The sequence below is a fragment of the Paucibacter sp. TC2R-5 genome, from assembly GCF_025717605.1.
Classification (GTDB): domain Bacteria; phylum Pseudomonadota; class Gammaproteobacteria; order Burkholderiales; family Burkholderiaceae_C; genus Paucibacter_A; species Paucibacter_A albus.
Genome location: NZ_JAJIRQ010000006.1, coordinates 1 through 56,036 on the forward strand (window position 1 = coordinate 1; position 56,036 = coordinate 56,036).

Annotated in this window: 53 protein-coding genes, 3 tRNA genes and 1 riboswitch (1 of these 57 running past the window's edge); of the genes, 30 read left to right on the top strand and 26 right to left on the bottom strand. The window is 60.5% G+C overall.

The window, feature by feature from the left end:
• Nucleotides 1–67 precede the first annotated feature (67 nt).
• From LNV08_RS14675 to LNV08_RS14735, 13 genes are all read right to left on the bottom strand, one after another.
• Nucleotides 68–1,192 carry a glycosyltransferase family 4 protein gene (locus LNV08_RS14675; RefSeq protein ID WP_263534474.1) on the bottom strand — a complete coding sequence of 375 codons (1,125 nt, stop codon included), beginning with the start codon at nt 1,190–1,192 and terminating at the stop codon, nt 68–70.
• A gap of 8 nt (nt 1,193–1,200) precedes the next feature.
• Nucleotides 1,201–2,649, bottom strand: a complete 1,449-nt coding sequence (locus LNV08_RS14680; RefSeq protein WP_263534475.1) for an O-antigen ligase family protein — start codon at nt 2,647–2,649, stop codon at nt 1,201–1,203.
• Between the two features lie 25 nt (nt 2,650–2,674).
• Nucleotides 2,675–4,159 (bottom strand): oligosaccharide flippase family protein, encoded by a 1,485-nt coding sequence (locus tag LNV08_RS14685; protein ID WP_263534476.1) that lies wholly within the window; start codon nt 4,157–4,159, stop codon nt 2,675–2,677.
• Nucleotides 4,160–4,448: 289 nt separating this feature from the next.
• Nucleotides 4,449–5,141 carry an exosortase-associated protein EpsI, B-type gene (gene epsI / locus LNV08_RS14690; RefSeq protein ID WP_263534477.1) on the bottom strand — a complete coding sequence of 231 codons (693 nt, stop codon included), beginning with the start codon at nt 5,139–5,141 and terminating at the stop codon, nt 4,449–4,451.
• On the bottom strand, nt 5,138–6,040 hold the full coding sequence (xrtB, locus tag LNV08_RS14695; RefSeq protein WP_318014131.1) for an exosortase B: 903 nt from the start codon (nt 6,038–6,040) through the stop codon (nt 5,138–5,140). Before xrtB ends, epsI begins: the two co-directional genes overlap by 4 nt.
• Nucleotides 6,036–6,944, bottom strand: coding sequence for a polysaccharide biosynthesis tyrosine autokinase (locus LNV08_RS14700; protein ID WP_263534478.1), 909 nt, complete (start codon nt 6,942–6,944; stop codon nt 6,036–6,038). Before LNV08_RS14700 ends, xrtB begins: the two co-directional genes overlap by 5 nt.
• Before the next feature lie 2 nt (nt 6,945–6,946).
• Entirely contained in the window at nt 6,947–8,374 is a 1,428-nt protein-coding gene (gene epsF, locus LNV08_RS14705; protein ID WP_263534479.1) for a chain length determinant protein EpsF, read from the bottom strand.
• A gap of 9 nt (nt 8,375–8,383) precedes the next feature.
• A complete protein-coding gene (epsE, locus tag LNV08_RS14710; RefSeq protein ID WP_263534480.1) occupies nt 8,384–9,232 on the bottom strand; it encodes a polysaccharide export protein EpsE in 849 nt (282 codons plus the stop codon).
• Between the two features lie 41 nt (nt 9,233–9,273).
• A complete protein-coding gene (locus LNV08_RS14715; protein ID WP_263534481.1) occupies nt 9,274–10,332 on the bottom strand; it encodes an EpsD family peptidyl-prolyl cis-trans isomerase in 1,059 nt (352 codons plus the stop codon).
• A 286-nt stretch (nt 10,333–10,618) separates the two neighbouring features.
• Nucleotides 10,619–11,350 (bottom strand): bifunctional demethylmenaquinone methyltransferase/2-methoxy-6-polyprenyl-1,4-benzoquinol methylase UbiE, encoded by a 732-nt coding sequence (gene ubiE / locus LNV08_RS14720; RefSeq protein ID WP_263534482.1) that lies wholly within the window; start codon nt 11,348–11,350, stop codon nt 10,619–10,621.
• Nucleotides 11,351–11,395: 45 nt separating this feature from the next.
• The gene (locus LNV08_RS14725; protein ID WP_263534483.1) at nt 11,396–11,812 is read right to left on the bottom strand and encodes a DUF971 domain-containing protein; all 417 of its coding nucleotides are present in this window, start codon (nt 11,810–11,812) and stop codon (nt 11,396–11,398) included.
• Nucleotides 11,813–11,927: 115 nt separating this feature from the next.
• On the bottom strand, nt 11,928–12,068 hold the full coding sequence (locus LNV08_RS14730) for a hypothetical protein (RefSeq protein ID WP_263534484.1): 141 nt from the start codon (nt 12,066–12,068) through the stop codon (nt 11,928–11,930).
• A gap of 109 nt (nt 12,069–12,177) precedes the next feature.
• Entirely contained in the window at nt 12,178–12,687 is a 510-nt protein-coding gene (locus tag LNV08_RS14735) for a DUF1993 family protein (RefSeq protein ID WP_263534485.1), read from the bottom strand.
• 108 nt (nt 12,688–12,795) lie between these two features.
• Here LNV08_RS14735 and ybiB point away from each other — a divergent pair, with 108 nt between their 5' ends.
• Nucleotides 12,796–13,716, top strand: a complete 921-nt coding sequence (gene ybiB, locus LNV08_RS14740) for a DNA-binding protein YbiB (protein ID WP_263534486.1) — start codon at nt 12,796–12,798, stop codon at nt 13,714–13,716.
• Here the strand turns inward: ybiB and LNV08_RS14745 are convergent.
• Nucleotides 13,713–14,624, bottom strand: a complete 912-nt coding sequence (locus LNV08_RS14745; RefSeq protein ID WP_263534487.1) for an NYN domain-containing protein — start codon at nt 14,622–14,624, stop codon at nt 13,713–13,715. The genes ybiB and LNV08_RS14745 overlap by 4 nt on opposite strands.
• 190 nt (nt 14,625–14,814) lie before the next feature.
• On the opposite strand from LNV08_RS14745, the gene LNV08_RS14750 reads away from it, so the two are divergent.
• The 24 genes from LNV08_RS14750 to LNV08_RS14865 all read left to right on the top strand — a co-directional run bounded on the left by LNV08_RS14750 (nt 14,815) and on the right by LNV08_RS14865 (nt 37,915).
• Complete coding sequence (locus LNV08_RS14750; RefSeq protein ID WP_263534488.1) at nt 14,815–15,582, top strand: sulfite exporter TauE/SafE family protein; 768 nt, start codon at nt 14,815–14,817, stop codon at nt 15,580–15,582.
• Nucleotides 15,583–15,681: 99 nt separating this feature from the next.
• Nucleotides 15,682–17,388, top strand: a complete 1,707-nt coding sequence (locus tag LNV08_RS14755) for a nitrite/sulfite reductase (protein WP_263534489.1) — start codon at nt 15,682–15,684, stop codon at nt 17,386–17,388.
• A 14-nt stretch (nt 17,389–17,402) separates the two neighbouring features.
• Entirely contained in the window at nt 17,403–17,891 is a 489-nt protein-coding gene (locus LNV08_RS14760) for a DUF934 domain-containing protein (RefSeq protein ID WP_263534490.1), read from the top strand.
• Entirely contained in the window at nt 17,888–18,679 is a 792-nt protein-coding gene (locus LNV08_RS14765) for a phosphoadenylyl-sulfate reductase (RefSeq protein ID WP_263534491.1), read from the top strand. The genes LNV08_RS14760 and LNV08_RS14765 overlap by 4 nt, the downstream gene beginning before the upstream one ends.
• Nucleotides 18,676–19,635, top strand: coding sequence for a sulfate adenylyltransferase subunit CysD (cysD, locus tag LNV08_RS14770; RefSeq protein ID WP_263534492.1), 960 nt, complete (start codon nt 18,676–18,678; stop codon nt 19,633–19,635). Before LNV08_RS14765 ends, cysD begins: the two co-directional genes overlap by 4 nt.
• Nucleotides 19,635–20,963, top strand: coding sequence for a sulfate adenylyltransferase subunit 1 (locus LNV08_RS14775; RefSeq protein ID WP_263534493.1), 1,329 nt, complete (start codon nt 19,635–19,637; stop codon nt 20,961–20,963). The genes cysD and LNV08_RS14775 overlap by 1 nt, the downstream gene beginning before the upstream one ends.
• Nucleotides 20,964–20,967: 4 nt before the next feature.
• The gene (gene cobA, locus LNV08_RS14780) at nt 20,968–21,768 is read left to right on the top strand and encodes a uroporphyrinogen-III C-methyltransferase (protein ID WP_263534494.1); all 801 of its coding nucleotides are present in this window, start codon (nt 20,968–20,970) and stop codon (nt 21,766–21,768) included.
• Between the two features lie 86 nt (nt 21,769–21,854).
• Nucleotides 21,855–22,178 carry a ferredoxin FdxA gene (gene fdxA / locus LNV08_RS14785; RefSeq protein WP_263534495.1) on the top strand — a complete coding sequence of 108 codons (324 nt, stop codon included), beginning with the start codon at nt 21,855–21,857 and terminating at the stop codon, nt 22,176–22,178.
• Nucleotides 22,179–22,222: 44 nt separating this feature from the next.
• Nucleotides 22,223–23,347, top strand: coding sequence for an NAD(P)/FAD-dependent oxidoreductase (locus LNV08_RS14790; RefSeq protein WP_263534496.1), 1,125 nt, complete (start codon nt 22,223–22,225; stop codon nt 23,345–23,347).
• A gap of 196 nt (nt 23,348–23,543) precedes the next feature.
• Nucleotides 23,544–23,648: riboswitch (TPP riboswitch) on the top strand.
• Between the two features lie 71 nt (nt 23,649–23,719).
• Nucleotides 23,720–25,873: a TonB-dependent siderophore receptor gene (locus tag LNV08_RS14795; protein ID WP_263534497.1), complete on the top strand. Its 2,154-nt coding sequence runs from the start codon at nt 23,720–23,722 to the stop codon at nt 25,871–25,873.
• A 36-nt stretch (nt 25,874–25,909) separates the two neighbouring features.
• Nucleotides 25,910–25,985: transfer RNA gene (locus tag LNV08_RS14800), tRNA-Asn, on the top strand.
• Between the two features lie 96 nt (nt 25,986–26,081).
• A tRNA-Asn gene (locus LNV08_RS14805) sits at nt 26,082–26,157 on the top strand.
• 77 nt (nt 26,158–26,234) lie between these two features.
• Nucleotides 26,235–26,624, top strand: a complete 390-nt coding sequence (locus LNV08_RS14810) for a glutaredoxin family protein (protein ID WP_263534498.1) — start codon at nt 26,235–26,237, stop codon at nt 26,622–26,624.
• A 107-nt stretch (nt 26,625–26,731) separates the two neighbouring features.
• A complete protein-coding gene (locus tag LNV08_RS14815) occupies nt 26,732–27,634 on the top strand; it encodes an N-acetylmuramic acid 6-phosphate etherase (RefSeq protein WP_263534499.1) in 903 nt (300 codons plus the stop codon).
• Between the two features lie 49 nt (nt 27,635–27,683).
• Complete coding sequence (locus LNV08_RS14820; protein WP_263534500.1) at nt 27,684–28,817, top strand: acyltransferase family protein; 1,134 nt, start codon at nt 27,684–27,686, stop codon at nt 28,815–28,817.
• 122 nt (nt 28,818–28,939) lie between these two features.
• Entirely contained in the window at nt 28,940–29,905 is a 966-nt protein-coding gene (locus LNV08_RS14825; protein ID WP_263534501.1) for an N-acetylglucosamine kinase, read from the top strand.
• A gap of 17 nt (nt 29,906–29,922) precedes the next feature.
• Complete coding sequence (locus LNV08_RS14830) at nt 29,923–30,783, top strand: N-acetylmuramoyl-L-alanine amidase (RefSeq protein ID WP_318014126.1); 861 nt, start codon at nt 29,923–29,925, stop codon at nt 30,781–30,783.
• 13 nt (nt 30,784–30,796) lie between these two features.
• Nucleotides 30,797–31,807: an ABC transporter permease gene (locus LNV08_RS14835; protein ID WP_263534502.1), complete on the top strand. Its 1,011-nt coding sequence runs from the start codon at nt 30,797–30,799 to the stop codon at nt 31,805–31,807.
• A 62-nt stretch (nt 31,808–31,869) separates the two neighbouring features.
• A complete protein-coding gene (locus tag LNV08_RS14840; RefSeq protein WP_263534770.1) occupies nt 31,870–32,736 on the top strand; it encodes an ABC transporter permease in 867 nt (288 codons plus the stop codon).
• Entirely contained in the window at nt 32,736–33,722 is a 987-nt protein-coding gene (locus tag LNV08_RS14845) for an ABC transporter ATP-binding protein (protein ID WP_263534503.1), read from the top strand. The genes LNV08_RS14840 and LNV08_RS14845 overlap by 1 nt, the downstream gene beginning before the upstream one ends.
• On the top strand, nt 33,715–34,689 hold the full coding sequence (locus LNV08_RS14850) for a peptide ABC transporter ATP-binding protein (RefSeq protein WP_263534504.1): 975 nt from the start codon (nt 33,715–33,717) through the stop codon (nt 34,687–34,689). Before LNV08_RS14845 ends, LNV08_RS14850 begins: the two co-directional genes overlap by 8 nt.
• Nucleotides 34,690–34,808: 119 nt before the next feature.
• Nucleotides 34,809–36,401, top strand: coding sequence for an ABC transporter substrate-binding protein (locus tag LNV08_RS14855; protein ID WP_263534505.1), 1,593 nt, complete (start codon nt 34,809–34,811; stop codon nt 36,399–36,401).
• Nucleotides 36,402–36,404: 3 nt separating this feature from the next.
• Nucleotides 36,405–37,310 (top strand): LysR family transcriptional regulator, encoded by a 906-nt coding sequence (locus LNV08_RS14860; RefSeq protein WP_263534506.1) that lies wholly within the window; start codon nt 36,405–36,407, stop codon nt 37,308–37,310.
• Entirely contained in the window at nt 37,307–37,915 is a 609-nt protein-coding gene (locus LNV08_RS14865) for a M15 family metallopeptidase (protein WP_263534507.1), read from the top strand. Before LNV08_RS14860 ends, LNV08_RS14865 begins: the two co-directional genes overlap by 4 nt.
• 50 nt (nt 37,916–37,965) lie before the next feature.
• On the opposite strand, the gene mepA is transcribed toward LNV08_RS14865, so the two are convergent.
• Nucleotides 37,966–38,784 (bottom strand): penicillin-insensitive murein endopeptidase, encoded by an 819-nt coding sequence (mepA, locus tag LNV08_RS14870; protein WP_263534508.1) that lies wholly within the window; start codon nt 38,782–38,784, stop codon nt 37,966–37,968.
• 121 nt (nt 38,785–38,905) lie between these two features.
• Complete coding sequence (dacB, locus tag LNV08_RS14875) at nt 38,906–40,384, bottom strand: D-alanyl-D-alanine carboxypeptidase/D-alanyl-D-alanine-endopeptidase (RefSeq protein WP_263534509.1); 1,479 nt, start codon at nt 40,382–40,384, stop codon at nt 38,906–38,908.
• Between the two features lie 318 nt (nt 40,385–40,702).
• On the opposite strand from dacB, the gene LNV08_RS23075 reads away from it, so the two are divergent.
• A complete protein-coding gene (locus LNV08_RS23075) occupies nt 40,703–43,549 on the top strand; it encodes a TonB-dependent receptor domain-containing protein (RefSeq protein WP_318014127.1) in 2,847 nt (948 codons plus the stop codon).
• A 107-nt stretch (nt 43,550–43,656) separates the two neighbouring features.
• On the opposite strand, the gene LNV08_RS14890 is transcribed toward LNV08_RS23075, so the two are convergent.
• The 3 genes from LNV08_RS14890 to LNV08_RS14900 are packed head-to-tail and all read right to left on the bottom strand — an operon-like array spanning nt 43,657 to nt 47,125.
• Complete coding sequence (locus LNV08_RS14890) at nt 43,657–44,559, bottom strand: S66 peptidase family protein (RefSeq protein ID WP_263534510.1); 903 nt, start codon at nt 44,557–44,559, stop codon at nt 43,657–43,659.
• A 13-nt stretch (nt 44,560–44,572) separates the two neighbouring features.
• Entirely contained in the window at nt 44,573–45,757 is a 1,185-nt protein-coding gene (locus LNV08_RS14895; protein WP_263534511.1) for a class A beta-lactamase-related serine hydrolase, read from the bottom strand.
• A gap of 15 nt (nt 45,758–45,772) precedes the next feature.
• On the bottom strand, nt 45,773–47,125 hold the full coding sequence (locus tag LNV08_RS14900; RefSeq protein WP_263534512.1) for a D-amino acid dehydrogenase: 1,353 nt from the start codon (nt 47,123–47,125) through the stop codon (nt 45,773–45,775).
• 85 nt (nt 47,126–47,210) lie between these two features.
• On the opposite strand from LNV08_RS14900, the gene LNV08_RS14905 reads away from it, so the two are divergent.
• Nucleotides 47,211–48,206, top strand: a complete 996-nt coding sequence (locus tag LNV08_RS14905) for a succinylglutamate desuccinylase/aspartoacylase domain-containing protein (RefSeq protein ID WP_263534513.1) — start codon at nt 47,211–47,213, stop codon at nt 48,204–48,206.
• A 24-nt stretch (nt 48,207–48,230) separates the two neighbouring features.
• Here the strand turns inward: LNV08_RS14905 and LNV08_RS14910 are convergent, their stop codons facing one another.
• Together LNV08_RS14910 and bfr are read right to left on the bottom strand one after the other, a co-directional pair.
• Entirely contained in the window at nt 48,231–48,458 is a 228-nt protein-coding gene (locus LNV08_RS14910; RefSeq protein WP_263534514.1) for a (2Fe-2S)-binding protein, read from the bottom strand.
• Nucleotides 48,459–48,583: 125 nt separating this feature from the next.
• Nucleotides 48,584–49,063: a bacterioferritin gene (bfr, locus tag LNV08_RS14915; protein ID WP_263534515.1), complete on the bottom strand. Its 480-nt coding sequence runs from the start codon at nt 49,061–49,063 to the stop codon at nt 48,584–48,586.
• 177 nt (nt 49,064–49,240) lie between these two features.
• Between bfr and hemP the strand changes: the two genes are divergently transcribed.
• Together hemP and LNV08_RS14925 are read left to right on the top strand one after the other, a co-directional pair.
• Nucleotides 49,241–49,465, top strand: a complete 225-nt coding sequence (gene hemP / locus LNV08_RS14920) for a hemin uptake protein HemP (RefSeq protein ID WP_263534516.1) — start codon at nt 49,241–49,243, stop codon at nt 49,463–49,465.
• Between the two features lie 278 nt (nt 49,466–49,743).
• Nucleotides 49,744–50,727, top strand: coding sequence for a choice-of-anchor A family protein (locus tag LNV08_RS14925; RefSeq protein WP_263534517.1), 984 nt, complete (start codon nt 49,744–49,746; stop codon nt 50,725–50,727).
• A gap of 145 nt (nt 50,728–50,872) precedes the next feature.
• Here LNV08_RS14925 and secA read toward each other — a convergent pair whose 3' ends face one another.
• Nucleotides 50,873–53,617, bottom strand: a complete 2,745-nt coding sequence (gene secA / locus LNV08_RS14930) for a preprotein translocase subunit SecA (protein WP_318014128.1) — start codon at nt 53,615–53,617, stop codon at nt 50,873–50,875.
• 267 nt (nt 53,618–53,884) lie between these two features.
• Here secA and LNV08_RS14935 point away from each other — a divergent pair, with 267 nt between their 5' ends.
• A complete protein-coding gene (locus LNV08_RS14935) occupies nt 53,885–54,223 on the top strand; it encodes a hypothetical protein (RefSeq protein WP_263534518.1) in 339 nt (112 codons plus the stop codon).
• Nucleotides 54,224–54,317: 94 nt separating this feature from the next.
• On the opposite strand, the gene LNV08_RS14940 is transcribed toward LNV08_RS14935, so the two are convergent.
• From LNV08_RS14940 to LNV08_RS14955, 4 genes are all read right to left on the bottom strand, one after another.
• A tRNA-Thr gene (locus LNV08_RS14940) sits at nt 54,318–54,393 on the bottom strand.
• 39 nt (nt 54,394–54,432) lie between these two features.
• A complete protein-coding gene (locus LNV08_RS14945; protein ID WP_263534519.1) occupies nt 54,433–55,047 on the bottom strand; it encodes a ClpXP protease specificity-enhancing factor in 615 nt (204 codons plus the stop codon).
• Between the two features lie 11 nt (nt 55,048–55,058).
• Complete coding sequence (locus LNV08_RS14950) at nt 55,059–55,676, bottom strand: glutathione S-transferase N-terminal domain-containing protein (RefSeq protein WP_263534520.1); 618 nt, start codon at nt 55,674–55,676, stop codon at nt 55,059–55,061.
• Nucleotides 55,677–55,812: 136 nt separating this feature from the next.
• Nucleotides 55,813–56,036, bottom strand: the 3' end of a protein-coding gene (locus tag LNV08_RS14955; protein WP_263534521.1) for a cytochrome c1. Its footprint extends 547 nt past the window's final position; 224 of the gene's 771 nt are visible here — the last part of the coding sequence; its start codon lies off the right edge, out of view; it ends in the stop codon at nt 55,813–55,815.

Consider the following 56,036-nt stretch of genomic DNA (forward strand, 5'->3'; position numbering starts at 1 on the left):
GAGGTGGGCGAGTTTGCGGAGCGGGTTATGCAGCGGTCTCGACACCTATCCAAGTCCGAAAAAAAGCTTAACTTGCGAGACGAAATTGTCTGACAGTCGCTTCGTAAGCCTGTGACGTCACTTTCGCAACTTGCCCCCATGAGAGTTCACCGTCTCTCAGTTCAAGCGCACCGGTAGCTAAGGATTTGCGCAATAACTCATCCTTGACCAAGGATCGCATTGCGTCTGCAAGTTCATTCACATCTGCTGGATTGATAAGAAGACCGTTAACCCCGGCTCGAACCAACTCCGGAATAGAACCTACCCGCGTTGCAATGACTGGTCGCCCGTACCCAAGTGCCATGGCAGCCACGCCACTTTGAGTGCCATCCAGATACGGTAGAACAGCCGCTGTCGTGTGAGCGAAGATAACTCTAACTTCCTCTTCGCTGATGTATCTATTCATAACCCGGAACGCTTCCGGAACCTCATTGATTGCTGGCATATTGGGCACAAGATCCGAGCCCCGGCCAGCAATAACTCCAACGACAGACAAGCCCTCTAGCCTCAACAATTTAATCGCCTCGACAAAGTACTTGAGGCCCTTATACGCGTGAATGCGGCCAAAAAAAAGAAAACAACTTTCTACTGGAGACTCCTCAGACACACCAAGGCTATCACTGGACCCAAGTGGACCATGGTGAATTGAATGAACCCTCCCGCGCAATCGCGGCAAGATCTTTTCCACCTGAGACACCATATTAGCGCCATGAGCGAAAGCCGAATCGATACGCCTTCGAGCCAGCAAACGGTACAAGCGATACCTAGAAAATCTCATGGCCTTTGAGTCGTGCCCGCTGTGATTTTCAGGATCATGTATCGTCATTGCGATCGGATACCTCTTCATCAATGGCATCAACAACATCAACTCATCACGCAAGTTTTCTTGCAAATGAATAATTTCTGGTGAAAATGCTGAAATCTCTCTCCAAATCTTTCTAGCATTTCCAATAACATCAAGAAAATTTCGAGGATGACTGATCTTAACAATTCTCAGCTTTTCAGCAAGAAAATCGCTATCCAGCCGCGATCCAAGTTCGTTTTCCGCGTTATCAGCATTAAGTATAAGCAACACTTCATTCGATGTGGCCAAAGCAGCCGCAAGGTGAGCAGAATATTCCGCAAAATGCAATGCTATGAAAACAACTCGCAAAGTTCACCTCATCCAAATTTAACTATATTCAATCTGGCAGACCGCACAGATTCTTCATCACGTTTGGCACCTCTGTCTGCAACATAAACAAACATCGCCATAAAGGCAAAAAATTCACCCCCCAAAACCGAGTTCGGCTGCAAAGGCACTTCCACCATGGAGCGAACTAGAAAAGCAGAAACAAACAGGATCGAACCACCTCGCGTGATTGCCTTCGCCCGCCACGCATAGACCACCAGCAAGTACAAAAAAGCGCCATATGAAATCAAGCCCAAAAATCCAGAACGGCTAAACACCTGCAAAAACTGATTGTGGGCGTGGGACGCCCCAGTCAGCCCGGTACGCAGGCGCGTTTCAGCACTCCAGAAATTACCGCCCTGACCGTAAATCGGGCTTTCAAGGCCCGATTTGATTGCCAAACTCCAGATGTCAGTACGCCCTGTCGCAGTGGACAAAGAATCAAGGGCTTGGGCATTGAGCTTCCTGCTGACGCGGCCGAAGATTGAAGGATCAGCGACAGACATCCAAGTCACACCCACAAACACCAGCACCATCGCTACAAAGGCAACAATAACCAATAATTGTCCTTTATTCCCACCACGTTGATCGCGTAGCTGCATTTGCAAATGCCATCGATATACCCACAACCCGACGGCGCCTAACACCCCAACCACCAAAGCGGCTTTTGATTGACTCATAACCAGTGCAGTAAGCGCAGAAATGAGCAGGACGACACGCCAGATCTTTCTCTTCGAAGGCTCGCAAACCTCCAGCAGGAAGAGAGCCATCGCGGCAGCCCCAAGAGTATTGGCACTCGCCGTCAGCCCCCAGAGTCGATGGGTAAACCCGGGGATGAGTCCAGCATAACCTGGCTGCAAAGCCAAGGTTGGCGCAAAAACTGCAGCAAGCAAACTACCGCAAACCAAAACTATCAGTGTGTTCCTGATCGCTAAGATTGGATCAACCTCCGAGAATCTAAGCCACAAAAACAAAGCCAAAAATATGAAGAATGGATACAACAATGAAACATGAAAATAGTGATCTGGCGCAAATACAAAAGGCACCAGGCTAAACATCACATAAAATACCAGAAAAGCAAATGAAAGATCATTTGGCGGCTTCTTCCCGGCGATTCCAAATCTGTCAAATGGCAAGTTCCGCCACCAAGGCTGCGTAAACCATGCCGCAATCATCGTCATAGCAATACCAATAGCCATGACTAGCAGTATCTTCCCGCCAATAAAGCCCGACATGTCGCCTTCGCCACTAATTGCGAGAGCTTGATCTACTAATCGAAGTGTTCGCCCTGACAACCCGACAGTTACAACGCTAGCCAAAACGATCGAGTACATCAGTAACTGGAACATTCGAGCCGGCCACTGTTTGGCAGCCCGACTGAGCAGCAGCATCGCTGCTATCACACCGAGTGAAAGCAAAAATGCTAAAGCAAAATACATTCCCAATATCATTATTGCCTCCGAGTCAACTCAAATGAGCGCCGTCGTCTATACCCAACCATTTCAACAACCTCCGCCCAGCACCCAGCTTGGCAACAGCCAACAAAGCCTCAGGTGACAGGATAAAACGAGGCAATATTCTCAGAATAAAAACACCAATCATCACAAGTACACAGATCCAAATCATGGTGCCAAACAACGGAGTAAGCACCTCCCCAATAAATTCTGGGAGAGGTAACCCGGCGACAAGCAACAACAACAAAGGACCGCGAAAAGATTGGTAGCAGTCTGTCGGGCTTGCGAGTCCAATTCTCAACGCAGTACTAAGTTGCAGCAAGAGACGAATGACATACCCTGCCGATAAAACCCAGGCTACCGAAACCACTGAGAAATATATGCTGGCAATCAGCAGCATAGGAAGCGAAAGCAAAAGGCACCACGCCTGAGATTTGACCACCGCCCGCTGAAATCCGGATGCCGTCAAGACGGAACTAGTAACCGTACTCAAAGCCAAGGCCACCATGCCGGGACTCAGCGCAACCAGTAGAGGCGCGGCTTCGCTCCACTTTTTTCCAAATAGCAAATCAACCAAAAATCCCGCGTGTGCGACGATGAATCCATAGACCGGGAACACAACCAAACTTACCAGCGCCAACGATGCCAAGAACAAGCGGCGTTGACGTAGCAAATCGTTACTCAATGCTGTTGCAGTAGAAAAGAGCAGCACCTGCAAAGTCTGAACCAACTGCAGGGCAGGCTGCCTGGCAAGCACTGACGCCGCATTGAAATTTCCAAGCTGGGCGGCTCCCATCGTGCTGACAATTGCCCCCGTGGCATTATCAACTCCCCAGTTCAAAACATTTATGCCTAGAACATCACGCCCCATAGGGCCCGCGATGCAGGGCTTCATTGGATTCACCAACCGAAACGAGTGCCCAGCATAATAATTCCCTATAAATGCCTGAAGCAATACTTGAACGTACCAGGCCACAAGCAACGACCAAACACCCGCCCCCAACCACGCCAAACCCAAGGCGACAACTGGATAAGAGAACAGATATGCGCCTGTTGTTGCGTACTGCAACTCACGGAAACGTAAGTCCTTGCGTAGCCGTGCGTGCGAAATCGCGTAGAAAGCGATCAGAAGATACGATGGCGTCGAGCAACGAATCACCAGCCCGACTAATTCGTTATTCAAGTACGTAGCGATCGGGTAGGAAGCGCAAAATGCAAACACTGCACAAATTGCGCCGCCCAACAACAACCGCGTAAATACCACTGCAACCTCTTCAGGTTCAAAATTTCCTTGCACAAGAGACCATCCAAACCCTTGGTCAATGAGCAAAGAAAGTATGCCTACCAACAGCAGTGTGTAGCCAAACGTCCCGATAAGATCGGGGCCAAGCTCGCGCATCACAAAAACCTGCGCGGCCAGCTGGCCAACAATCCGAATCATGATGCCAAGATAGTTTGTCTTGACGCCAGCAAAAACCTTGGCCGACAAACTCATGAAAGCTCGAACCCGCGCGAATTTGATGAGCCATGTTCGCTTCCAGAGGAACAAATACTGCCTACCTCGGCGTCATTGGCAACCTCCGCTTCAAGCCTTGTCAAGCCAATCAATTGCTTGCACAAAGCAGTTTCAGCACTGAGATCATCGGAATATCCACAATGAAAATCGATTTGGTGATCACTCGGTGTGATGAGATGTCTTAAATCGGGAAAAATGCAAACATCACATCTACATCCAACAATAGACCACACATCCGTTCCAGCTAGCGCGGTTGGATTGCTGACCATCAATCGCCGGCCAATTTACCGCCAAAAACGCGCGCTCTTGCAGTGGTTTCAAGCGATTTCTTCATGGCCACAATGAAATCTGATTGCTGCTGGAAAGCTATTGCTTCGTCTTTGCCAATGCTTGAGACCCTTACCAGCATCCCGTCTGGAATAATCCCGCGCAATCCATACTTCATTTGCATTAGCTTTTGGTCTTGCCCTGATACCGCCGTGTATTCGCCCACAGTGAACCAAAAGGTTACTGGTTCCACTCGATTTCCTAATTGGGCCACCATTCGGCGTACCGGCAAATCACCTGCAGGCGTTGCCACCACTCCGGTACTCGAGGAAATAATCTGAAAACCTTGCGCTGGATAACAGACATCAGGCCGGTGAGATCTGGTTGCGTCAGACTGGTCACCCCCATAAGCAACCGACAACATTATTCTAGAACCATCTGGGCCAACATACGTACGGCTTAGCGTCTGTGCATACAGCTTCTGCAATAAGGCAGCGACATCGGGCGAAATAATTCCAACTGGTTGATTGGTATCTACCGTCCAGGATCCAATCGTTGCTGGGAAAATCTGCTCCAGATCGAGCTTCTTCTGCTGCTCAGCCAAATGAATTTTGGGCTTCAGTACCGGGCCAAGAACTCCTGCTAAAACAAAAAATATAGCAAGCAATAGTGCATTCCATCGCACGCTGTTCATTTCTGCTTTCCCCGACCGCTGTCAAAGAAAATTCCTAGAATCTTGTCCATAACCAGCATAAAAAGCAAGGCAACCATAAACAGAACCATACCCGCAAAGCCATGGACAAATCCCTGCCCAGCCTCATCACCGAGGTAATATGTCACCAAAACCAAAATCATGACTCGAGAAATATTCGCTACAAATGCTATTGGCACCAAGGCAACAGCAAGTGCTATGTTGCGCGCCGCGGAAGTGTATTTCATCAAATTCATATACAACATGCCCAACGCCTCTAACGTGAACATAGAGTTCAGGCCTGCACAGGCATCCGCTACCAATAGTTGGTACTGTCCAACCGTAAGCATGACACCTGATCGCCCAACTGGATATCCCAAGTAATATAGTATGTTGCTTGCTACGATCGACACGGCCATCTTCAGCGGCGCAGTCACCATAGAGACCAAAGACTCCGGAAGCGGCACCATAAAAATCAAAAAGAACAATGGAAACCAGATTAATCGAAGGCCAGCCCATCCCTTAAAAACCAAAGTTATAGATGCCAACACAAAGATCTGTGCTGTCATCATGAATATCCAGATATCCTGCGACACGCCAACAACAAACATCAAACACGCAAAAAGAGCCATCGCTTGCCCAGCCCAAGGTGCTGGCGTCGAGCAAAGCTCTGCAAGTTGGTGCCTAGCACTGAACAGCAGCCACAAGCTAACGGCAAAAATAATCGGGCCATGCCCCTGCTCATCGGTAGCCCAAACTGTTCTACTCAATTCCAAGTAGGCAGGCACGAACATACTAAGGAATGCCGCAGCAACCAGCAGAAAGGCTGGAATATCTAAGCTTCTCGGAAGGAAACTCGGGTTATCAGGTGTTGANAATAAAGGTCGAATATTAAAATTAATAGTCGTTCAAAACAGCACCCAGAACGCGAACAGATCCACCTGCCACACTAGCAACAAGCTCTTGCAATGCGTCATACTTGTTACTATTCTTGCGAGCCAAAACAATTACCGCACCACATTTAGAAGCAACCATACTTGCGTCCGCCCCTACACACGCTGCGGCTGTATCGACGATGACATGGTCAAACTTATTACAGAGTTCACGCATCAAAAGGCCGAACGCTGGTCGCTCGATCATTTCTAGCGGATTAGGGGGGATTGAACCTCCCGGTAGTACAAATAAGCCAGGAACACCTTCAACAGTTTGTATTACCTGCGCCTCTGACCGCCCGGATAAAATATTAGACAAGCCCGCTGTATTCGATACGCAAAAAACCTCATGCTGGCGAGGACTTCGCAAGTCAGCATCTACCAGCAATGTGCGCCCACCAAGTTGCGCCAAGGACACCGCCAGGTTCGCCGCGAAATACGTCTTTCCGTCCCCATGTTCCGGACTAATCACAGCCAATGCGGTACGTGCTTCACCTGCACCATGCAAGCGCATGGTGACTTGGCTACGAGCCGCACGAATAGCTTCTGCCTGCACTGAGAATGGCTGATTCAATGTCACCAACTCAGGGCTTGAAACCCTCCGTTCAGCATTTGCAAGCGGGTAATGAAACTGCTGCGCAAGTGCATTCAGCACATCATCTTCACTGGCCAAACCTAAAGCGACCGCAGCTTCGCCAAAACGAACACCTTTTTCGCGCTGATAGGCTAAAACTTTCTCGACTTCTTCCGCGCTAAGGCTTCGCGCATCTCGGATGATGTCGCCGATAGATCGATCTTTAAGGCTTTGGGTACCTGCTTGTTTAGACTGTTCTGCGCTCACGTTTGCGGCATCCTCAGATTGATAATCACTCATATTCAGGCGCTCTTGCTCGCGCTCTGCCCGAGCAGACCGCGATGCACGAGACTCGCGTTTGCAGCTCGGCCAAAAAGGCGTTTGGCAGTCGGACGTGGTACGACTCCAATAACGGGCAAGCCGACAGCCAATACAACATCTTCCACGCTGCGAATGCGCCGATCGGCCAGTTCAATGGCCATGGCGAGTCCAACTGCGAGCAGGGTTCCAGCGAATACTGCGACCAACATATTTAGAATAAGTCTGGGCGAGGTCGGTTCTGAAGGAGGGCTTGCTGGCGTCAACACGGACACATTGCTCTGAGTCACTTGGCTTTCCAGACTTGACTGATTCAAACGCTGCAAAATCAGGTCGTATGTCCGCTGCGCACTTTCCACGTCACGCAACATGACAGAACCTTCGTCTCGCACGGCCTTCATTTGAAGAACTTTGGTGCGCTGAGCGTCCAAAGAGGCGCGAAGCTCAGCGACCTTTTGTTGATTAATCGAGTTTGACACGCCAAGGCTGCTAGTAACCTTAGCTGTCTCTTGATCAATACGCTTGCGCAATTCGGCTGCGTTTGCCTTTGCTTCTTGCATTTGTGGATGGTTTACACCGTACTTCGAGTTCAGCTCTTCCATCCGAGCCTCAAGTCGAGCCTGATCCGCCTTCAAACCCGCAATCAAAGGGTTGTTCAAGACTTCCTGCATGCGATCACTCGAACCACCTTTTGCCGCAGACTGTCGGCTGCCTGAATCACTGGCTAGCGCCTGAAGACCGACCAACTGACTCGACAACTCATTCAGCCTCGCATTCTCAACATCTAAGCGCTCGTCAGACGCAATGATGCCTTTTTCTTTCTGAAATTCAGATAATTTGGCCTGGGCTTTCTCAACAGTCTCTCGCGCTTCCTTGGCACGAGTTTCAAAAAAGCTGGAATACTGCTTGGCTGGATCTACGCGCAGCTCAATGTTCGTTTCAAGATAGGCCTGAACAAATGCATTTGCCAAACCTGCTGCAAAACGCGGATCAGGGGCCTTGTACGCAACACTTATCACATTCGATTCCCGCGAAGGCTTTACGTCCAGATTTTTTTGAAACGAGTCGCCCAGCCACTGCTCGATTGAACCCTGTCCGCCGGTTTCTTGCTTCCATTGTTCCCGGACAGTAGGGTTCTCGGCTAGTTTCAAGTTCCGAACAACTTTGTATGCAACTCGGTCACTTGTGATCACATCAATTTGAGTTGCGATCAGACTAGGATTGATACCACTGCCGTACATAGCAGCGCTCAAAGGATCGGGTTTTGCATCCAAAACCACAGAGGCCACCGCAGTGTAATTTTTGGGAAGAAGCAAGCTGATGATAAGTGTCAAGCTTATCAAGGCAACGAATGCAGCGACAGCAATCTTCCAGCGCGCAACGAAAATGGCAATAAATTGTCCGAATGTCATACCGAATCCTTAGAACAAACTCTCTTTGACATACACAACGTCGCCATCTTTCAAACTCTCATCCATCGGGAGTTGAATGATTTCGACCTTGCCTTCGGCGTTCTTGCGGTGCACGCGGATGCCTTTTTCGGTGCCGCGCTGGGTGATACCGCCGCCGGTTGCCAGGCTCTGCATCAAAGTCATGCCGCGCTCAAGACGCATAGGGCCGGGGCGCTGCACTTCGCCGTAGATATAGACCATCGGTGCGCGGTCAACCCAGACCACGTCGCCATGCTGGATGAACACGTCTTGCGCGCCGCCGCCAGCGGCGAAGATGCCAGGTAAATCAATTTCCAAGCGGTAGGGCTGGCCATTTCGCTTGCCGGTGAGGATCAGCGTCTCGGAACCGGCTCCGCTGACTACGCCACCAGCATTGGCAACCAAGTCTGTCAGGCGCATGTCGGCGGTTTCGATCGGGTAACGGCCCGGGCGATTCACTTGGCCAAGCACGCTGGCTTGGTTACCCTTGACCTGCAAGACCACGATGGTGACTTGCGGGTTTTTGATGAAATTACCCTTTTTGAGCCCGTCAGTGATCAGCTGCTCGGCCTGCGTGACACTCAGGCCGCCGACCTTGATGCTACCCAGCAAAGGGAAGGATACGACGTTGTTCTCGGAGACGCGGGTTTCGAGCGTCAAGTCCGGGTTTTGGTAGACCGAGATCCGCATGACGTCGCCGGCACCGAGTCGGTACTCGGCTGAAGCGACCGGGCTTGTTGCTGTAGCGGGGCCTTGTGCAAAGGCTGCAGGTGCCAGAGCCAGCGCTTGCGCGCCAAACAAGGCGCAGGCCAGCAAACTCTGCTTAGATTGCTTCGCCATTGTTTTGATCATGGTGGGTTTCTTCATCTTCATCTTTGCGTTCATTTCAGACCCATGCCTTTGGAGATGGCGCTGGCGTCTAGGCCGCTTGCGGCTGGAGCCGCAGGCGTGGCGGCGGCTGGTGCTTCGCTTGGCGCAGGTGCAGGTGATGGGGCCGGGGTGGCAGTTGCTGCCGCAGCCGATGCGGCGCCATCCTTACCCGGTGCGCCTTCGGCGAACTTGCCAACGTACTCGATCTTGGCTGCGTCGCGCAGGGCCTTGATGTCTTTTTGAACCTGTTCAGACTTGCGCTGGTTGCTCAGGAAGGCTTCGATCGCCGGCTTGGCGCGGGCTTCGTCAACCGGCTGGCTGCGCGAGCCGACCAGGAACAAGACGGTCAGGCCGTTCGGGGTTTGGGTGACCGCGGAGTCGCCGTCTTTCATGCGGGAAATGGCGTCCAGACCGGCCAGTGGCAGTTGCTCGGCGGCGCGCACGGCTTGGTTGCCGTTGAAGCGAATCTCGTTGCTCTTCAAATACTCGGCAAACTCAGCCATGCTCTTGGACGACTGCAGCTTCTCGCGAATGGCCGGGATTTGCTCGGGCGTGGCCTCGATAGCCAGCTCTTGCAGGCTGAAAATACGGCGGTCTTTGAATAGCGCCGGCTTCTCGTTGTAATACTTGCTGATTTCTTCGTTGCTAGGCTTGGAGATGGACTCGCCGATGCGTTCCACATAGGCACGGGCAATGATTTCGCGCTTGGCAGCCTCGATTTGCTGGACCACCTTGGGGTCGCGGTCGATCTTCAGTTCCTGGCCTTTTTGCACGGCCAACTCTTGCTCGATCAGGCGCTCCAGCACTTGCTTGGATGCGGCTTCGGCTTGCTCGGGCTTGAGGCCTTGCTGGCGCTGCAACACAAAATTGATCTGGTGAACGGTGATTTCTTCCTTATTCACCTTGGCCGCCGTTTGCGAGGCCTTGTCGGACTTGGCGCCGCCGCCGCAAGCTGCCAGCAAAAGGGTCACCGACACGGCCGCAACGAGGGCCGATAGGCGCAGGGGGCTGCGCAAAGCCGTGCTCGCGCCCAGGGATTCTTTTTGTTGTTGAGTCGTCTTCAGCTTCATAACTTGTCTACCCTTTTTCCTAGCGTTGCTAAATGCCGGCCCCGGCATCTCTGAACTTTTGCCGCAGTGCAACACGCGGCCACCCCTGAGGGACGTGCGAGTGTAACTTTGGAAAATGACAATTCATCTCAAACTATGTGGCAAAACCCGGTGATATTACCTACGGTTTACCCGATGTTTTGAGCGATCACTGGCTTGATTGCCGAGCGGCCATTTACCCAAAATCGCCTGGACTGCGAATCTCGGACTGAGCCAAGTCAAGCCCAAGGCCGAAGCGCTCAAGGCCTCAACACTTGATCCCTGCATGCAGCGCCACCACGCCAGCGCTGAGGTTGTGCACATCGACATGGCCAAAACCGGCCGTCTTCATCATGGCCTTGAGCTCTTGCTGGCCTGGGTGCATGCGGATGGACTCGGCCAGGTAGCGGTAGCTGTCAGCGTCGCCGGCAATCATCTGACCCAGGCGCGGCAGAATTTTGAATGAATACCAGTCGTAGGGCTTTTGCAGCGGTGCGGCGACCTTGGAAAACTCCAGCACAAGCAGGCGGCCGCCGGGCTTGAGCACCCGGCACATTTCGGCCAGCGCCTGGTCTTTGTGCGTCATATTGCGCAAGCCAAAGGCGACGCTGACGAGATCGAAGCTGGCCGACTTGAAGGGCAACTTTTCGGCATCACACAGGCTGGTGGGCAGCACCAGGCCTTCATCAAGCAAGCGGTTGCGGCCTTGGCGCAGCATCGCTTCGTTGATGTCGGTGTGCACAACCATGCCGCTGTCGCCGACCTTGCGGGCAAAGGCGCGCGACAAATCACCGGTGCCGCCGGCGATGTCAAGCACGCGTTCACCGGCCTTGAGGTTGGCGACCGCCACGGTGTAGGCCTTCCAGGCGCGGTGCATGCCCATGGACATCAGGTCGTTCATCACGTCATAGCGCGAGGCGACAGAGTCGAACACGCCGCGCACGCGGCTGGCTTTTTCGCCTTCGTCAACGGTTTTGTAGCCGAAATGGGTGCTGGTCATGGAGTGGGCGCTTTCGAATTCGGATAGATAGAGAAGATTTTGGCCTCAGTGGCTGGCGCAGGCACTGCCGCCGCCCTTGGCCACCATCGGCTGATCACGGCTGAGGCCTGCTGCGCTCAGGCGGTCTTCATAGTCTTGCCACATGCGGGCCTCATGGGCGCCCAGCTCGTACAAATAGTCCCAGGAGAACAGGCCGCTGTCATGGCCATCCGAGAACTGGGGCTGCACGGCGTAATGGCCGACCGGCGCCAAGGCGGTGATCAGCACCTCGCGCTTGCCAGTTTGCAGCGTTTCTTGGCCGGGGCCATGACCCTTGACCTCGGCCGAAGGGCTATAGACACGCATCAACTCGAAGGGGATCCGAAAGCGCGCACCGTCAGAGAACGCAATTTCCAGCACGCGCGACTGTTGGTGAACGGTGATTTCGGTGGGCGTGGGGGTGGTGGTGCTAAGGCCGGCCATGAGGGTTGTTCCCGCTAAAAAAAACTGCTGCGCAAGGGCAGCAGTTTATCTGGCTGAATAGGCCGGCAAGCTCATAGGACCGCAGGCCGGCGTCAGGCCCTGGGCGGCAAAGCCCTTACTTCGCCTTCTTACTGCGATCGGGCACGACGGTCACTCGGGTGGGCGTGACCGCGTCAGGCGAAATCGGCTTTGGAGGAGAAGTGTCCTTCTTGGGCTTCTTCGCTTCCTTATTGGTTTTTTGCTGACCTTTTGCCATTGCGATCTCCTTGGGTGGCGCTCATCACATCGATATCGCGCCAATGTTGTTAAAGCTGTTTACTGCGGCCCCGAGTTTGCCATGAACTGCAAGGGGGCCGGACGCATGCTCAATAGGCGCCCATATAGTCCTTCTTGCCCACTTCCACGCCGTTATGCCGCAACAAAGCATAGGCGGTGGTGACGTGGAAGAAGAACTGCGGCAGACCGTAATGCAGCAGATAGTCTTGGCCCGTGAAGCGGCGCTCTTTGGGGGTGCCGGGACGGGTGACGATGGCACGGTCGGCGGCGCCATCGAACTTGTCAGCGGGCAAACCTTCGATGAAGGCCAGCGTCGATTGGATGCGAGCCTGCAGATCGGCAAAGCTCTGCTCCTTGTCCTCGGCGCTGGGCACCTCGACACCGGCCAGACGGGCACAGACGCCCTTGGCGAAATCGCAAGCCACCTGCACCTGCTTGGTCAGCGCAAACATATCGGGGAACAGCCGCGCCTGTAGCAAGGCGTTGGCGTCGATATTGCGCGCGCCGGCATGGGCCTCGGCCTTGGCCAGCACGTCGGACAGGCCGCCCAACATCTGCTTGAACACGGGTACGGAGGCTTGAAAAATAGGGTTGCTCATGAATGATCCCGCAGTGGATTGGTTTGGAAAGGCGCCATTCTGGCAGGCCAAGCGAGCTTTGGTTTTGGCAAGTTCAGGGCGGCTTGATCCAGCCACTAAACTGCCGCCATGCAATTTGCCCCCCTCATCAAAGAAATTGGCCGCGGCAGCAAAGGTGCTCGCGATATGGACGCGGCCACGGCCGAGGCGCTGTTTGGCGCCATCCTGGACGGCGCGGTACCCGATATGGAGTTAGGCGCAATTCTGCTGTCGCTGCGCATCAAGGGCGAGTGCGAGGCCGAGTTGGCTGGATTTGAGCGTGCGATGCAGGCGCGCACTGCGCATGTGAACGTGCCCGAAGGCCCGCGCTGCGTGTTGCTCCCCACCTTCAACGGTGCGCGCAAGCAGGCCAATCTGCTGCCATTGGTGGCGCTGCTGCTGGCACGCGAAGGGGTGCCGGTCTTGATCCACGGCCGGCATGATTTCGATAGCCGCGAAAGCCCGTTCGAATTGCTGGCCGCGCTGGGTCTGCCATTGGCCGATTCGGTAGCCGAAGCTTCCGAGCAATTGTTGAGCACCCATCTGGCTTGCCTGCCGCTGGCCGCGCTGAACCCCGGACTGGACGCCTTGATGGCCTTACGCCCTCGGCTGGGCGTACGCAATAGCGGCCACAGCGTGGCCAAGTTGCTGGACGCCGCACCGGGGCACAGCGTGCGAGTGGTCGCCGTCACGCATCCTGAGTACCTGATCAGCATGGGCGAGGCGCTGACGGGGCTGACGGCTGGCGGCGGGCGCGCGCTCTTGATGCGCGCCAGCGAGGGCGAGGCCTACGCGCACCTGCGCCGCAAGGCGCAGCTCTACGGCTATGCCGACGGCCAGCGTTCGGACCTTCATCCAGCCGATACAGACGACATTGATTGGCCGCTCTCAGACGCCTGCGAGGCCCAGGCCAACGCGGCGCTGATCCGCGCGATGCTGGACGGCAGCGAGGCCGTTCCGCCGCGCATCACGGAGCAGGTGCGGGCCTTGGTGCAGTTGGCCAAGACTTAAGGCGCTGGCTCTTCCGGCGCTGCCTGCCCAACTGGCTGGTTGGCGAAAGCCACATGGCCACCGCTGATCGCATCGACCTCGACCACCAAGTCAGGGAAGCGGTGCAAGAACTCCGAGAAGTTGCTACAGCCCAGCGCCTGCTCGTCGAACGAAGGCAGCAGGCGCTTGATGAAGACCTTGAGCGCGCTGCGCGACACATAGTTTTCGCCGTTGCGGTCAACCAGCTGCTTGAGCGCGCGCAGCAAGGCTTGTTTGGCATCCTCCAACGACGGTGAGCCGACGGCCTCCACCGACTCCACCTCGTCAACCGCAGGCGGCACGACGCCTGCCCCCGCTTCCAGCTCCAGCGGCGCGCCTTCAACCGCACTTGGCGCCGACGCGGCCAGCAGGTTTTGATAGAACTTGAACTCGTTGCAGCTGACCGTCCAGAAGCGGTTGCTGTAACCGGCCACGCCGACGCCGGCGATGAAACGGCCGGCTTGCTTGACCTTTTGCGCCAGGCTGATGAAGTCGCTGTCGCTGGAGATCACCACCACATGGGTCAGATGCGGATGGTTATGCACATCGCTGAGCGCATCCAGCGCCATGCGGATGTCGGCGCTGTTCTTCATATTCGAGCCGCGCGGGAACATCTGGATCAAATCGACCCCGGCCTCATTCAAGGCATGGCGGTAGTTGGCAAAAAACTGCCAGTTGCCATAGGCGCGGTTGATGATGATGTCGCCCAAGGACGCGGCATATTCAAGAATGGGCTTGAGGTCGACAAAGACCGGCTGCAGCTTGAGGCGGTTGTCGCGGTAAGCGCTGTCGCCATGGGCGGCATTGGCCAGCACGGCATGGAGATTTTCAAAATCCCAGTAGATCGCCACTTTGGTGGCTTCGGCGCGGGAGCTGGGGAATTGGGACATGTGGGCGATGGAATTCAGGGAAGGCGGGGACGCAGAGCTTACCGCGAGCGGGCCGGGCGAGCGAAGCGGCAGCGCTCTATATACGAAATTTCGAATAAGCAATTTACGAACAAATGGTTTGTATATCTATGAGCGGACTTTAAAGTCCGCCCCCTAGGGTTGCCACCATGGCCGCTCAACAAGGAGATTCATGGACTGGATTGCAGTATTGAGCGGCTTGGGTGTCGGCATCATCGTCGGGATCACCGGCGTGGGCGGCGGCTCCCTGATGACGCCGCTGCTGCTGTCGGTCTTCAAGCTCAGCCCGGCCGTCGCCATCGGCACCGACCTGTGGTTTGCCGCGCTGACCAAGGTATCGGGCTCGGTGGCCCACGCACGCCACGGCCATGTGAAGTGGAAGTTGACCGGCCTCTTGTTGGCCGGCAGCATCCCGGCTTCGATCGCCACCGTCGCCGTCATGCACATGACCGAGATCACCAAGGGCTGGGCCAGCACCCTGACCTTTTCGCTAGGCATCGCCCTGCTGCTGACCGCCGTGGTGGTGGCCTTCAAAAAGTCTTGGCAATTGGTGGGGCTGCGCCTTGAGCGCTACATCCCCGAGTCGCGCAAACCGGCCTTGACGGTGGCTTGCGGCGTGATTTTGGGCGTGTTGGTGTCGCTGTCATCGATCGGTGCCGGTGCCATTGGCGCGACGTTGATCCTGCTGCTCTACCCGCGCCTGGAAGCCCGCTACATCGTCGGCAGCGATATTGCGCACGCCGTTCCCCTGACACTCGTCGCGGGCATTGGCCATGCGACGCTGGGCAATGTAAATTGGGCGCTGTTAGTGCCGCTGCTGCTCGGCTCGATGCCCGGCATCTGGCTGGGCGCGCAGCTGACGCGCCGCCTGCCTGACAACGTCGTGCGCGGCCTGCTTTGCGGCTCGCTGGTTCTTGCTGGCTGGAAAGTCATTCACTGAAACAATGCTCCCACGCTCACTCCGTTCGCTGCCCTCCGAGAGGGCGCAGGCCGCTCTTGGGGCGGCCCGGCGAGCGACCTAACTCCTCTTCGAAGAACTATGTACGCCTACACCGACTTTGACCGCCAATTCGTCCACGCCCGCGCGGCGCAGTACCGTGACCAGCTGGAGCGCCATCTGGCCGGCAACTTGCCGGACGAGGACTTCCGCCCGCTGCGCTTGCAAAACGGCTGGTATGTGCAGCGCCACGCGCCAATGCTGCGCGTGGCCGTGCCTTATGGTGCCTTGAGCAGCGCGCAGCTGCGTCAGCTGGGTGCCATCGCGCGTGAATTCGACCGTGGCTATGGCCACTTCACCACCCGCCAGAATCTGCAATACAACTGGATCCCGCTGGACAAATCGGCCGACGTGATGGACCGCTTGGCCGCAGTCGACATGCACGGCATCCAGACCAGCGGCAACTGCATCCGCAACATCACCAGCGACTGCTTTGCCGGCGTTGCACATGACGAGCTGGTCGACCCGCGCCCTTATGCCGAAGTGTTGCGCCAGTGGAGCACGCTGCACCCCGAGTTCGCCTTCCTGCCGCGCAAGTTCAAGATCGCGATTTCGGGCACGACGGAAGACCGCGCCGCGATTGCCTGGCATGACATCGGCCTGCAATTGCTGAAGAACGCGGCCGGCGAGGTCGGTTTCAAGGTCTTGGTTGGCGGCGGCATGGGCCGCACGCCTATCGTCGGCCAGGTCATCAGCGAATTCCTGCCTTGGCAGCAGATCCTCGTTTTCATCGAGGCCATCGTGCGTGTTTACAACCGCTACGGTCGGCGCGACAACGCCTACAAGGCGCGCATCAAGATCTTGGTCAAGGCCGAGGGCCAGGCCTTCTTCGACGACGTGAACGCCGAGTTCAAGCAGATTCTGGAGCTGGACGCCGGGGGCCAAGAGCACCTGATTCCGCAGGCCGAGCTGGACCGCGTGGCGGCCTGCTTCGTCACGCCGGCCGGTGTGCAGGCAAGTGCCACGACGGACATCTTTGCCGGCGTGGGGGCTGGGACTTACAAACGCTGGCTGGAGCGCAATGTGGCGCGCCACAAGCTGAAAGGCTACCGGGCGGTGACGCTGTCGCTGAAGCGCGCCGGCATCGCCCCCGGCGACGCCACCGACGCGCAGATGGAAGCGGCGGCCGAGCTGGCCGACCGTTACAGCGCGGCCGAGCTGCGCGTCAGCCATGACCAGAACCTGGTGCTGCCCTGGGTGCGCGAGACCGATCTGCCCGCCGTCTTCGAAGCCGCCCGCGCACTGGGCCTGGCAACACCGAATATCGGCCTGCTGACCGACATGATCGCCTGCCCCGGCGGCGACTTCTGCGCCCTGGCCAATGCCCGCTCCATCCCCGTGGCGGCCGCCATCACCGAGCGCTTCGAGGACCTCGACGAGCAGTACGACATCGGCGACATCGACCTGCACATCAGCGGCTGCATCAACAGCTGCGGCCACCACCACAGCGGCCACATCGGCGTGCTCGGCGTCGACAAGGACGGCAAGGAGTGGTACCAGATTTCGCTGGGTGGCTCGGACGGCTCAACGCTGTCGGGCCAATCCGTGCCAGGCCGCGTGATCGGCCCCTCCTTTGCCGCCGACGAAGTAGCCGATGTGATCGAGTCCGTCATCGATACCTACCGCGCCCAGCGCAGCAGCCAAGCCGAGCGCTTTATCGACACCGTGCGCCGCATCGGCCTGGAGCCCTTCAAGGCGCCCGCTAACGCCGTGCGAACCGTGACTGGCGTGCCCAGCTCAGCTCACTGAAAGACCAGAACATCATGAAGTTTATTGATAACCACAATCAGCAGTGGCACCACGTGGTCGGCGAAGACGGCCCTATGCCGCACCCCGATCCAGCGCCAAACATCCTCCTGAGCCTGGAGCAATGGCATGCGGTGCGCGACCATTGGCCGGCCGGTTTGGTGACAGCGGTCGAGTTGAACAACGACTTTGATATCGAAGGCTTGGTCGCCGATCTGCCTCGCCTGACGATGATCGCGCTGAAGTTCCCGAAATGGGTGGACGGCCGCGCCTACAGCCAGGCTAAGCTCTTGCGTTCGCGTTACCGCTTCGCCGGCGAGATCCGCGCCACCGGCGAAGTCTTGGTCGACATGCTGCCGCTGCTGGCCCGCACCGGCTTTGATGCGGTGCACATGCGCGCCGACCAGTCGAAGGCCGCGGCCGAGCGCGCGCTGGGCTTCTTCAAAGGTCATTACCAGGGCGATGTGGACGCCAAGCAGCCCTTGTTTGCACGGGGTGAGGCATGAGCGGCGAGGTCTTTTCGCTACCGGGCGCAGCGACCAGCGCCCCGGCCATCAAGCTCTACGCTCGAGAAACTGCCGGCTTTGCCGAACGCCTGGCCAAGACTGTCGAGCTTTTGCAAGAGGCTTCACTTGATCATGGCAATGGCCTGCTGCAGTCCAGCAGCCTGGGCGCCGAAGACATGGTCATCACCGACCTGATCGCCCGCCACAAACTGCCGATCAGCATCGCCACGCTAGACACCGGCCGCTTGCATGCCGAAACGCTGGCGCTGCTGCCGCAGATCGAGGCGCGCTATGGCCTCAAGATCGCTGTCTACAGCCCGGTCAATGATGCGGTCGTCACTTTCGTGCGTGTGCGCGGCGCCGACGCCATGTATGAGAGCCTGGCGCTGCGCAAGGAATGCTGTGCGATTCGCAAGCTGGAACCGCTAAGCCGCATGCTGGAAGGCCACACCGCCTGGATCACTGGCCTGCGCCGCGAACAGTCCAGCAACCGCGCTGTCGTGCCCTTCAGCGAAACCGACAACAACGGCCGGACCAAGATCAACGCGCTGGCCGACTGGAGCTGGGCCGATGTCTGGCATTACATCGCCACGTTTGACGTGCCCTTCAACGCGCTGCACGACCAGTTCATGCCCAGCATCGGCTGCGCGCCCTGCACGCGGGCGATCTCCGTCGGAGAAGATTTCCGCTCGGGGCGCTGGTGGTGGGAGGACAGTTCGGCCAAAGAGTGCGGACTGCACGCCACTCGCCAAATTTCAGAAGCAGAAAAGACTGGAGCCTCGGCATGAACGCCCCCGTGAACCTGAACCAATTGCTGCCGAATATCGACCACCGCCACCTCGACCACCTGGAAGAAGAAGCCATCTTCATCCTGCGTGAAGTGGCCGCCGCCTTCGAACGCCCGGGTCTGCTGTTCTCCAGCGGCAAGGACTCCTGCGTGGTCTTGCGTCTGGCCGAAAAAGCCTTCAAGACACGACAAGCCGATGGCAGCTACAAAGGCAAGCTGCCCTTCCCGCTGGTGCATGTAGACACCGGCCACAACTTCCCCGAAGTGATCGCCTTCCGCGACCAGTTGGTGGCCGAATCGGGTGACCGCCTGATCGTCGCGCACATGGACGAGTCGATCAAAAAAGGCACGGTACGCCTGGCCTATCCACTGGAGTCGCGCAACGGCCACCAGACCGTCACGCTGCTGGAGGCAATCGAAGAGAACCGCTTTGACGTGCTGATCGGCGGCGCCCGCCGCGACGAAGAAAAGGCGCGCGCCAAGGAGCGTATCTTCAGCCACCGCGACAGCTTCGGCCAATGGCAGCCCAAGGAGCAGCGGCCCGAGCTGTGGAGCTTGTTCAACACGCGGATTCGGCCGGGCGAGCATTTCCGCGCCTTCCCGATCAGCAACTGGACCGAGCTGGATGTGTGGCTCTATCTGGCGCGCGAGAACATCCCGCTGCCCAGCCTGTACTACAAGCATGAGCGCCAGGTGATTCGCCGCAAAGGCTTGCTGGTGCCGCTGACCGAGGTGACGCCGCCGGAAGCCGGCGAAGTGGTCGAGACGGCCACCGTGCGCTTTCGCACCGTCGGCGACATGACCTGCACCTGCCCGGTCGAAAGCAATGCCGCAACCGCCACCGACATCGTCGCCGAGACGCTGACCGTGACCGTCAGCGAGCGCGGCGCCACCCGCATGGACGACAGAACTTCGGAGGCCTCGATGGAGCGCCGCAAGAAGGAAGGATATTTCTGATGACAACCGTGACTGAAAAAATCGTCCACGACAGCGAAGTCGACACCCACCACCGCGCCTTGCGCTTCCTGACCGCCGGTAGCGTTGACGACGGCAAGAGCACGCTGATCGGCCGCCTGCTGTTCGACGGCCAAGCGATCCTGGCCGACCAGCTCGATATGCTGGAAAAGCGCGCCGCCGGACAGCCCCTGGACCTGAGCCTGCTGACCGACGGCCTGGAGGCCGAGCGCGAGCAAGGCATCACCATCGACGTGGCCTACCGCTATTTCGCCACCAAGTCGCGCAAATTCATCATCGCCGACGCGCCCGGCCATGAGCAGTACACGCGCAATATGGTGACCGCCGCCGCCGGATCGGACGCCGCCGTGGTGCTGGTGGACATCACAAAGCTGGACACCAGCGTGGACGCGGTCACACTGCTGCCGCAGACCCGCCGGCATAGCCTGTTAGCGCATCTGCTGCGCGTGCCCAGCATCGTCTTTGCCGTCAACAAGCTCGACGCGCTGGAGCAACCCGGCCCAGCTTTCGCGGCGGTCAGCAAAGCCTTGCGCGCTTTTGCCGAGCAAGCCGGCATTGAAGTCACCGCCATCGTGCCAGTGTCGGCGCTGCGCGGCGACAACGTGACCCAGCCGCTGGACGGCGAATGGGCGACTTGGTACCAAGGCCCCTCGCTGCTGCAAGTGCTGGAAAGCCTGCCCGGTGTGCAGGAAAAAGTCGAAGGTGGGCTGTCGATCCCGGTGCAATATGTGGCGCGTGAACCTGGCGATGCCGGTGATGGCGTTGGCCATCAGCCGCGCACGCTGTGGGGCCGCATCGCCCATGGCCAGGTCAAGGCGGGCGACCAGATCCAGATTTTGCCCAGCGGCCAAACGGCCATCGTCGCCGAAGTGCGGCGCGCCGGCGAGACGGTCGCGCATTGCGTCGCCGGCGAGTCGGCCGGTGTGCTGCTGGACCGCCAACTCGACGTCTCGCGCGGCGACTGGATCGTCACGCCCGGCTCGGCCACGCCGACGCAAAGCTTTGAGGCGACGCTGGCCTGGCTGGACACCGAGCCGGCAGTCGCTGGGCGCAAGTATTGGCTGCGCCATGGCAACCGCTGGGTGCAGGCGCGTATCAGTGCGATTGAGCACCGCCTGGACATCCATACCCTGGCCGAGCAGGAAGCCGCCGAAATCAAGGTCAACGAGATCGGCCATGTGCGCATCGAAACGCAAAGCGCCCTGCCGGTTGAGCCTTATGCCAACAACCGCATCGGCGGCGCGCTGATCGTTGTCGACCCGACCAGCAACCGCACCAGCGGCGCCCTGCTGGTGCGCGCAGCGAGCTGAAGCGATGAGCAAGACCAAAGGCCGAGTCATCTTCGTCAGCGCCGGCCCGGGCGCGGCCGACTTGATCACCGTGCGCGGTGCGCGAGCTTTGGGCGCGGCCGAGGTCGTCTTGTTCGACGCCTTGACCGACCCGGCCCTGCGCGAGCTGGCGCCGAACGCGGTCTGGATCGACGTCGGCAAGCGTGGCTTTTGCCATTCCACCAAGCAAACCGCCATCAACGCGACCCTGGTCAAGCAGGCCTTGAGCCACAGCCTGGTGGTGCGCTTGAAGGGCGGCGACGCCAGCGTGTTTGGCCGCTTGGAAGAAGAGTTATTGGCCTTGGCCGAGGCCGGCATCGCCAGCGAAGTGGTGCCCGGCGTGACCGCCGCGATTGCCGCTGCCGCGCAAACGCAGCGCCCTTTGACACGGCGCGGCACGGGCCGCAGCGTCAGCCTGACGACGGCGATGACACAGTTGGGCGAGTTGCAAGCCGCACGCTCGGCCGACACCGAAGTCTTCTATATGGCCGGACGCCAGCTCGGCCCCTTGGGCCGCAAACTGATTGAGGCCGGTTGGCCGGCAGATACGGCGGTCAGCGTGGTCTCCAAGGCGGGCTGTGTCGATGCCTTGGCCAGTGATCACCGGGTGGATTCGCTCGCAGCGGCCTCGCTGCTGCACAAGGGCCGGCCGACCGTGGTGACCGTTGGCGCTGGCGCCAAAGCGCTGGCTTTGCCACCACCGCAAGCACAGTCCGCGCCAACAAATTCCAGCATCACGCCGGGTCTTGCGACGCATCAAGCCGGCATGAGCACCCCAAGCGATTAAAATCCGCGTTTTGCCGCCGTTCAGCCTCAGAGTGAAATGGCATTGCGCGGCAATTCAGACCAAACAACAACACGAGCTGCACCATCATGACCCACGTCGTCCTCGAATCATGCATCCGCTGCAAGTACACCGACTGCGTCGATGTCTGCCCGGTCGATTGCTTCCGCGAAGGCCAGAACTTTCTGACCATTGATCCCGATGAGTGCATCGACTGCGCCGTCTGCATCCCTGAGTGCCCGGTCAATGCGATCGTGCCGGAGGAAGATGTGCCCGGCAATATGCAGCACATGATCAAGCTGAATGCCGATCTGGCCAAGAAATGGCCCAGCATCACCAAGCGCCACGCCCCGCTGCCGGACGCTGATGACTGGAAGGATCGCACGGGCAAGCTGCCCGAGCTGCTCCGCTAATTTGTAGAACGCCGCCTGGCTCCAAGCTCAGGCCCCAAGAAAAAATGGATGCTCAATTGAACGCAGAGATTGCCACGACGGCCGACACCCACCCAGTGCCCGGACCCGACGCGATTCAGACCGATGCCGTCATCGTCGGCGCCGGTCCGGTCGGACTGTTCCAGGTTTTCGAGCTCGGATTGCTCGAAGTCAAAGCCCACATCATTGACTCGCTCGCCTACCCCGGCGGCCAATGCATCGAGCTGTACCCGGACAAGCCGATCTATGACATCCCGGCCGTGCCCATCTGCACCGGCAAAGAGCTGACTGACAACCTGCTCAAGCAGATCGAGCCCTTTGGCGCGACCTTCCACCTGGGCCAGGAAGTCACCACCGTCTTGAAGCAAGAAGATGGCCGCTTCTTCGTCGAGACCTCCAAGGGCACGCAGTTCCTGACCAAGACCATCTTCATCGCTGGCGGTGTGGGCTCGTTCCAGCCACGCACGCTGAAGGTCGACGGCATTGACAAGTACGAGGGCAACCAGCTCCATTACCGCGTTCGCAACCCGGCGCAGTTCGCCGGCAAGAACCTGGTGATCGTCGGCGGCGGTGACTCGGCACTCGACTGGGCGCTGAACTTCTGCGCCGGCAATGCCGACGGCAGCGCCAACAAGGCCGAGAGCGTGATCCTCTTGCACCGCCGCGACGGCTTCAAGGCCGCGCCCGCCTCGGTCGCCAAGATGCGCGAACTCTGCGACGCCTACGAGATGCAATTCGTGGTCGGCCAGGTGACGGACATCGTCGAGGCTGACGGCGTTCTCACCGACATCAAGGTCACCGGCGGCGACGGCGTCACCCGCGTGATGCCTTGCGAACAGTTGCTGGTGTTCTTCGGCCTTTCTCCGAAGCTGGGCCCGATCGCCGAGTGGGGCCTGGCACTGGAGCGCAAGCAGATCGTGGTCGACACCGAAAAGTTCCAGACCAGCGTGCCGGGCATCTTTGCCGTGGGCGACGTGAATACCTATCCAGGCAAGAAGAAGCTGATTCTGTCGGGCTTCCATGAATGCGCGTTGGCTGCCTTCGGCGCCATGCCTTACATCAGCCCGGACAAGCGGATTCATCTGCAGTACACGACCACCAGCCCGAAGTTGCACAAGGTGCTGGGCGTCGAGTCACCCGTCTTCGACTAAGGGGGAGGCTCGCGAGAAGCCGCCCCAGCGTCGTTGCATCGCCTTGCCGTAGCGCTGCTACTGTCTTCGGCGATGCGCCTAGCTGGAACGGCTTTGAGCAAGCCCTGCGGCCATGTCGCTTCTCTAGATTGGCCCGCGAAATGCGGGCCTTTTTCATGGGCCGATACAATGCGGCCCAAGCAGCGATTGAGGTCGCTGCCTTCGCTAGGGGTGCTGATTCATTGCAATTTGAATCGGCTGAGAAAGTCCCTTTGAACCTGATTGAGGTAATCCTCGCGCAGGGAAGCAAGCATCACGGTCCACGTCCTTCTCTCCTTTTCTCATGACGTGAGAGTCCCGTCGTTTGCCGCCCTGTCATCGCTTGCTGTTCCGATGACAACAACAACTCCAATTTCCAAGAAGTCCTTGCTGGCCGCTGCGGCCGGCCTGATCTGCGGCACTGCCGCGCTGGCGCAAAGCCTGCCCACAGTATCTGTTGCCGGTCGCGCTGCCGACACACCCTCGCAAGTCGGGGGTTTCGGTGAAATTCCGGTCGCCAAGCTGCCCCTGCAGCTCAGCCTGATCAGCAGCGAGCGCCTGCTCGACGCTGGCATTAACGCGCTGTCTGGACTGACCGCGCTGGACGCCAGTGTCGGCGACGCCTATAACGCGGCAGGCTATGTGTCCTACCTGAAGATTCGCGGCTTCGACCTCGACAACCGTTTTAACTACCGCCGCGACGGCTTGCCCATCAATGCGGAAACCGCCTTGGCGCTGGGCAACAAGGCAAGCGTCGAGATTCTCAAGGGCAGCAGCGGCATCCAAGCCGGCACCAGCTCACCCGGCGGCCTGGTCAATATGATCGTCAAACGGCCGACAGCTCAGCCCATGACGGTGCTGGGTTTGTCACTCAGCGAGCGCGGCACGACCGAGGCGAGCTTGGACTGGAGCCAACGCTTCGGCGAGGGCCAAGCCTTCGGCCTGCGAGTCAACGCAGCCGCCGCCGAGCTCAAGCCTCAATTGCGCGACGCCGAGGGCCGCAGCCATTTGCTGGCCATGGCAGGCGACTGGCGCTTGTCGTCTGACACCCTGATCGAGGCCGAGTTCGAGCTGAACAAGCAGAGCCAGCCCAGCCAGCCCGGCATGAGCATGCTGGGCGACAAGCTGCCCAGCGCCAAAGACTTCGATCCGCGCATCAATCTGAACAATCAAAGCTGGACGCAGCCGGTGGTGTTTGACAACAGCCATGCATCGGTGCGCGTCACGCAAAAGCTCAGCGCCGATTGGCGCGCGCAGGCGCACTTGGGCGTGCAGCGCCTGAAGACCGATGACAGGCTGGCCTATGCCTATGGCTGCACCGCAGCGGACGGCAACTATTACGCTGATCGCTACTGCCCCGACGGCAGCTTCGACATGTACGACTTCCGCAGCGAGAACGAGCGCCGCAATAGCGAGGCTCTGGATCTGTCTTTGGCAGGCAAGTTGGCGACGGGCAGCATCACTCACCAAATCAGCACCGGCGTCTTGCTCAGCCGCTTCAACAGCCGCTTTCAAAAGCAGGCCTATAACTGGGCCGGCACCGGCACCATAGACGGCAAGGCCATCACCATCGCCGACCCCAGCCTCACGGACGAGAACACCAACCGCGACGAGCGCAGCACGGAGTTCTATCTGCGCGACGCCCTCCAGCTCAGCGCCGACTGGCAAGCCTGGGCCGGCCTGCGCCATACGCGACTGGAGCGCGACAGCGTGCGCACCGATGGATCGCGCGCCACCGGCTACACGCAGAACATCACCACGCCCTGGCTGGGCCTGAGCTACGCGATCAACAGCCAACTGATGGCCTATACCAGCTGGGGCGAAGGGGTAGAGAGCGAAGTCACACCGAACCGCGAACGTTATGGTGACGCTGCCGGCCGTGCCCTGCCCGCCTTGACCAGCCGCCAGGTAGAAATCGGCCTGAAGGCCGGCAGCAACACCGTCGATTGGTCGCTCAACTGGTTCAACACCAGCCGCCCCAAATGGGCCGATCTGGGCGAATGCTCGGACAGCAAGCCGGGCAGCTGCGTGCGCCGCGCCGATGGCATCGCTCGCCATCAAGGCCTGGAAGCGCAGGCCGACCTGAAATGGGCCGGCGGTGGCCTGCTGGCCAGCGCGATGCAGCTCAAGGCACGCCGCGAAGACAGCGCCGAAGCAAGCCTCAACGGCCTGCGGCCCGAGAACGTGGCCGAGCGTAGCCTGCGCCTGCAAGCACGCCAAGATGTCGCCGCCTTGAGTGGCCTGCAACTGCAAGCCGGACTCGTCTATGAAGGCCCACGCGCGGTGCTTGCAGACAACAGCGTCAGCATCCCTGGCTGGACCCGCCTGGACGCCGGCGCCCGCTTCGAGCAGGCATTGATGGGCCGGCAGTTGCTGGTGTGGCGAGTCGGTGTCGACAATTTGACCGACAAGCGGGCCTGGAAAGAGTCGCCGTTCCAGTTCGGCCATGTCTACCTCTACCCGCTGGCGCCAAGAACTTTCCGCGCCAGTTTGGAATACCACTTGTAAAGCCTAGGAAAACTGGTCTATAATCTGAGGCTCTGTTCCTCGATAGCTCAGTCGGTAGAGCGCCGGACTGTTAATCCGTAGGTCCCTGGTTCGAGCCCAGGTCGAGGAGCCACAGAAAACGAAAAAGCCGCTTGATCGCAAGGTCAAGCGGCTTTTCCCATTTATGTAGGCCTACTCTTTTGAGTCAAGCCTGCTGACACCGAATAATTCCTCGATAGCTCAGTCGGTAGAGCGCCGGACTGTTAATCCGTAGGTCCCTGGTTCGAGCCCAGGTCGAGGAGCCAAACTAAACCCCCAGCATCTTCCAAGGTGTTGGGGGTTTTTTCATAGCCGCTCGCTTTTCCTATTACGGCCCACCTTCATGAAACCACTGATCCGACTCTTCTTCAGAACCTTGCGCATCGTGCTCGGCCCCGTCATGCTGCTGAAAGAGCGCTTGGCCCGCCCGGCACCCATGAAGCGCAGCGCCGAGGCCCAAGCCAAGGTCGATCAGCAATGCGCCAGCCTGGCCTTGTATCAATTCAAGACCTGCCCCTTCTGCATCAAGGTTCGGCAAGAAATCCACGCGCTGGCTTTGCCTATCGCTCAATTGGACGCTCAGCACGACGAAGGCAATAAAGCCACGCTGATGCAGGGTTCGGGTGCCAGCAAGGTGCCCTGCTTGAAGATCACCGAAGCCGATGGCTCGGTGCAATGGCTGGGCGAATCCGGCGCCATCATTGCTTACTTGCGGGGACGCTTCGCGGGCTAAAGCCCGCTCAGCGACACAATTACCTGCCGTTATGGCCAACACGCCGCTCGTGATTGGCACAAATGCAGCTTGGCCCTTAGAGTGTCACGAGACTCCGGGGCCACCTCATGCTCAAGACCGAATCTCCCAGCAGCTCGCATCCAGAGTTGGATCAGTACGCGCTGCCTGAGCTGATTTCCTGCTTCATCGAGGATCAGACCGACGCCGTCAATGCGGTGCGGCTGGCCGCACCTCAACTGGCGCGCGCCGTCGCCGAGGCCTTGCCGCGCATACAGGCCGGCGGCCGCTTGATTTATGTCGGCGCCGGCACATCCGGGCGCCTGGGCGTGCTGGACAGCGTCGAGTTGCACCCGACTTTTTCCTGGCCCCATGAGCGCGCACTGGCTTTACTGGCGGGCGGCCCCTCGGCCATGTTTGTGGCGGTCGAGGGCGCCGAAGATGATGAGCCCCAAGGCGCGCTAGACCTGCGCGCACTTCAACCCAGGGCCAACGACGTGGTTTTGCTGCTGGCAGCCTCGGGCGCCACGCCCTATGTGCTGGGCGCGCTGCGCGAGGCCCGCCACGCCGGCGCCTTGACCCTGGGTTTTGCCAACAATCCGAATGCGCCAGTGGCCGAGTTGGCCGACATCGGCATCACCCTGGACACCGGCCCGGAAGTCATTTCGGGCAGCACGCGGCTGAAAGCCGGCAGCGCGCAAAAGATGGCGCTGAACACCTTTTCCAGCGCCTTGATGGTCAAACTGAACAAGGTCTACGGCAATCTGATGGTGGACCTCAAGGCCAGTAACGCCAAACTTGTGCGGCGTGCGCTGGCCATGACGATGCAGGCCGGCGCGGCCGATGAGGCGAGCGCGCGGGCCATGCTTGAGGCCTGCGGCAATCACGTGAAGCTGGCCGTCGTCGCGCTGCGGCTGCAGCTGCCTGTCGAGCAAGCGCGAATCGCGCTGGAACAGGCCGACAGCAACGTCAGGCAGGCGCTCGCAGGGGGCAAGGCCAGCACGCTGGCTTGATTGATTGATTGAATATGCAAGAACCCCGGCGTGAGCAAGCAGGGCCGCCATGAAGCAACGCCTGCTCTCGCTGGACGCCTTCAGAGGCTTCACCATCGCCGCCATGCTGCTGGTCAACAACCCCGGTGACTGGGCGCATCTCTACCCCTCTTTGGCCCACGCCAAATGGCACGGCTGGACCTTCACCGACTGGGTCTTCCCTTTTTTCGTGTTCATCTGCGGTAACTCGATGAGCATCAGCCTGACTCGACGCATCGAGCTCGGCGACGAGAAACTGCTCTTGCTGCGGCAAACCGCGCGTCGCGCGCTGCTCATCATCGCCCTGGGCCTGCTGCTCAACTTCATCCCGAGCTTCAGTTTGAGTGAACTGCGCATTCCCGGCGTCTTGCAGCGTTTGGGCTTGTGCACCTTGCTGGCGGCTCCGATCGTCTTGTGGTGTGGCTGGCGGGCCCAGCTGTGGTGGGCCGTCGGCCTGCTGGTCGGCTATAGCCTGATACAGCTTTACGTGCCGGTGCCGGACGCACAGGGCATCTGGCACCGCGGCTCGCTACTGCCGGGCGAAGACGTCGGCGCCTGGCTTGACCGCGCGCTGCTGGACGGGCACTTGTGGCAGCACAGCAAGACCTGGGACCCCGAGGGCTTGCTATCGACGCTGCCCGCGCTGGCAGGATTGTTGGCCGGCGCCTTGACCGGCCAATGGCTATTGAGCAAGCGCGAGCCGAGTGAAAAGCCGCAAGGCTTGATGGTGGCGGGCCTTGCCTGCCTTGGCTTGGGCGAATTGCTGAACGTCTGGCTGATGCCGATCAACAAGAGCCTTTGGACGCCGTCTTACGCAGTCGCGATGACGGGATGGGCCTTGCTCATCTTCGTGGTTTTCTACTGGCTGCTGGACGCCATGCCCAGCGCTCGTTGGCGCAGTTGCTTGAGTCGAGGCGCCCGCCCGCTGCTGATGTTGGGCATGAATGCCTTGTTCATCTTTACCCTGTCGGGCCTGCTGGCCAAGCTGCTGGGACACTGGCAGCTCAGCAAGGCTCAGACGCTGAAGGCTTGGCTCTACGGCCCTATATTGGCGCTCGAAATGCGCCCCGAGAACGCCTCGCTGCTCTATGCGCTAGCCTTCACGGCAGTGCTCTGGCTGATGGCTTGGGCGCTCTGGGCGCGGCGCTGCTTTATCAAGATCTAGCTGTAGTGCTGCACCTGGCCCCACCCGGCAAGGCACTGAAACTCCGGCCCATTCTGAAAAGTTATGCCTTGCGCCCGCATTGACATTTGCTTGCTCAGCACGCCAGCCCTAGGCTGACGGCCATGAATGTCGCCCCTGCCCAGTTGTCAAAAACAGCCCCGCCAACAAGTTTGGGGCTGGGCATTGATGCTGGCGGCACGCAGACCCGCTGGGCGCTGGCCCGTGCCGGCAAGGTGTTGGCGCAAGGCGAGGTAGCCGGCCTGAGCGGCTTGCAAATGGCGGACGAGGGCGGCCGTGCCGAGTTGCGCTGCACCTTGGCTGCGCTGGCGGCTGCACTTCAACCCTACGGCCCAATAGGCGCCATCCACGCCGGCATCACCGGTTTGCCGGACAGCGATCTGCAAGGCATCGCCGAGATGAAATGCTTGTTGGCCCAGAGCTTGGCGATGACACCGCAAGCGATCCATTGCCGCAGCGACATCCGACTAGCTTGGCACGCCGCCTTCAGCAACAAGGCTGGCGGCTATTTGATTTATGCCGGCACTGGTTCGGTGGCCGCCTTTGTCGACTCGGAAGATCGGCTGCACCGGGCCGGTGGACGCGGCCTGCTGCTCGGGGACGAAGGCAGCGGCGGCTGGATAGCCGCCCAAGCCCTTGCCCAGGTCTGGCGCATGGAAGACGCCGCACCGGGCAGCGCCATGGCCGAGTCGGCGATGGCGCGTGCCTTGTTTGCGGCCATGGGCAGCAGCGACTGGACCAGCACCCGTGCCTATGTCTACAAAGGCTCACGCGGCCAGCTTGGTCAACTGGCCCTGGCCGTTGCCGCCAGCGCGCAGGAGGACCCGCGTGCAGCTGCGCTGCTGCGCCGCGCCGGCCAAGAGTTGGCTCGCTTGGCTGAGGCGATGGTGCAACGCTTCGGCCCGCGCCCTATCGTGCTGGCAGGGCGCGCGCTGACGCTTAGCCCGCTGATCGAACACAGTCTGCGCCAGCATCTGAATAAGGCGCTGGGCCCGGCGGCCGACATTCAGCTGCAACAATTACAGCCGCAAAGACAGGCGGCGCTGGCCGCCGCCCTTGCGGCCCCTTGAAACTCTGCCTCCAAGCCATGCCAAAAACCCTGCACTCAAAGTCCCTGCTGGCCCTCACATTGGCGCTGCTGCTCAGCGCCTGTGCCACCACGCCCGGCGGCCCCCACATCGACCGCAGCTACAGCTCGGACAACCAAGACAGCCGGGCACTCTTTCTGGTCCTGCACTACACCGTGCTGGACTGGGAGAAATCACTGCGCGTGCTGACGAAAGGCGGCCAGGTCAGCAGCCATTACCTGGTGCGCGATGAGCCCGCGCGCAGCTATTTGCTGGTCGACGAGAACCGCCGCGCCTGGCACGCAGGCCCCAGCTTCTGGGCCGGCCACACCCAGCTGAATTCCTCCTCCATCGGTATCGAAATCGTCAACGCCGGCTATGTGGACACACCCGCCGGTCGGGTTTATGCAGACTTCCCCGAGCAGCAGGTGCAGGAAGTGATTCGGCTGGTCAGGGACATCGTGGCTCGCCACCAGATCCGCCCCGAGCGCATCATCGGCCACGCCGATATCGCCCCTGGCCGCAAGCAAGACCCCGGCCCTAAGTTCCCCTGGAAGCGCCTGGCCGACGAAGGCATCATCCCGTGGCCGGATCTGGCGCAGGTGAAAGACAAGATCGCGCTGTTCGAAAGCCTGCCGCCGGGCGCGGCTTGGTTCCAAGACAAGCTCGCCCGGGTTGGCTACAAGCTGGCGCTCACCGGCGAATTTGATCAAGCGACCAAGGATGTGATCTCGACTTTTCAGATGAAATACCGCGCTAGCGATTACAGCGGCACGCCCGACGCCGAAACCGCCGCGCTGCTGGAGGTGATGCTGAGCCCGAACGGCATGTTGCTGAACACGCCGACTCAAGGCGCCAAGCCCTACACCCCGCGCTGGTAGACGCTTAAGCACCATGTTCGCCTTCATACTCAAACGACTAGCCGCTCTGCTGCCTACGCTGCTCGGCATCACGCTGGTTTCTTTCGGCTTGATCCGGCTGATCCCAGGCGACCCGATCGAGGTGATGATGGGCGAACGCAGCCTTGAGCCCGAGGCCCACGCCGCGCTGGTCAAGCAAATGGGGCTGGACCAATCTTTGCCCGCTCAGTATTGGGATTACGTCAGCAAGCTGGCGCAGGGCGATCTGGGGCAATCGCTGGTCAGCCGCGAATCGGTGGCGAGCGAGTTCGCCACGCTGTTCCCGGCCACCGTGGAGTTGGCGGTGGCCGCGCTGCTGATGGCCGTGACACTGGGTCTGCTGCTGGGCGTGCTGGCCGGGCTCAAACGGGGCTCCTGGCTGGACCAAGGCGTGATGGGCGTGGCGACGGTGGGCTACTCGATGCCAGTGTTCTGGTGGGGGCTGATTCTGATCATGTTCTTCTCGGTGCAAATGAGCTGGACGCCGATCTCCGGGCGCATCGGCATCGAGTTCGAGGTAGTGCCCATCAGCGGCTTCATGTTGTTCGACGCCTGGGTCTCGGAGGAAGCCGGCGCCTTTCGTTCGGCCTGCTTGCATCTGCTGCTGCCGGCGCTGGTGCTGGGCACCAGCACCATGGCAGTGGTGGCGCGCATGACGCGCTCGTCGATGCTGGAGGTGCTGCGCGAGGACTACATCCGCGCTGCCCGCGCCAAGGGCCTGTCACCGGCGCGCGTCATCTTCGTCCACGCGCTGCGCAATGCCTTGATCCCGGTGCTGACCGTGATCGGCATGCAGGCCGGCAGCCTGCTGGCCGGTGCGGTGCTGACCGAGACGATCTTTTCCTGGCCCGGCATAGGCAAATGGCTGATCGATTCGATTGCCAGGCGCGACTATCCCGTCGTGCAAGCCGGCATCTTGATTTCTGCGCTGAGCTTCATCCTCGTCAACCTAGGCGTCGATCTGCTCTACGGCGTACTCAACCCGCGCATCCGCGCCTCGCATTGATGACCCAGGCCCTCCTCAAGCAGCAACAGGCGCAGGAGCAACTACAAGCGCCCGCATTGCCTATGCCCACTCCCTGGCGCGAGTTCTGCAGCGGCTTTGCCGCCAATCGCGGCGCCTTGTTCGCTTTGGTGGTGTTCGCGCTGATCGCTACGGCCGCCGTGCTGGCGCCTTGGCTGGCTCCGTACAGCCCGACCGAGCAGTTCCGCGACCATATGCTGACCCCGCCGGTGTGGGCCTCATCCGGCAGCACGCGCTTTTTGCTCGGCACCGATGAGCTGGGCCGCGACATGCTCTCGCGCCTGCTGCATGGCGGGCGCATTTCGCTGGGGATCGCACTGGCCTCGGTGCTGCTGTCTATGCTGCCCGGCGTCAGCCTGGGGCTGCTGGCCGCCTTTCAGCCGCGCTGGCTGTCGCCCCTCATCATGCGCGTGATGGACATCATGATGGCCCTGCCGGGCCTGCTGCTGGCGATCTGTGTGATCACGGTGCTGGGGCCGGGCCTGATCAACACGGTGATCGCGATTGCCATCGGCGCGCTGCCCGGCTATACCCGCCTGACCCGCGCCAGCGCTCTGGCCGAGATTGGCCGCGACTATGTCACCGCCAGCCGCATGGCCGGTGCCAGCTTGCTGCGCCTGATGTTCATCACCGTACTGCCTAACTGCATGGCGCCACTGATCGTGAACGCGACGCTGAGCTTTTCTTCGGCCATTCTGGAGACCGCCGGCCTGGGCTTCTTGGGCCTGGGCGTGCAGGCGCCGCTGCCCGAGTGGGGCGGCATGCTGTCGGCGGCGCGCGACTATATGCTGCGCGCGCCCTGGGTGGTGACTCTGCCGGGTTTGAGCATTCTGACCACCGTACTGGCCATCAATCTGATGGGCGACGGCCTGCGCGACGCGCTTGACCCCAAGCTGAAGGTCTTGCACTGATGGCCGCGCTGCTGACAATCAAAAACCTGCGCGTGCAGTTCGGCGCTTTCCCGGCCGTCGACGGCCTTGACCTGAGCCTGGACGCCGGCGATTTGCTGGCCATTGTGGGCGAATCCGGTTCGGGCAAGTCGGTCACCATGCTGGCCTTGATGGGCTTGATCGATGCGCCCGGCCGGGTGGCGGCGGATACGCTTGAATTCCAAGGCAGGGACATGCTGCGGATGAGCGCGGCCGAGCGCCGCAAAATCATCGGGCGCGAGATCGCCTGTGTGTTTCAAGATGCCTTGAGCAGCTTGAACCCGAGCTATAGCGTCGGTTTCCAGATCGGCGAAGTCTTGCGCGTGCATCTGGGCTTGCGCGGCGCGGCCCTCAAGCGCCGAGTGATCGAGTTGCTGGAGCTGGTGGAGATCCCTGATGCCGCGCGGCGCTCCGAGGCTTACCCGCATCAGCTCTCGGGCGGCATGAATCAGCGCGTGATGATCGCAATGGCGATCGCCTGTGGGCCCAAGCTCTTGATTGCCGACGAGCCCACCACCGCGCTGGACGTCACCATTCAAGCTCAGATCATGGCGCTGCTCTTGCGCTTGCAGGCCGAGCAGGGCATGGGCCTGCTCTTGATCACGCATGATCTGGCCGTGGTGGCCGAGATGGCAGAAGCGGCCGAAAGTGCCCGCGCCGGCAGCAACCAGGTCGCGGTGATGTATGCCGGTCAGGTGATTGAAACCGGCGCGGCACCGGCGATCTTCGAGGCGCCCAAACACCCTTACACGGCCGCATTGCTGGCCGCGATTCCGGAACATAACCGCGGCGCCCAGCGGCTGGCGGCGCTACCGGGCATCGTGCCGGGCGCGCTGGACCGGCCCCTCGGCTGCTTGCTTGCTCCGCGCTGCGGCCAGGTGCAGCCGCGCTGCCAGAGCGAGCGCCCTGCGCTGCTGACCGGAGTGCGCTGCTTTTTCCCGCTGACAAGGAACTCAGAGCATGTCTGATGCCACGCCTTTGGTCCATGCGCAAGCCTTGAGCCGGCATTACAAGGTCGTGCAGGGCTGGCTGAAACCGAAAACAACGGTGAAGGCGCTCGACGGTGTCTCCTTCCAGCTCTGGCCGCAGCGCACGCTGGCGGTGGTGGGCGAGTCAGGCTGCGGCAAATCAACGCTGGCGCGCCAGCTGACGCTGATCGAAGCCCCCAGCTCGGGCAGTTTGCAACTGAGCGGCGTGGATGTGGCTGGCGCCGACAAGCCAGCCTTGAAGGCGCTGCGCCAGCAGGTGCAGATGGTGTTTCAAAACCCTTTTGCTTCGCTCAATCCGCGCGCCAGCATTGGCGCCACGCTGGATGAGCCACTCAGCCTCAACACCTTGCTAAGCCCGGCCGAGCGGCGTGAACGCATCGAGGCGCTGGTCGCCAAGGTGGGCCTGCGAGCCGAGCATTTACAGCGTTATCCGCATATGTTCTCCGGCGGCCAGCGCCAGCGCATTGCCATCGCCCGGGCGATGATGCTGAACCCCAAGGTGGTGGTCGCGGACGAACCGGTGTCTGCCCTCGATGTGTCGATACAGGCGCAAATCCTCAACCTCTTTCTGGATCTGCAGGCCGAGTTCAAGACCGCTTATGTCTTCATCTCCCACAACCTCAGCGTGGTCGAGCATGTGGCCGACGATGTGATGGTGATGTACCTCGGCCGCGCGGTCGAGGTCGGCCCCAAAAAGACCCTGTTCGCGCGGCCCTTGCACCCCTATACGCAAGCACTGATGAGCGCCACGCCGGCCCTGCGCGCGGCCGACCGGCGCGTGCGAATTCAGCTCCAAGGCGAGCTGCCCAGCCCGCTCAAGCCGCCGCCCGGCTGCGCCTTCCACCAGCGCTGCCCCTTGGCGCAAGCGCGGTGCCAACAAGAGGCGCCGCAATTGCGCCCGCTTGACGGCCGGCAAGTGGCCTGCCACGTCGTCGGCAGCGCCTGAGCCCCTGCCCCATAATCAAAACTTATAGACACCGGCCTTCTATTCACTTGTGGTGATGGCCTTGCGCTTTCAACAATGCGTTGGATTGCCCTCTTCCTTGCCTGCTTGGCTTGCCCCCTATGAATCTTCAGCGCTTCACCGTCTTGCGAGTCCTGCTTGGCTTCGCTGCGGCCTTGATGATCGGCCTGCCGGCTTTGGCCAAACCGCTGGTGTATTGCGCCGACGCCAGCCCCGAGGGTTTTGACCCCGGCATGTGGGACAGCGCCAGCACCAACACCGCCACCGGCCAGATGTTCCAAGGCCTGCTAGGCTTCAAGCGCGGCGGCACCGAGCTGCAGCCGCAGCTGGCCAGCGCCTGGACCATCTCGCCCGACGCCAAGAGCGTCACCTTCACCCTCAGGCAAGGCGTGAAGTTCCACCAAACACCCTACTTCACGCCCACACGCGAATTCAATGCCGATGATGTGATGTTCACTTTTGAGCGTTTCATCGACCCGCAACACCCCTTCAACAAAGCCTTCCCTGCCACCTTTGTCTACGCGCAGAACCTCGGCCTGGCCAAGCTGCTGGAGGGCATAGACCGCATCGACGATCACACGGTGCGCTTTCGCTTGAAGGCACCCAATGTCACTTTTGCTGCCAACTTCGCGATGGCCTGGGCCGGCATTCACTCGGCCGAATATGCCGCCCAACTGCTCAGCCAGGGCCGGGCCAGCCAGATCAACACCCAACCGATAGGGACCGGCCCCTACCGCTTCAAGTCCTATGCCAAAGACCATGTGCTGCGCATGCAAGCCAACCCGGACACCTGGGGCCCCCAGCAGCAGACCGAAAAGCTCATCTTCAGCATCAGCCGAGAACCCAATGTGCGGGTGCAAAAGCTGCTGGCCGGTGAATGCCACATCACTGCGGCGGTGCGCGACCTTGACCTGAGCGCGATGGACGGCCGCAAGGACATCACGGTGATGAAAACGCAGGCGCTGAACATCTCCTACCTGGCTTTCAATTTGCGCAAGGCACCGACCGACAGGCGCGAGGTGCGCGAGGCGCTGGACATCGCCATCGACAGGGATTCGATCTTCAAAGCGCTGTTCCCGCGCGGCGATGCCTTGCAGGCGGTCAGCGCTTTTCCGCCCGCGATTGCCGGCTTCAACAAGGCCTTGAAGAACGAATACAACCCCGCCCGCGCCAAGGCCTTGCTGGCCAAGGCGGGCTTTGCCGACGGCCTGGAGCTGGACCTCTGGGCGCTGCCGGTGGCCAGGCCCACCAACCCGAATGGGCAGTTGATGGCGCAGCTGATCCAGCAAGACTGGGCCAAGATCGGCGTCAAGGCCCATATCAAGACCTTTGAGTGGGGCGAGTACCTGAAGCGGGCCAACAACGGCGAACACAGCGTCTATATGAGCGGCTGGGCCGGCGAGACCGGTGACGCGGATGAATTCTTAACGCCCAATTTGAGCTGCGCGGCCAACAAGACCGGCATCAAGTTCTGTAACCCTGAGTTCGAGCGCCTGATCGACGCGGCCCGCGCAAGCACCGACCCACAAAAGCGCGTCGCCCTGTACGAGCAAGCACAAGAGATATTCAAACGCGAGCGGCCCTGGATCACGATGGCGCACTCGACCGTCTACATCCCGATGCGCAAGGATGTGCAGGGCTTCGTGATGGCGCCCAATGGCAGCGTTGACTTCGAGCATGTGTACAGAAAATAGCCTATGAGATTACGCCATATCGAGGTCTTCCACGCCATCATGCAGGCCGGCACCATCAGCGGTGCCGCGCAATTGCTGCACATTTCGCAGCCGGCGGTGACCAAGGTCTTGCAGCATTGCGAGTTGCAGCTGCGCATGAATTTGTTTGACCGCGTGCGCGGCAAGCTCTACCCAACGCCGGAAGCACACCGGCTGTTCATCGAGGTGGACAAGCTCAACCGTGATCTGGTCGGTATCCGGCGCCTGGCGGCGAATCTGCGCAGCGGGGAGTCGGAACTGGTGCGGCTGGTGGCCACGCCGACCTTGGGCGCGGCGGTGATTCCGATGGCCATGACGCAGTGGTGCAAGGCCTTCCCGCAAAGCCATTGCTCGCTGGCCACCAACCACACGCGCGAGATCGTCTCCGCCCTGCTCTTGGGCGAGGCCGACCTGGCCTTGTCGCTGCAGGACCCGCATCACCCCGGCATCAAGGCCGAGGTGCTGGCCAGCGGCTTGATGACGGCGTTATGCCCCTTGGGCAGCCCGGAGGCCGCCGAAAGCGGGCCGCTGTCGCTGGAGCAGATTCGCACGCCCTTGGTCGGGCTGGCTGGCGATGATCCGCTCGCCGCCCTGGTGCATAGCAATGCCGAGGCGCTGGACACTCCCTTGCAAAGCCGCATCACCGTGCAGACTTATCAGCTGGCTCGGGCCTTGGTGGAAGCCGGCGTTGGCATGACCTTGGTCGACCCATTCACCGCCGCGTCGGCCGACCGCAGCCGCGTCTGCCTCAGGCCGCTCAGCCCTGCCGTGCCGGTGCAGCTGTATCTGCTGACCACCGCCAGCGCGCCGCTGGCCCAGACCGCGCGGCGGCTGGTGAAGTATCTGGGCGAAGCCGCCCGTAAGAGCCTGGAAGGATTGAACACCGCATGATGATGATTGCCTGCGAAGACGTCCCCGCGCACGCCGACTTCTGCTCGTTGCTGAGCCTGAGCGAGATTGATCTCGATTTGCGCTACGCCACGCCGGACAACTTTGTCCAGCGCGCCGTCTACGGCGGACTCGACTGTGCCTGGCTGCGCCGCGAGGCCGCCGCCGCCTTGGTCAACGCCGCCCAATGGCTGGCGACACAGCGCCCCGGCTACCGTTTGCGGGTGCTGGACGCGCTGCGCCCGCAACGCGTGCAAGAAGTCTTGTGGGCCGAGCTGCAGGGCACGCCGCTGCTGCAGTACCTGGCCGAGCCGCAGCGGGGCTCTATCCATTCCTTCGGCATGGCGCTAGACCTCACCATGCTGGACCCGCAGGGCCGCGAGGTCGATATGGGTTCGGGTTTTGACGAGATGAACCTGCTCTCGCACCCCGATCACGAGGCCGAACACATGGCCTTGGGTCTGCTGAAGCCCGCACAAATCGCCGAGCGTGGCTGGCTGCGTGCGGCGATGCGGCAAGCCGGCTTTCAAGGCATCCACAGCGAGTGGTGGCACTTCGATTTCGGCGACCGGGAGGCGGTGCGGCGCGATTTGCCGCGCGTGCTCTAGGGTGCTCTAGGGTGCTCTAGGGCGCTCTAAGGCCCACTAGAGCGGCTCGCTCAGCGCGCCTCCAGCACCTGCTGACAATCAGCCGGCAGATCCGCCATGGTCAGCGGCGCAGGCTTCACTGCAGGTGGCTTCGGGTGCAGCGCTTCATCGGTGAACCACCAATCCAGGGAGGCATCACAGCCGTCGCCCTCGGGGGTCGGGTCTTGCGCCTTGCATTGCGCGTCGCCCTCGGGGCAGAACAGGCGCACATGGAAGTGATAGTCATGGCCATGCTCGGGGCGAATTTTGCGCAGCCAACTGGCGCCCTTGGCGCTGCGGCACAACGCGCGCTTGATGGCGGCATTGATGAAAATGCGCTGAACTTTAGGGTCTTCGGCGGCAGCGCGCAGCACGGCCTGATGGCCGGGCGTCCAACTCGCCCGGTCCACGTCCAAACGATCTGCCCGCACCACCGTGATGGACGAGACTTGCTCGCGCTGCGCGCTCGTCATGCGCTGGGCCGGCATCGGCTTGAGCCAGATGTCCACATCCAGGCCCAGCTGGTGCGAGGCATGGCCGGTCAACATAGGGCCGCCGCGCGGCTGCGCGATATCGCCGACCAGAATGCCCGGCCAGCCGCTGGCCTGCGCCGCGAGCGGCGCAAAACGCTCGACAAAACGAATCAAGTCCGGATGCCCCCACATGCGCTGGCGCGAGGGCCGCATCGCCTGCCAATGCGGCCCATCCAGCGGCAGCGCTTGCGCTCCTGCCACACAGCCCCGGGAGTAAAAGCCTATGGTCTGCGGCGGCAAGGCGGCCGCGCTGCGCACCTTGCCAAACAAAGTCTTGGCGGCCGGCAGCTCGGCCGCAGTCTCCTGGCCTTGCGCCATAGCAGGCCCCCATCCAAGGAAGATCCCGAGGAAAAACCCGAGGAACAGACCTTGACTCAAGGCGCGAGCGATGTGCGTTCCAATTTGCATAGGTTTGAAGTCGAAAAGCCAAAGGCGCTGTTCAATCATTTTGGCGTGCCACCCAATTCACCAAGGCATCCAGCACCGGCCGCCCCTTGGCGCCGGTGTCAGGGCCATTGAGCATGACGACGACGACCCAAGGGCGCTCTTGCGCGTCCCGCACATAACCGGCCAAGGCAACGGCTTCATTTAGCGTGCCGGTCTTCATGCGGGCGCGGCCCTCGGCGGGCGCGCCTTTAAAGCGCCGGCTCAGCGTGCCGTCCACACCTGCCACCGGCAGCGTCGTCAGCAGCTCGGGCGCATGAGGCGAGTCCCAAGCCTGCGCCAACACGGCCGCCAGCTGTGCCGGCTTGATGCGCTCGCTGCGCGACAAGCCCGAGCCGTTGTCCAGCACCAGGCCGGCACTGTCCAAGCCCTTGGCAGCGAACCAGTCACGCACGGCCCGCTCGGCCGCCACTCGCGTGACTTCGCCCGGCTGGGCCGCCGCCGCGCCCAGGCGCAGATAGGTCAGGCGCGTCAGCAAATTGTCCGAGCGCTTCATCATGCCGCGCAGCACCTCGGCCAAGGGCCGACCCTGATGGCTAGCCAATAGACGCGCGTCGCTCGGGGTGACTGCTTCACGGTCCAATTCGACAGCGCCGCCCATCACTCCGCCCAGTTCTCGCCACATCTGCCGCAGCGCCTGCGCCGTCAGCCATTGGCGATCAAGCAGATTCAGCTCGGTAGTCTGGCGGCAATTGCGCGGGAAGGCCCCACCCAACTGGATGCGTTGGCCTTGCGATGTGCTGCTGACTTGCGGCGTCAGCCAGTCCTCATCCCAGTCCTTGCAGGGCTTGTCGTTCAGCGTCATGGCCGAGGTATCCAGCTCGATGCCGGGCCAGGCCGGCGAGACGCGGGCTCGCAGGGTCGCCGCATCCGCGCTGAGCCGAAAGCTCAAGACAGCGCCGCCCAGATTCAGCGCATCGGGCACGGCGTTATAGGCAAATTCCGGCGCTTCGTCGAAGGGCGCCAGGCCAATGTCCAAACGCGCCGGGCGAAACAGGCTGCGGTCCACCACCAGGCCGCCTTGGATCTCGCGCACGCCCTGCTCGCGCAGTTCACGCAGCAGCATTTGCAGCGCGCCCCAGTCGAGGTCGGTATCGGCTCCGCCGCGCAGATACAGCGGCCCCTGCAACACATCGCCCACCAAGGGCGCGGCAGCGAGCAGGTCGGTGCGGCCGCGCGCGTTCGGTCCCAAACGGTCCAGAGCCACCAGCGTGGTCACGATCTTCATGGTGGACGCCGGCTGCATGGCCAGCTCGGCATTGAGCTGCAAGGCGCGTGTGCGGTGATGCAGCGGATAGGCAACCACGCCCAGCGTTGCCTGCGCCACGCCGGCCTCGGCCATCGCCTGCGTCACCTCGGCCGGCAGCGTCGGCGCGGCGCGCATGCCGGCGCAGCCCCCCAGCGCCAAGGACAAGACGGCAAGACTGAGGACTTGGGCCATGCGGCGGAATTCGGCTTTGTTGTTCAATGGCATGTGGTGTCGCGGCAAGCTCTGAAGACAAAGCCCAGGTCGGATATCCACACGCCTGGGCCTAACAAGCGCCAATGTAGCCTTAGGTCGAGGCGGCGACCGACTTTGGCCTATGAATTCTTGTGCGCCCTGCGTCTGTTGCAGGCATAGCCCCACGCCGGCGCATTCCAACAGGTTATGTGTGCACCTCAAGCATTCATTGCGATCTAAGCAACAAATGCGGTCAACCCCTCTGGCCGGCGCCGCAGTCCTAACGGATCATGGATTGGACATTGCAACACCCCACCCTCCCCATCCTTCCTCTAGTCCCGGAGCTTCCCGATGAAATTGAACACCTTGACACGCAAACTCGCGCTGATCGGCCTCGGCGGCCACCTCAGCTTGATCGGCGGCATGGCCTTGGCTCAAAGCAGCGAGGCGGTGCAGAAGATTGAACGCGTTGAAGTGCTCGGCTCGCGCATCAAGCGCCTGCAAGACGAAGGCGCTTTGCCGGTACAAGTGATCACAGCGGCGCAGTTGGCGCGTGACGGCATCGTCTCGGCCGAGCAGCTGATGGGCCGCATCACCTCCAACGGCAATGGCCTGGACAATATGGCCAGCCAGTCCGACGTGGTCGGCGGCGATGCGCGGGGCAATAACGGGGCGAGCTTCGCCAACCTGCGCGGCCAGGGTTCGCGCAATACCTTGGTGCTGCTGAATGGCCGGCGCATCGCTGCCCACGGCCTCAATGGCACGGCCGTCAACCTCAACACCATTCCGATGGCCGCGATCGAGCGGGTTGAAATTCTCAAGGACGGCGCCTCCGCGCTCTACGGCACCGACGCCATCGGCGGCGTCATCAACTTCATCTTGAAGAAGGACTTGAGCGGCCTCAATGTCCAAGCCTTCACCGACATGGCCCAAGAAAGCGGCGGCAATATCACCCGCTTGTCGGCCTCCGGCGGCATCGGCAATCTGGCCACCGATGGCTATAACGCGATGTTCGCGCTGGCCCGCACCGAGAACAAAATCCTCAAGGGCACGCAGCGCGACTTCGTCAATACCTTCCAGCCCGACCGCGGCTTGTCGGTCGATACGCGCGGCACCCCGGTCGCCACGGTGTTTGCCCGCGCAGGGCTGACCACCATCCTGAGCCCCAGCAGCTCGGGCGTGCTGCTGCCCGGCGGCACGCAGCGCTATAACGGCATCAATATGCTGGGCTTGCCCGGCGCTGCGGGCTGCCAGACCATGCCTAACTCGCAAGCCTACGACGCCAAGCTCTGGGCCTCGCCGGGCACCGAATATGGCTGCGCCTGGGACACGGGCGTGTCGGCCACGCTGCAGCAGCCGGTCACCAACACCAGCTTTGTCGGCCGCCTCAGCAAGAGCTTTGGCGAGCATCTGCTAACGGCCGAATTCGTCGGCGCCAAAATTGACTCGGCCAAGGAGTTCTCCGAGGTCCAGCTGATCTCCAGCAGCACCAACAAATACCTCTACCCCAGCACCGGGGCTTCATACAACGCCGTGTTTGATTCGATCGTCAAGGTCTTCCCCAGCATCGCGGCCAACAAGGGCAACCCGATTGCATTCCGCTGGCGTTGCATGGATTGCGGCCCGCGCGAAATTGCCACCGAGACCGAATCGGCACGCTTCTTCGTTGGTCTGGACGGCCCGCTGCCCTGGGCCGGCTGGGACTATAAAACCGGCGTCTCCTCGGCCTATAGCGATGACAAGTCCAAGCTCGGCAGTGGCTACTACTTCCGCGACGGCATGGTCGCCGCCATCGGGTCCGGCAATCTCGACCCATTTTTGCTGCCCGGCAAGGCGCAAAGTGCGGCCGGCCTGAGCGCGCTGGAGGCCGCCTCGGCCCGCGGCGTGACCCTGTATGGCGGCAAATTCGAGGTCCTGCAGGGCGACTTCTCGGCCAGCGGGCCGGTCGCCAAGCTGCCGGCCGGCATGATGATGGCGGCCGTCGGCCTTGACCTGCGGCGCGAGAAGTTCAACTTCAAGGGCGCCGACGGTGCGCCCAATGGCGCGGTGGTGATCGCCGCACCATTTGACTCCAGCAATGCGGTGGACGGCGTCACCCGCGATGTCAAGGCTGCCTATGGCGAGTTGATGATCCCGGTGCTGAAGAATCTGGAAGTCACCGCCGCCGTGCGCACCGATGACTACACCGGCTTTGGCCGCACCACCAATCCAAAGGTCTCGGCGCGCTTCGCCCCGGTGGAATCGCTCGCCTTGCGCGGCTCCTATTCCACCGGCTTTCGGGTCCCCACCTTCAACCAAGCCTTGAACGGCGCCACGCGCTCACCCTTTGACGGCAAAGACCTGGTCGACCCGGCCGCTTGCCCAAGCTTGGTGGTCAACCCGAACAATCCGAAATGCGTGGCGGTGTTCCCGGACATCGTCAACGGCGGCAATATGAAGCTGGGCCCCGAGACCTCCAAGCAAGCGGCCTTTGGCCTGGTCCTGGCGCCCTTCCAGCAGACCTTGCTGTCGCTTGATTGGTGGCAGATCGAGCGCAGCGACGCGATTCGCACGCCCTCGCTGGACGAGTTGAAGAACAACTACAGCCGCTTCCAGGATCGCTTCTTGCGTGATCCGAGCGGCAACCTAGTCGGCGTTGACCAGCGCTGGTTCAATGCCGGCGGAGCCAAGTCCTCAGGCCTGGAGCTGAGCGCCTCCACCAGCGGAAAAGCGCTGGCGGGCACGTGGTCGGCCAGCCTGGAGGGCTCTTACCTGCTGAACAAGAAGTCGCGCATCTCGGATACTGACCCTTGGGGCCCGAGCGAGTTGGGACAGTTCAACCGCTATGACGACCCCGGCATCCGCTGGAAGCATGTGGCCAACCTCACTTATGCCCAAGACAGCTGGAGCAGCACCTTCACGCAGCGCTATACCGGCGGCTATACCGACGCGGTGTTGCCCGGCGTGGCCAACGGCACGGTCAAGCCGGCCAATTGGCAGGCCGACGTCAAGTCCTATATCGTCTATGAACTCTCGGCCACCTATCGCGGCTTCAAGAACCTGAGCGTGACCGGCGGCATCAAGAACTTGTTCAACACCAAGCCACCGTTCAGCGCTTACTACGACGCCGATCTCGGCTCGGGCAGCTCCTGGGACCCTCGTGTGGCCGATCCGCGTGGCCGCGCCTTCACCTTGCTGGTGGACTACAGCTTCAAGTAATACAGCTTCAAGCGAAACTCAGGGCCGCTGCGGCGGCCCAAGTGCTGTGAACAAAGCCCCGCCAGCTTGCGCCGCGGGGCTTCTTTTATGTCAGCTCGATGTGCGCTTCAAAGCATGCGCAAGCTGCGTGCGCGCACATCCATCATGACGGGCAAACCCAGCGGCAAGGGCAGATGCGGCCGGCAATGCCCGGCAGGCCAGCCGGCCAGGATGGGCTTGTTCAAGACAGGCAGGTAGTCGGCCAGCACCGCTTCGGCCGATTCAGCCTCACTGAAGCTGCCGATCAAGAAGCCCGCCGCAGCGTCCAGCACACCGGCCTGGCGCAGCTGACACAGCATGCGATCGACCCGGTAAGGCTCTTCGCCCACCTCCTCCAAAAACACGATGGCGCCCTCGGCTCGGGGCGCCCAGCGCGTGCCGAGCAGCGCGGTAAAGACCGCCAGATTGCCACCGATCAAGCGGCCCGCCACGGCCTCGCCTTGGTTGAGTTCATGCGCGGGCAAGGCCGGCGCCAGCAGATCACCGACCCGCAGGCCCCGGTGCAGCAAGCCGAACAAGGCCTGCGCATCATCGCCGGCATCATCGTCGAGCAAATTCGAGGCCGGCATCGGCGCATGCAGGCCAGGCAGACCCAAACCGTCGCGCAAAGCGTGCAAGGCGGTGATGTCGCTGAAGCCAATCAATAACTTTGGATGACGACGCATCAGCTGCGTGTCGATCGCTGCCAGCAAACGCGCCGAGCCGTAGCCGCCGCGCAGGCACAGCACGGCATCCACTTCGGGGTCGGCAAAGGCGGCGTGCAAATCGGCCAGGCGCTGCTCATCACTGGCAGCCAGATGGCCCAGCAACGCCGGGCCTGCGCAGCCCGGCAAGACCTTGGCCCTGAAACCATGCGCAGCCAACAGGTCCGGCACCTGCGCCAATTGCCCCGGCTTGGGCGGGCCGGCCGGCGCGATCACGGCCAGGCAAGCGCCCTGAGGCAAGGGGGAGAACAACGGCAGATCGTTCAAATCAGTCTCCAAATCAGCTGCCCAAATAGGCCCGCAAGCCGCTGTCTATGGCCGCGCCCAATGCCGGCAGCTTCCAGGTCGTGGCGGCGCGTGGATCGGGTGCGTAGCGACTGCCCAGATTGCTGGTCAGCGCAATCAGGTAATGGCGCTTGGCAGGGGCCAGGCCGCGCACGATGCCGGCGTCGGCTGTGTAGTTTTCGGTATTGCCGGTCTTGTGCGCAAACAGCACTTCGGCCGCCGGCATCGATTCTGACTCTGATGCAGCCTTACTTTGCCAACGCTGCGGCAGCTGCGCCGGCAGCCCAGGCACCCAACCGGGCAAGCCGAGCAAGGACGCGCTGGACAAAACCTCATGAAGCGACTGCTGCTCCAGGCAGAACATCACATGGGCATGGCTGGCGCCGAGCAGTGGCGCATGGCCAGCCGGCAACCAGGGGGCGGGCGGCGCCTGCGCGTCCAGCAACCAGAGCAGGCGCAAGCTGTCCCACGCGGTCATCTGCAAATGCCCAACGCCGGCACCGGCAGCATTGCCCCAGCCGCCGTCGGCGCGGGTATTGGCCAGCCGCAAGCTGCTCAGGCCAAGCTCAGCAAACAGCAGATGTAACTCGTTATGCACCTCGACCGAACCCTCGCGCCGAATCGCGCCGCAGGCGTGCAAATGCATGATGAGCGCCGAGGTCGAGCGATTGCAGCTGATCGCCGTCATATCAAAAGCCCAATCGCTTAAGGGGCGAGCGCTGCCGTCGAAACTCAAAACCGCCGCCCAGTCACTGCGTCCTTGATCAACCAGCCTCGCCACGCCGACCAACACCATCAGCTTGAGCAAGGAGGCCGGGTAAGGCGCCACAAAGCGCTGCGGGCCGCTGCCCGTCAGCGGCGTCCACGGCAGGCCGGACCAATCACTGCCCGGCAACCACGCGATGGAGCGGCCCTGCTCGTCTTGCAGATCGGCCACAAAACGGATGTTTGACACCGACGCCGCTGGCCCCAGATCGGCAATCAGTCCCTCGGGCTGCTCGCGCGAGAACAGCACATTGGCAAACACCGGCGCTGCGCCGGGCGCAAACGCGGCCACCGCCAGGTCTATGCTGGGGAACTGCGCCAGCGGCGCGCCGCCCTGCATCGCATCGGGCGTGGCCTCAAAATGCTGCGCGCGCACGGCTGCGAGCAGCAGCTGCGCCAAGTCTTCATGCCTCATTGCGGCTCCGCTGGTTCAGGGATATTGCAGACCTTGCAGGTCGATCGGGCTGGCGCGCCCCGCGACCAGTTCGGCCACGATATTGGCCGTGCCAAACGAGAAGGTAAAGCCCAATGCACCATGGCCGACATTGAGCCACAAATTGCGCACGCCCGAAGCGCCCAAGATCGGCGCGCCACTGGGCGTCGCCGGGCGCAGCCCGGCCCATTCGGTGGCCAGCGCATAGTCGGCGGCCTGGGGAAAGGTGGCCAACACGGTGCGACGCAGCGAGGCGATGCGAGCCGGGTCAATGCGCTCGTCATCGCCCACCAGGTCGACCATGGCCGCTACCCGCAAGCTTTCGCCAATGCGGGCGTAAACGACTTTTTTCTCAAAGTCGGTCACGCTGACCAGGGGCGGGCGATGTTGCGCAGCGATCGGCGCCGTCAGGCTATAGCCTTTCAAAGGGTAGATGGGCAGCTTGATGCCGGCGCTCAAACCCAAGCCCCGACTCTGCAGGCCGGCGGCAAGCACAAAGTGCTCGGCGGCGATTTCTCCTGCACTGCTGCGCAGCGCCACGGCACTGCCGGCGCGCAGCACGAAGCCCTCGGCATTGGCACGCAGCAGACCGCGAAAGTTGGTGTGCTTTTGCAGTCGCTGCAGCAGCAAGTCGCAAACCCGGCGGCAATCGGCCACCGCCTCACCGGCGGTGAAGATGCCACCGGCCAAATGGGCATCGCTGAAGCCCAGCGCCGGCTCCAACGCCACGCACTCATCATGCGACAAGGCCTGCTCCGGCCCGACCTTGCCGGCATTTGCCTGCGCGGCGATGCGAGCCGCCACGCGCGCGAACTCCTGCGGCTTGCGGTAGACCACCAGCTTGCCTGGCTCGCGCAAGGCGATCTCATCCAGACCGGCCTCACTTCGCAAGGCGTCAAAAGCGGCATGGCTGTAGGCGCCCAGCGCCAGCAAGCGGTCCGTCATACGACGGTTGACCGGGCCTCGGCAGGCACGCAGGAAGTCAAACATCCACGACCATTGCTGCCAGCGCAACTCGGGCTTGAAACGCAAGGGGCCGTCGGCATCCAGCAGCCAGCGCAGCGCCTTCAGCGGCACGCCCTCGTCGGCCAAGGGCGAGACATAGCGATAACTCAACTGCCCTCCATTGGCTTGGCTGGCACCCGCAGCAACCTGGCTCGCACGCTCGACCAGGGTCACCGCCAAGCCCCGCTCGGCCAGGGCCCAGGCTGTCGTCAAGCCGACGATGCCGCCGCCAATCACCACACAATGCTGCATCGGGATTCTTCTAGGTTTGATTGATGCGTCAGCGTAAGCACAAACATGCACCGGAGCCAATGAAAGCAGCGGCGGCAACCATAACTTCGCCATATGGCCGCTGGCCGATTAGCTCATCGACGCAAGGCCGCAGCGGGCCCAAAATACACTCACCCGATACCTATACAGAGAAGGCCGCATGAGCTTCGACAATCACCCCACCCATCTGCGCATCCACCAATATGCGGGCCTCAAATCCGGCCCCAAATTGCTGGTGACCGCGGCTGTGCATGGCAACGAGACCTGCGGCGTCAGCGGTATCGAGCAGGTGATGGCCGCCCTGGACAGCGGTGCCTTGCAGTTGCTGCGCGGGACGCTGACCTTTGTGCCCATCGCCAACCCGCTGGCCCACCAACTGGGCCGCCGCGAAGGCGAGCGCAATTTGAACCGCAACCTGCACCCGGCCGTGATTGCGCAAGATTTCGAGGACCGCGTCGCCGCGCGGCTGTGCCCGCTATTGGCCAGCCATGATGTCTTGCTGGATCTGCATTCCTTCCAGAGCCAAGGCCAAGCATTTGTGATGTTAGGTCCGCAGGACAACGCGGGCGATCTTGAGCCCTTTGCGCATGCCAGCGCCGAAGCGGCACTGGCCAAATGCCTGGGGCCCGCGCGTATTGTCGAAGGCTGGCTATCCACCTATGAATTGGGTCTGCGCCGGCGTGCGGCAAACAAGCACGAAGCATTCGCCCCAAGGCAAGACTTGACCCTGGACCCGCATTACGGCGTCGGCACGACCGAATACATGCGCAGCCAAGGTGGCTACGGTGTCACCTTGGAATGTGGTCAGCATCTCGACCCGCAGGCGCCCGAGGTGGCACGTTTGGCCATCCTGCGCAGCATGGCCCTGCTCGGTTTGATATCGCCCGAGTCTGCTCCGGCGCAGCAGCCGAGCCGGCCCGCCGAAGTGCTGCAGCTGTATGAGGTGATCGACAGGCAGCACTCGGACGACCGCTTCGAGCAAGCCTGGACCAGCTTTGACGCGATCTCGAAAGGCCAGAAAATTGGCACGCGTCACGACGGTAGCGCGGTGCTGGCGGCTGCGGATGGCCGCATCGTGTTCCCCAATAGCAAGGCTTTGCCGGGCCAGGAGTGGTTTTATTTGGCGCGGCCTAGCCCGCGCGATTTGAGCGCCTAGTTGAGCGATTAAGCCTCTAGCGACTCAGCGCAGGCTGACCACGGCCCAGGCCGCCCGCTCGCTACGGCAGGCGCCGGCACAGCCACTCTTGGCCAGTGCCGCATCAAAAATCTCGCGTGCGCAGTCCCCGCAGCAACCGCAGGCACTGGCCACGCCTGTTTCATCCTGCAAGAGCTCGAAATTGCTGACGCCGGACGCCACTTGGGCATGGATGTCGCGATCGGAGACTCGGCGGCACAGACAAACAATCATGGGCTAAGCGAAAGAAAGGCAACTCGTATTGAGTTGCCTGGACTTTAACGCAAATGCGAATGTTTCTCAATGTCATTCAAAAAGCCATCCCATTCATCGGAGATTGAACGGCGGCTTTCTGAAGCTCAGGACCCGGCCCCGCCCATTTGCGACTGCAGCCAGTTCTGCTCGCCCAGCTGCGCGACCAGGCCGATCTGGGTTTCTAAATGGTCGATATGGTCTTCGGTGTCTTTGAGGATGCTGCACAGCACTTCGCGCGAAACATAGTCACGCACCGACTCGCAATAGGCAATGGCTTCTTTCAGCCCGGGCTGTGAGCCCGCTTCCAATTTCAAATCGCAGTGCAAGACTTCGACGGCGTTTTCGCCGATATAGAGCTTGCCCAAGTCCTGCAAATTCGGCAGGCCGTCCAGCATCAGGATGCGATCCATCAGCTTGTCGGCATGCTTCATTTCTTCGATCGACTCGTCATGCTCATGCTTGGCCAAACGCTCAAAGCCCCAATTTTTGAGCATCCGGTAGTGCAAAAAGTACTGATTGATCGCAGTCAACTCGATCTTGAGCTGTGCATTCAGATAGTCCAAAACCTTTGCGTCGCCTTGCATGGAAGTCTCCTCAATGAATCTGCAACTATTGTGCGCGGTGTGCGGAAGTTCACCAACGCAAAACCATGAATTTTTAGGGTGAAGAAGAAGCGTTTGCAAGGCAAGGGCGCGCAAGCATCAAGCCAAATTTGCAGAAATTCATTGCCAGTGCGAATCATTCGCATTTAAGATGCGAACATGCAGACCTCTACCTCCACCGACAAAGCAGCAGGCGCCCCTGCGGCTGCCAATGATTGCGACCCAAGGGCAAGGCCCACGCCTGGGCTGACGCTGATGGATTCACGCAAGAGAATCAGCAGCCAGAGCCTTTTGGGCAATGAGACAGAGATTGAAATCGAGCATGGCCAGCAACTCTACCGCCTGCGCTTGACGGCCTTGGGCAAACTGATCCTGACCAAATAGGCCGTCATTTGTGAACCCTTGAGCACCCCGCCGGGCCGCGGCTTGGGCGGCTGATTCAGGGAGCCATTCAGCAGCCAAGAGCCTTTACTCCGTCCGCTGGACCTGAACAAGCAGGCCAAGACCTGGCAGTTCATCCATTCAAGTTCGCGTTTTCGTGCAAAGCGCACAAACCAAAGCAATACCACTTCCGCTCGACCGCACTTTTCATCGGTGCTTTCCCTAGAATTCTGAGCATGGCGGGGCATCCTCCGCTGTGATCGAAAACTCATCTAATCGAGGTGTTTCAGGTGAAAAGCAAAATGTTGAATCGTGCAAGTGGTCTGAAGTTGGTTTCTATCGCAGCGATGGCCTTGCTGGCCGGTGCGGCACAGGCGCTGCCGGTGATGGATCTGGGTGTTGCCAAGAACTACAGCGGGTTCTTCTTTGGCAATGCCACCAAAGTCATGGACGTTGAAGGCAAGTTTGCTGTCGGCGGAAATTTAGATACAACCGGATTTTCCTTCGGCTACCGCACATCGGCTGATGTTGACGGACCAAGCTTGGTCGTTGGCGGCAACGTAAAACTTGGCTCAGGCCAGATCAACAAGGGTCCGGGGAACAACATCGACACCAATGCTACCGTTGGGCCTATTACTAGTTGGCAGAAGCCAATTGGCTATGGTGTCTACGGCGGTACCAATACTTCCTCCTCACCACATGATTTGCGTCAAGGCAATGTGATCGACTTTGGCGCCGCCAAGACTCAACTTACGACACTGTCTTCAACGCTAGCGGCCGAAGCTTCAAATGGCTTGGTCGAGCGCAAATGGGGTGGCCTCTACCTGACGGGCGACAACAAAGCCGATGTGCAAGTATTTAACGTGTCAAGTGGCCCGCTAGGCAACCTCGTCTTGGCGAATGTCAAAGAAGGCGCCCATGTATTGGTGAATGTGTGGGGGCAGGAGGCGCTGACGTTTTCGGGTGGTCAAGACGGCCAGTTGAATGCCCTGCGCAGCAGCGTTCTATTCAACTTGGTTGACGCAACCAGCGTCGACATTCGGACCTTTACGTACGGCACTATCTTGGCGACCAAAGCCAACGTCATAGGCACAGGTCATATCGAAGGTTCAATCATCGCCAATTCCATTTCCGCGCAAGTAGAAATCGGCCATGAGCCCTTCCGAAATGTTTCCGCCGTCCCCGAGCCAGAAACCTACGCCATGCTGCTGGCCGGCTTGGGCGTGATTGGCTTTATGGCACGCCGCCGCAAGATTGGCGCTTAAATAGCAGGCAGATTTCGCCCGCAAAACAAAGGCTCCTACGGGAGCCTTTTTCATGTGCAGCCGCGCCAAGAAGCAAAAAGGGCCGCATCCTTGCCGGACGCGGCCCTTTCTTTTTAGATGCTCAGCTGAGCTGAAGACCTAGCGATCAGGCCAGCTTGCCGTGGCAAAGCTTGAACTTCTTGCCGCTGCCGCAAGGGCAGGGGTCGTTGCGCCCCACATGGCCGTACTTGCCGGCATCGAAGTCGGGGGCCGCGTCTTGCGACACCGAGCCGTCCTCGTTGGGGTGCGTATAGGTGACGTTGCTGACCCGCTCGGCGCGGGCTTCGATGGCTTCGGCCGCCCGGTTGGCTTCTTCTTGCGACTGGATGCGCACATTCATCAGCGTGCGGGTGACTTCCATCTTCACCACATCCAACAACTGCGAGAACAACTCGAATGCTTCGCGCTTGTACTCCTGCTTGGGGTTCTTCTGCGCATAGCCGCGCAAGTGAATGCCCTGGCGCAGATAGTCCAGCGAAGCCAGATGTTCGCGCCAATGCTGGTCAATGCTTTGCAACAAGACCATGCGCATGAACGGCGTCAGTTGATCGATGCCAACACGCTCCACCTTGTCGGCAAACACCGTGTCGCCGGTCTTCACAACCAGATCCAGCACATCCTCATCGGTGATGGAGTCGCTCTTGTCGACCATGGCCGTCAAAGCCACCTCGAGCTGCCATTCATCTCGCAAGACGCGTTCCAGACCGGGCAGGTCCCACTGCTCTTCGACGCTTTGGGAAGGCACAAAGCTGCGCACCACATCACCCAGCGTGCTGGCGCGCAGATTGTTGATTTGCTCAACCAAGCTTTGCGCTTCGAGGATGTCATTGCGCTGTTGGTAAATCACCTTGCGCTGATCGTTCGACACATCGTCGTACTCGAGCAACTGCTTGCGTACGTCAAAGTTGCGCGCCTCGACCTTGCGCTGCGCGCTTTCGATCGAGCGGCTGACGATGCCTGCCTCGATCGCCTCGCCTTCGGGCATCTTCAGGCGGTCCATGATGGCGCGCACACGGTCACCCGCGAAGATACGCATCAGCTGATCGTCCAGCGACAAATAGAAACGCGAGGCACCAGGGTCACCCTGGCGGCCCGAACGGCCACGTAACTGGTTATCGATGCGGCGGCTTTCATGTCGCTCGGTGGCGATGATGCGCAGGCCGCCGGCGGCCTTGACTTGCTCGTGCAGGCCGGCCCACTCATCCTTCAACGTCTGAATCTGTAGGGCCTTGTCGGCCTCGGCAACGCTGGCGTCGGCTTCAATCAGCTTGATCTGATTCTCGACATTGCCGCCCAACACAATGTCGGTGCCTCGACCGGCCATATTGGTCGCAATCGTGATCATGCCGGGCCGCCCTGCCTGTGCCACGATCAGCGCCTCTTGGGCATGCTGCTTGGCGTTGAGCACCTTGTGCGGCAATTTCTCTGCCGTCAGCAGCTTGGAGATGTACTCGGAGTTCTCGATCGAGGTGGTGCCGACCAAGGTCGGCTGACCGCGTTCATGGCTGTCCTTGATGTCGGCGACGACGGCGTGGAACTTTTCAAACGTGGTCTTGTAAACCAAGTCCTGTTCGTCCTTGCGCTTGGTTGGACGGTTAGGCGGAATCACCACCGTTTCCAGGCCGTAAATCTCCTGGAACTCGTAGGCCTCGGTATCGGCTGTGCCGGTCATGCCCGAGAGCTTGCCGTACATGCGGAAGAAGTTCTGGAAGGTGATCGAGGCCAGCGTCTGGTTCTCGCTCTGGATCGCCACGCCCTCTTTGGCTTCCACGGCTTGGTGCAGGCCGTCACTCCAGCGTCGACCTGTCATCAAGCGGCCGGTGAATTCGTCAACGATGATGACCTCACCGTTTTGCACCACGTAATGTTGGTCGCGGTGATAGATATGGGTGGCACGCAGCGCGGCATACAGATGATGCATCAGCGTGATGTTGCCGGCGTCGTAGAGGCTCGCACCTTCCACCAACAAACCCGCTTCGCTCAACAGGCGTTCGGCGTTTTCATGGCCGTCTTCGGTCAGATAGACCTGATGCGACTTCTCATCGACGGTGAAGTCGCCCGGCTCGATCACGCCTTCGCCGGTGCGAATATCCAACTCGCCGATTTGCTTCTTCAGGCCCGGCGCGACCTTGTTGATGGCCAGATACACATCGGTTTGGTCATCGGCTTGGCCGGAGATGATCAAAGGCGTGCGCGCCTCGTCGATCAGAATCGAGTCAACCTCGTCAACGATGGCGAACGCCAGCGGCCGCTGCACGCGGTCCGACACCTCGTGGACCATGTTGTCACGCAGGTAGTCAAAGCCGTATTCGTTATTGGTGCCATAGGTCACGTCAGCGGCGTAAGCGGCCTGCTTCTCTTCACGCGACATCTGCGCCAAATTGACGCCAACCGTCAGACCCAGGAAGTTGTAGAGCCGCGCCATCCATTCGGCGTCGCGCTTGGCCAGGTAATCATTGACGGTCACCAGGTGCACACCCTTGCCGGTCAAGGCATTCAGGTAGACCGCCAAGGTTCCCATCAAGGTTTTGCCTTCGCCGGTCCCCATCTCGGCGACCTTGCCGGCGTTGAGCACCATGCCGCCAATCAACTGCACGTCGAAGTGGCGCATCTTCAGCGCACGTTTGCCGCCTTCGCGAACAACCGCAAACGCTTCAGGCAGCAAAGAGTCCAAGGTTTCGCCCTTGGCCAAACGCTGCTTGAACTCTTCGGTCTTGGCCTTCAGAGCGGCATCATCGAGTTCCTCGAATTGCGGCTCCAGCGCATTGATCTGCTGGACGGTGCGGCGGTAGCCTTTAAGCAAGCGCTCATTACGGCTACCGAAAATCTGGGTGAGAAGCTTGGGCAACATGCAGCGTGATGATTGAATCGTAAGTTCTGGGAGCGGCATGGCCGCCCCCTGGGGTTGGCGGTCGCTATAGGCAAACAAACTCTCTTGTTTGCCCCGAGCTAGGCCCCTGAATTCTTCTTGATGCTTGGCCCATATGAGGCGCATTCAGCGCACTGCAATAGGACCACCCCCATCTCGCTCACTAGCAGCCAGCGCCAAGGGTCCGGCAGTTTAGCATCTGAGTGAAGGCAGTCCCGTGGCAGCAGCCCTCGGGCATACACTGCAGGGATGCGTGCCCCCTACAGTCCCCGGCCGAAGAATCGAAGTGCTCAGCAAGTGCCTGAACCGCTGGCAATTGCGCGCGCCATACAGCAGCACGAGGGCTTGGCGCGTTTGAGTCTCTTGATGCGCGAATCGAACCGACGCATGGAATTGATCAAACCTTGCCTGCCGGGCGCCTTGACGCGATTTGTTCGCCCAGGCCCGGTTGACGAGGACGGCTGGACCTTGCTGGCCGCCAATGCCGCAGTCGCCGCAAAACTACGCCACTTGCAGCCTCGGTTGCAAGAACTGATTGAAGAAGCAGGATTGCAGCCTGCCAAGGTTCGGGTGAAGGTGCAGCAGTAGTTCGGTGCGGCTGATGGGCTGACCGAGCGATAGCCACTCAGCCAATTTCTTGCGGGCAAAAAAATACCGCCTGTGAAGGCGGTATTTTTAACTTTGGTGCCGGCTATCGGATTCGAACTGATGACCTACCGCTTACAAGGCGGTTGCTCTACCAACTGAGCTAAGCCGGCGAAGACCAAGAGTATAGCCTTGAATTTCGAGGCTGTCTACTACTTAATGCGTTTTAATGAAGGCCTGCCGGAACTCGGTGGCGGTGCATCGGGTTCGTCGCCGTCCTGCACTGCAGCAACACTCGCCTCGCCCTGCTCTTGCTTGGTTTCGACCGAATTCGATTCCGAACTCGGGGTCAGCTTTACCGAACGCAAGGGAGTAGCAGCAGGACGTCCTGCCGCTGGGCCGCTTTGCTCAATCGACTCCGCAGACGCGGAAGAAGAAGAAACAGAAGGAGCAGCCGAGCTTGCAACCGGCCCTAGTGCAGTTTGCACATCAGGCGCCGGGAAAGCCATGCCCTGCCCGTTTTCACGCGCATAGATGGCCACCACATGGTCGATGGGAACAATGATTTCCCGCGCAGTGCCGCCAAAACGGGCCTTGAACTGGATGAATTCATTGCCCAGTTCTAGGCTGCTAGTGGCATCGAAACCGACATTGAGGACGATCTCGTTGTTGCTGACATACTCCATCGGCACCTGCACAAACCTGTCGACATGGACCGCAATATAGGGCGTGAAGCCGTTATCGGTGCACCAGTCGTGCAAGGCCCGTATCAGGTATGGCCGGGTCGATGCACTGCCCGACCCGCCGTTCTCACTGCTTTGTTCCATATGCCAACCGCTTACTTGCGCATGACCTTTTCGGATGGCGTCAGCGCTTCGATATAGGCTGGGCGCGAGAAAATCCGCTCAGCATATTTCAGCAGCGGCAGCGCGTTCTTCGACATGTCGATACCGTAGTAATCCAAGCGCCAGAGCAGCGGCGCAATGGCCACGTCCAGCATCGAGAAATCGTCGCCGAGCATGTACTTGTTCTTCAAGAAGATCGGCGCCAACTGGGTCAGGCGATCGCGGATCTGCGAGCGCGCCTTTTCCAACTGCTTGTCGGCCGCTTTAGCGGTCTGACTACGGCCCTCTAACACGTTGACGTGAGCAAACAATTCCTTCTCAAAATTGAGCAAGAACAGACGCACGCGAGCACGCGCGACAGGATCGCCGGGCATCAGTTGCGGATGCGGGAAGCGCTCATCGATGTACTCATTGATGATGTGCGACTCGTACAGAATCAAGTCGCGCTCAACCAGAATCGGCACTTCGTTGTACGGATTCATCAAGGCGATGTCTTCGGGCTTGGCGAACAAGTCCACATCGCGGATTTCAAAGTCCATACCCTTTTCGAACAGCACGAAGCGGCAGCGATGCGAGTAAGGGCAGGTGGTTCCAGAATAAAGCACCATCATGGCGGCAGGCTCCCAAAGAGTGAGGTGAAAAGGGTGGCGGACTTCAAGAACAAATCCACACAAAACGCAAACGCAGTGGGAGCTTTCTCAAGCATCCCACTGCGCTTTCGGCCGGGCAAAGCCCAGGCCTGATCGATTACTTCACGTCTTTCCAGTAAGACGCATTCAGGCGCCATGCAAAGACGGTAAACACCAGCAAGAACAACAGCACCATCACGCCAAGACGGAAGCGCTGACCCTGCGCCGGCTCACCCATCCACTGCAGGTAAGCCACCAGGTCGCCCACGGCATTGTCGTATTGAGCGTTTGTCATGGTGCCGGGTGTCAGCTGCTCGTAGCCCTTGAAGATATGGATCTTCT

Excerpts from the sequence above, each read along its gene's own strand:
- LNV08_RS14735 (WP_263534485.1), bottom strand. The coding sequence starts at position 12,687 with ATGAGCAACCCTATTTTTCAAGCCTCCGTACCCGTGTTCAAGCAGATG.
- bfr (WP_263534515.1), bottom strand. The coding sequence starts at position 49,063 with ATGCAAGGCGACGCAAAGGTTTTGGACTATCTGAATGCACAGCTCAAG.
- LNV08_RS14730 (WP_263534484.1), bottom strand. The coding sequence starts at position 12,068 with ATGGCAAAAGGTCAGCAAAAAACCAATAAGGAAGCGAAGAAGCCCAAG.
- LNV08_RS14725 (WP_263534483.1), bottom strand. The coding sequence starts at position 11,812 with ATGGCCGGCCTTAGCACCACCACCCCCACGCCCACCGAAATCACCGTT.
- hemP (WP_263534516.1), top strand. The coding sequence starts at position 49,241 with ATGCAGACCTCTACCTCCACCGACAAAGCAGCAGGCGCCCCTGCGGCT.
- epsE (WP_263534480.1), bottom strand. The coding sequence starts at position 9,232 with ATGGCGAAGCAATCTAAGCAGAGTTTGCTGGCCTGCGCCTTGTTTGGC.
- LNV08_RS14850 (WP_263534504.1), top strand. The coding sequence starts at position 33,715 with ATGTCTGATGCCACGCCTTTGGTCCATGCGCAAGCCTTGAGCCGGCAT.
- LNV08_RS14815 (WP_263534499.1), top strand. The coding sequence starts at position 26,732 with ATGCTCAAGACCGAATCTCCCAGCAGCTCGCATCCAGAGTTGGATCAG.
- LNV08_RS14790 (WP_263534496.1), top strand. The coding sequence starts at position 22,223 with ATGGATGCTCAATTGAACGCAGAGATTGCCACGACGGCCGACACCCAC.
- LNV08_RS14820 (WP_263534500.1), top strand. The coding sequence starts at position 27,684 with ATGAAGCAACGCCTGCTCTCGCTGGACGCCTTCAGAGGCTTCACCATC.
- ubiE (WP_263534482.1), bottom strand. The coding sequence starts at position 11,350 with ATGACCAGCACCCATTTCGGCTACAAAACCGTTGACGAAGGCGAAAAA.
- cobA (WP_263534494.1), top strand. The coding sequence starts at position 20,968 with ATGAGCAAGACCAAAGGCCGAGTCATCTTCGTCAGCGCCGGCCCGGGC.
- mepA (WP_263534508.1), bottom strand. The coding sequence starts at position 38,784 with ATGGCGCAAGGCCAGGAGACTGCGGCCGAGCTGCCGGCCGCCAAGACT.
- LNV08_RS14765 (WP_263534491.1), top strand. The coding sequence starts at position 17,888 with ATGAGCGGCGAGGTCTTTTCGCTACCGGGCGCAGCGACCAGCGCCCCG.
- LNV08_RS14845 (WP_263534503.1), top strand. The coding sequence starts at position 32,736 with ATGGCCGCGCTGCTGACAATCAAAAACCTGCGCGTGCAGTTCGGCGCT.
- LNV08_RS14840 (WP_263534770.1), top strand. The coding sequence starts at position 31,870 with ATGCCCACTCCCTGGCGCGAGTTCTGCAGCGGCTTTGCCGCCAATCGC.
- LNV08_RS14810 (WP_263534498.1), top strand. The coding sequence starts at position 26,235 with ATGAAACCACTGATCCGACTCTTCTTCAGAACCTTGCGCATCGTGCTC.
- LNV08_RS14830 (WP_318014126.1), top strand. The coding sequence starts at position 29,923 with ATGCCAAAAACCCTGCACTCAAAGTCCCTGCTGGCCCTCACATTGGCG.
- LNV08_RS14895 (WP_263534511.1), bottom strand. The coding sequence starts at position 45,757 with ATGAGGCATGAAGACTTGGCGCAGCTGCTGCTCGCAGCCGTGCGCGCG.
- ybiB (WP_263534486.1), top strand. The coding sequence starts at position 12,796 with ATGCAATTTGCCCCCCTCATCAAAGAAATTGGCCGCGGCAGCAAAGGT.
- LNV08_RS14910 (WP_263534514.1), bottom strand. The coding sequence starts at position 48,458 with ATGATTGTTTGTCTGTGCCGCCGAGTCTCCGATCGCGACATCCATGCC.
- secA (WP_318014128.1), bottom strand. The coding sequence starts at position 53,617 with ATGTTGCCCAAGCTTCTCACCCAGATTTTCGGTAGCCGTAATGAGCGC.
- LNV08_RS14950 (WP_263534520.1), bottom strand. The coding sequence starts at position 55,676 with ATGATGGTGCTTTATTCTGGAACCACCTGCCCTTACTCGCATCGCTGC.
- LNV08_RS14825 (WP_263534501.1), top strand. The coding sequence starts at position 28,940 with ATGAATGTCGCCCCTGCCCAGTTGTCAAAAACAGCCCCGCCAACAAGT.
- LNV08_RS14745 (WP_263534487.1), bottom strand. The coding sequence starts at position 14,624 with ATGTCCCAATTCCCCAGCTCCCGCGCCGAAGCCACCAAAGTGGCGATC.
- epsF (WP_263534479.1), bottom strand. The coding sequence starts at position 8,374 with ATGACATTCGGACAATTTATTGCCATTTTCGTTGCGCGCTGGAAGATT.
- LNV08_RS14750 (WP_263534488.1), top strand. The coding sequence starts at position 14,815 with ATGGACTGGATTGCAGTATTGAGCGGCTTGGGTGTCGGCATCATCGTC.
- LNV08_RS14855 (WP_263534505.1), top strand. The coding sequence starts at position 34,809 with ATGAATCTTCAGCGCTTCACCGTCTTGCGAGTCCTGCTTGGCTTCGCT.
- LNV08_RS14755 (WP_263534489.1), top strand. The coding sequence starts at position 15,682 with ATGTACGCCTACACCGACTTTGACCGCCAATTCGTCCACGCCCGCGCG.
- LNV08_RS14760 (WP_263534490.1), top strand. The coding sequence starts at position 17,403 with ATGAAGTTTATTGATAACCACAATCAGCAGTGGCACCACGTGGTCGGC.
- LNV08_RS14860 (WP_263534506.1), top strand. The coding sequence starts at position 36,405 with ATGAGATTACGCCATATCGAGGTCTTCCACGCCATCATGCAGGCCGGC.
- LNV08_RS14945 (WP_263534519.1), bottom strand. The coding sequence starts at position 55,047 with ATGGAACAAAGCAGTGAGAACGGCGGGTCGGGCAGTGCATCGACCCGG.
- LNV08_RS14900 (WP_263534512.1), bottom strand. The coding sequence starts at position 47,125 with ATGGCGAAGTTATGGTTGCCGCCGCTGCTTTCATTGGCTCCGGTGCAT.
- LNV08_RS14685 (WP_263534476.1), bottom strand. The coding sequence starts at position 4,159 with ATGAGTTTGTCGGCCAAGGTTTTTGCTGGCGTCAAGACAAACTATCTT.
- cysD (WP_263534492.1), top strand. The coding sequence starts at position 18,676 with ATGAACGCCCCCGTGAACCTGAACCAATTGCTGCCGAATATCGACCAC.
- LNV08_RS14905 (WP_263534513.1), top strand. The coding sequence starts at position 47,211 with ATGAGCTTCGACAATCACCCCACCCATCTGCGCATCCACCAATATGCG.
- fdxA (WP_263534495.1), top strand. The coding sequence starts at position 21,855 with ATGACCCACGTCGTCCTCGAATCATGCATCCGCTGCAAGTACACCGAC.
- LNV08_RS14700 (WP_263534478.1), bottom strand. The coding sequence starts at position 6,944 with ATGAGTGATTATCAATCTGAGGATGCCGCAAACGTGAGCGCAGAACAG.
- LNV08_RS14795 (WP_263534497.1), top strand. The coding sequence starts at position 23,720 with ATGACAACAACAACTCCAATTTCCAAGAAGTCCTTGCTGGCCGCTGCG.
- LNV08_RS14775 (WP_263534493.1), top strand. The coding sequence starts at position 19,635 with ATGACAACCGTGACTGAAAAAATCGTCCACGACAGCGAAGTCGACACC.
- LNV08_RS14680 (WP_263534475.1), bottom strand. The coding sequence starts at position 2,649 with ATGTATTTTGCTTTAGCATTTTTGCTTTCACTCGGTGTGATAGCAGCG.
- LNV08_RS23075 (WP_318014127.1), top strand. The coding sequence starts at position 40,703 with ATGAAATTGAACACCTTGACACGCAAACTCGCGCTGATCGGCCTCGGC.
- LNV08_RS14935 (WP_263534518.1), top strand. The coding sequence starts at position 53,885 with ATGCGTGCCCCCTACAGTCCCCGGCCGAAGAATCGAAGTGCTCAGCAA.
- LNV08_RS14715 (WP_263534481.1), bottom strand. The coding sequence starts at position 10,332 with ATGAAGCTGAAGACGACTCAACAACAAAAAGAATCCCTGGGCGCGAGC.
- epsI (WP_263534477.1), bottom strand. The coding sequence starts at position 5,141 with ATGAACAGCGTGCGATGGAATGCACTATTGCTTGCTATATTTTTTGTT.
- LNV08_RS14835 (WP_263534502.1), top strand. The coding sequence starts at position 30,797 with ATGTTCGCCTTCATACTCAAACGACTAGCCGCTCTGCTGCCTACGCTG.
- LNV08_RS14865 (WP_263534507.1), top strand. The coding sequence starts at position 37,307 with ATGATGATGATTGCCTGCGAAGACGTCCCCGCGCACGCCGACTTCTGC.
- dacB (WP_263534509.1), bottom strand. The coding sequence starts at position 40,384 with ATGCCATTGAACAACAAAGCCGAATTCCGCCGCATGGCCCAAGTCCTC.